Raw genomic sequence first — 50,460 nt, 5'->3', positions numbered from 1 at the left:
CCCATCCGCAAACGCACCCGCGACCAAGACCGCCAACAACACATCAACGCCGAACGCGAACACAACGCCCTGCAACGTGCGCTGGGCAAACCCACACGCAGATCACCCTTTTAGGAAAGCCATCCATTTGGCGGCCGACCGAGGTCAGGCAAAATAACGTCCCGACTCGAGATCCTCGAGCAGGCCCGGGTGTTGCGGGGTCCAGCCCAGTAGCCGCTGGGTCTGCTTGCTGGAGGTCGGATTGTCCAGCGAGGCAACCCATCCGATGAAGCCCAGCTGCTCGGTGGCATGATCTTGGGTGACGCTGACGGCGGGGACACCGAGTTGGGCGCCGATCGCCGAAGCGATGTCCCGGAACGGGATGCCCTGCTCCGCCGCACCGTGCAGTCGTGAACCGGCCGGCGCCGACTCCACGGCCAACCGGTACAGGCGTGCGGCATCGAGGTTGTGAACGGCGGGCCAGCGGTTGGCGCCGTCACCGATGTAGAGCGCCTGTCTCGTCTTTCGTGCGTTCGCGATGAGCGTCGGGATGAAACCGTGGTGGTCGGTGGGTCCGTGCACGGTGGGCGCCAGTCGGACCACTGCGGCACGGACACCGCGATCGGCCAGAGCCAGGGTGGCGTTTTCGGAGGCGACGCGCGCTCCCGACGGGTCCACGTGGCTGTTCTCGGTACCCAGCGCACCCGCCGACCCGATGGCCAGCATGGCGGTGCCGGAGGTGTTGATGAACGGTTTGCCCGAGCCCTCCAGCGTGGCTCCCATCGCCTCGACGGCCTTCAGGTCGGCGACGGCGGCACCGGCGTAGTCGGCGAAATCGTGTTTGAAGGCCAGGTGGATCACCCCGTCGGCGTCTGCGGCAGCGGCGGCCAAGACGTCGAGGTCATCGAGTGTTCCGCGGGTGACGCCGGCACCTGCCGCCTCGAGCGCCCGGGCGGAGGTGTCCGAGCGGGCCAGGCCGGTGACCTGGTGGCCGTGGTCGAGCAACTCGCGGACAACCAGTGAGCCGATGTGTCCGGAGGCACCGGTGACAAAAATGCGCATGATCGTTCCTTCGTTCCGTGCGATGTCAGTGGGTGACATCAACCTACGCCTGATGTCAGCGTCTGTCATCGCCGTAGAATTCCCGCATGGGTCGATGGGAACCGGACGCGCGGGGCCGCCTGGAGCGGGCGGCACTGGAACTGTTCGACGAGCGCGGATTCGACGAGACCACCGTCGCCGAGATCGCCGAACGTGCCGGATTGACCGAGCGCACCTTCTTCCGGCACTTCGCCGACAAGCGCGAAGTGCTGTTCCGCGGCAACGAGCTGGCACAGTCGATCGCCGGGGCCCTCGACGCCGTCCCCGCGACAGTGCCGCCGCTGGATGCCGTCGCCGACGCACTGGCGGCGGTATCCGGGTTCTTCGACCAGCGTCGGCCCTACAGCCGGAAACGCCAGACCGTCATCGCAGCCAACCCGGGACTGCAGGAACGCGAACTGATCAAGCTGGCCTCGATGGCGTCGACCATCGGAGATGCATTGCGGCGCCGCGGTATTGGTGAGCCGGCGGCCAGCCTGACCGCAGAGACCGGGATCGCCGTGTTCAAGGTCGCCTTCGAACGCTGGCTTGCCGATCGCTCGGCGCGCGAATTTGCCGCGCACATCCGCGAAACCCTCGCCGAACTCAGGAACGTCACCCGGTAAGCCGCACCGGGCCACGAGCAAGCCTGACTCGAGGCAGGTGCCTAATGTCCCAGCGCGGCCGCCAGATACGGTGCGGTCCGGCTCGTCTGGTGCGCAGCCACCTCCCGGGGGGTGCCCGCCACCACCACCGCACCGCCCTCGTCCCCGCCGCCGGGCCCGAGATCGATGACGTGATCGGCGCCTGCGACGACGTTCATATCGTGTTCGGCCACCACGACGGTGTTGCCGGCGTCGACCAGGCGATGCAACTGCCGTTCCAGCAGTTCGACATCGGAGGGATGCAGACCGGTGGTGGGCTCGTCGAGGACGTAGAGCGTGTGCCCGCGTTTGGCGCGCTGCAACTCGGTGGCCAGCTTGATGCGTTGCGCCTCACCGCCGGACAGTTCCGTGGCCGGCTGGCCGAGACGCAGATACCCGAGCCCGACATCACGCAGCGTCGTCAGACTCCTTGCCGCACTGGGCAGCTCGGCCAGGAAGTCCACGGCCTCGTCGACCGTCATGGCCAGCACATCGGCAATGGTGCGCCCCCGAAAGGTGACCTCCAACGTCTCCTCGGAGTACCGGGCGCCGTGGCACGCCGGGCAGGTGGCGTACGTGCCGGGCAGGAACAGCAGCTCCACCGCCACAAAACCCTCACCCTGACAGGTCGCACACCGTCCCTCGGCGACGTTGAACGAGAACCGGCCCGCGCTCCAGCCACGCCGGCGGGCTTCATCGGTGTCGGCGAATGCCTTTCGCACCGCATCGAACAGACCGGTGTAGGTGGCCAGGTTGGAGCGCGGAGTGCGGCCGATCGGCTTCTGGTCGACGGTGACCAGCCGGTCGATGATCTCGGCGCCGTTGACCGTGACACCGATGCTGGCGTCGGCATCGATGTCGAGCAGTTCGGAATCCTCGGTGCCGTCGTCGGTGAGCTCGGCGCGGCCCAGCTGCCGGGCCATCACGTCACCGAGGACCTTGCACACCAGCGTCGACTTCCCTGACCCGGACACCCCGGTGACGGCGACGAACGCACCCAGCGGGAGGTCGACGTCGACGTCGCGCAGATTGTGAAAGGTGATGCCCCGCAGTCCGAGGGTCCCGGCCGGCGTTCGGGTGGTGCTACGCTCGGGCCTCTTTCGACCGAACAGATACCGCCGGGTGACCGACGGTTCGACTTCGGCCAACCCGTCCACCGGCCCGCTGTAGAGCACGTCGCCGCCGAGTTCGCCGGCGCCGGGGCCCACGTCCACGACCCAGTCGGCGCGGCGCACCACGTCCATGTCGTGTTCGACCACGAACAACGAATTCCCGGCGCGGCGTAGCCGATCCAGCACGTCGAGCAGAGGTTGGGCATCGGCCGGATGCAGACCGGCAGACGGCTCGTCGAGGACGTACAGGACACCGAACAGCCCGGCCCGCAGCTGGGTGGCCAGCCGCAACCGCTGCAACTCCCCCGGCGACACCGTCGGGGTGCGGCGGTGCAGGCTCAGGTAGCCGAGCCCCAGATCCACCAGCACCGCGATCCGGGCCACCAGATCGGCGGCGATCATGGTGGCCACCTCGGTGAACTCGCCCGACTCGGTGGATTCGTAGGCGGCCTCGAATTCCGTCCTGGTGGCAGCGGGTTGCAGCACTTCGGCCAGCACGGTCAGGGGCAGTGCCACCAGTTCGGCGATGTTGCGACCGGCGAAGGTCACCGCCAGGGCTTCGGGACGCAACCCGGAGCCCCCGCACACGGGGCAGTCCACACTGTCGACGTACTGCAGGACCCGGCGCCGCATCATCGCGCTCTGGGAGTTGGCCAACGTGTGCCTCACGTGGCGTTCGGCGCTGGAGAAAGTGCCGTTGTAGTAGTAGTCGGCGGTGACGGGATGCTGGCTGGGGTCGATCTCGACAGTGGGCTGTTCGTCGGTGAACAGAATCCAATCCCGTTGCCGTTTACTGAGTTTGCGCCACGGTTTGTCGATGTCGTAACCCAGGGTGATCAAGATGTCGCGCAGGTTCTGCCCCTGCCACGCGCCGGGCCAGGCGGCCACCGCGCCCTCGCGGATGGTCAGCGTCGGGTCGGGCACCAGTGTCTGCTCGGTCACCCGGTGGATCCGGCCGATCCCATGGCATTCCGGGCACGCGCCCACCGTCGTGTTCGGGGAGAACGCGTCGGAGTCCAGCCGTTCCGTCGCGCCGGGCGGGTAGCTCCCGGCGCGGGACAGCAGCATCCGCAACAGGTTCGACAAGGTGGTGACGGTGCCGACGGTGGAGCGTGAGCTCGTGGCTCCCCGGCGTTGCTGCAACGCCACCGCGGGCGGCAACCCGGTGATGTCGTCGACCTTCGGAGCGTCGTTGGGCAGCAGCAACCGGCGCGCGTACGGCGCCACGGATTCGAAGTAACGGCGCTGCGCCTCGGCGTAGACGGTCCCGAACGCCAGTGACGACTTCCCCGACCCGGACACACCGGTGAACACCACAAACGCATCACGCGGGGCGGCGACGTCCACTGACCTCAGGTTGTGCACGCGGGAGGCGTAGACGCGCACGTACGGGTCCCGCGCGTCGTGCTGATCGGAGTCCATCTGAGTCATTCTCACCCAGATGCTCGTACCATCAGGGCGTGCCTGTGCCCGGGATCGTCCGCAGCTCCGCGTTGATCGACGAGATCCTCGACGCTCATCACGACCGGGCGCGCGGTGACGACGCGGGGTGGGCCGCCTACCGGGCGCACGCGTACCGGGTGCTCAACTTCGCCCGCGCGCTGACACCCGAGACCGCCGATCGTGACGACAAGCTGGCCATCGCCGCAGCGTTTCACGATCTGGCGGCGTTCGACACGCTCGATTACCTGGTGCCGTCCATCGAGGCGCAGGACGCGTGGTTGACGGCGACGGGGCGCCAGGGCTGGTCCGAGGAGTTGGCGCTCATGGTGGCCGAACATCATCGGTTCGCCACCTACGGTCCGGACCGGCCGTACGCGCCGCTGGTGGAAGCCGTTCGCCGGGCGGACCTCATCGACGTCAGTCAAGGCCTCGTCAGGTTCGGGCTTCCGAGGTCCTATGTCGCCGAGGTGCGCGGCACGTTCGACGCCTCTGTCTTCTTCAAGCGCGTCATCCCGCTCGGGTGTCTGCGCGCGATCCGCCGTCGTCAGCAGCCGGGTTTTCTGCGTCCCACCAACGCGTTGATCCGGTCGGGTTACCGAGGATCAGACCAGTCCGGGTAGGCCAACGGCCTCGCGGATCACGGTCTGCCCGAACTCGGCGATCGACTCCGGCGGGGCCGAGTCGGCAAACCATACGTAAAACCGCTGCACGCCTTGACTTTCCAGCTGCGCGAAATGGCGTGTGAGCGTGTCCGCGTCGCCGCACACCAGACCTGAGCCCAGCACACTCCAGCGCCGGCGGGCTTTCTCCGTCACCGCGGCGACGTCGTCGCCCGCGCGCACGAATCCGACCATCTGTTGCACCGAGACCCGCACCGCACCGATCGCGGGCAGCAGTTCGGGCAGTCGCGCCAGCTCGTTGGCCGGTAGGTTCCACCAGTCGGCGAACTGCCGCGCCAGGTTCAGCATCCGCGGCCCCACCCCGCCCAGGACGATCGGGATCGGGGTGTCGGGAGCCGGCTGCTGTGCCAGCTCGTGGTCTGCGGACCAGAAGTGGTGCAGTGATTCCAGCGTCTGCCCCAGTGCATCAACACGCTGCCGCGCGGTGGCCGCGGAGATGCCGAACTTCACCAGCTCCCCGGGCATGGAACCCGAGCCGAGCCCGAGTTCGAACCGGCCACCTGAGGCCGCCGCCAGGGTGGTCGCCTGTTTGGCCAGGACCGCGGGATGCCGGAACGCGTCGCACAGCACCAGATGACCGATGCGCAGCGTCGCGGTGTGGGCCGCCACCCAGGTCGCCACCGTCATCGCTTCCCACAACGGACTCGCCGGAGCCATGGGCGTCTCCAGGTGATCGAGGAATGCGATTCCGTCGAATCCGGCAGCCTCCGCCGTCTGCGCCCGGGTCACGAGGTCGGCGATACCGAGCCGGGTCTGTGGGACATACAGGAACCACTGCGCCATCGTGCACTCCCAGATTCGCCGGTGAGCCCGAATGGTAACAGCATTCTCAACTACGGAAAGTGCATTCTCAGTACACGTCACGCACGTAGCGTTTGTCTGCCACCAACCCCCGCTTGTACGCGTGCGCAGCATCGTCGGACATCTTGCCGTGGGTCTTGATGATCTTGGTCAGGGTGTCGTCGACGTCCTTCGCCATGCGCGTGGCGTCGCCGCAGACGTAGAAATGCGCACCGTCTTCCAGCCACCGCCAGACCTGCGCCCCGTGGTCGAGCATCTTGTGCTGCACGTAGACCCTCTTGTCCTGGTCCCGCGAGAACGCCAGTTCGAGGTGGCTGAGCAGACCATCGGCCACCATGTCCTCGAGATCAGCGCGGTAGTAGAAGTTCTGGTCGCGGTGCTGATCACCGAAGAACAGCCAGTTGCCGCCGGTGTGTCCCAGCGCGCGGCGCTCCTGCAGGAATCCGCGGAACGGGGCGATACCGGTGCCGGGGCCCACCATGATCATCGGCGTGTGCGACTCGGTGGGCGGCCGGAAGTGCGGCGACTGCTGCAGGAAAACCGGCACCGGCGTCCCGTCGGGCAGGTCGGCCAGAAACGTCGACGCCACTCCCCCGCGCAGACCGTCCTGGTACCGCACGACGGACACGGTGAGCTGCACCTCGTGCGGGCTGACCAGCGGTGACGACGAGATGGAGTACTGCCGCGGCGTGAGCCGCACCAGCGCCTCCTGCCACTGCTCCGCAGCGGCTCGGACAGCGAATTCGCGCACCACGTCCAGACCGTTGCGGTCGACCAGCCACGCGTCGAGTTCGTCGCGGCGTTTGTGGAGTCTCTTGTCGCCGCAGTGCTCACCGACGAATTTCAGCAGACCGGGTGTGACACGGCAGATGTCGTAGCTTGCGGTGAGTGCGTCGCGTAACGACGTCTGCGCCCCGTCGACCCTGATCTCTTCGCCACCGTCGAGGCCGGTGGCCGCCAACCACGTGTCGACCGCAAAATCGCTGTTGCGGGGTACCACGCCCAGGGAATCACCTGCGGCATAACTGATTCCGTGTTCGGCGACATGCTCGGAGATGTCGAACCCGAACTGCCGCACGTCTTTTGCCGAGCCTGCGGGCGTGAGTCTGACATTGCGGACCAGCGGAGCCGGGACCGGTTGGCCGCGGGTGAACGGTTCGGTGGCCCGGCGTTTGCGGGTGACCGGCGTGTCCGCAACAAGGGCGGTCACCCGGTCGGCCCACTGCGTCATAGGCTCGTCGTCGTAGGCCTCGACGTCGGCGCGGTCCAGGATCTTGGCCGCACCCAGGTCGGCCAGCCGGGCGTCCAACGACTTGGCGTGACCGCAGAAGTTTTCGTAGGAGCGATCACCGATGCCGAGCACGGCGTAGCGCACCCCGTCGAGGCTGGGCGCATCGGGTGACTCCAGCCGGTCCCAGAACTCGGCCCCGTTGTCCGGGGGTCCGCCGTCCCCGAATGTCGAGGTGACGATGATGACCTCACGCCCCGCGGCGAGATCGTCCAGCGAGCAGTCGTTCATGTTCACCAACTGCGCGCCGAGTTGGTCGGCCACCTGCGCGGCGAACTCCTCGGCGTTGCCGGTCTGCGACGCCCACATGACCAACGGCCCCGTGCTGGTGTGTGTTTCGGTGCGCGCGGTTCTGGAGTGTGCCCCGGCCAGCATGCCGTCCACCCACAATCGCACCTCGGTGCGCACGGGGGCGGTGGCCGGCAACACGGGGACACCCGCGTCAACGCTGTCGATGGCGCCGAGAAACGCTGCGAGGTAGATCTTCTCGTCATCGGTGGGCTGCGGTGGCCGCTGATCGGACAGATCGAGCACGGCGGCAAGCGGGTGTGGTGCCGGTGCGACGGGGCGCAGGCTCACCGCGCACACCTTGAACTCCGGCTGCAGCGAGTCGGGATCGACGGCATCGTTGGTCAAGGCGTTGATGGTCAGGTGTTCGCCATGCTCGTCGTTCCAGTGGAACGGCACCCAGACGTTGCCGGGCCGCACCCGGTCGGTCACCTGCGCCGGTAGCACCACCCGGCCGCGGCGCGAGGTGAGCTCCACCTGCTGGCCGGTGCGGACGGTGGCAGCCGCAGCATCAAGGGGATTGATCTCCACGAACGGGCCGCTGTTGAGCTTGTTGAGCTTGGCGACCGTCCCGGTCTTGGTCATGGTGTGCCACTGATGTTGCAACCGACCGGTGTTGAGTACAAACGGATAGTCATCGTCGGGAAGCTCTTTGGCGTCCAGATGAGGTCTGGGGTGGAACACCGCACGCCGCGACGGCGTGGCGAACGCCAAGGCCGGGACGGTACCGTCGTCGTTGACGTGCAGGTGTTGGCTCACCCCGTCGTTGCGGTAGCGGGTCGGGTTGCGGCCGTCGGCGCTCTCGGACGGTATCGGCCACTGCAGCGGTTTGTCACGGAGTCGGGCATAGCTGGCGCCGCGGATGTCGTAGCCGGTCTTGGGGTTCCAGAACCGGCGGATCTCGTCGAACACCTCCTCGCTGGTCTTGTAGGCGAAGGCGTCGCCGAAGCCGAGGTGGGTGGCGACCTCGCAGATCAACTGCCAGTCCGGCCGGGCCGCACCCAGAGGTTCGGATGCCTGCTGCAACAGCGTGAGGGTGCGGTCGGAGTTCACCATCACGGCATCGGATTCCGACCACAGCGTAGCGGGCAGCACCACGTCGGCGTAGCGGTTGGTGGCGGTGTCCCGGTAGGCGTCCTGGGTGATCACCAGCTCGGCGGCCTGCAACCCGGCGATCACGGTCGACCGGTTGGCCACGGTGGCAACGGGATTGGTACAGATGACCCAGCAGGCCTTGATCCGGCCGGCAGCCATCTGCTCGAACATCGCGATGGTGCCCGGCCCCACGTCGGTGCGGATGGTGCCCGCATCCAGACCCCACTGCTGCTCGACGAACTCGCGGTCATCGGCGTTGACCACGGCGCGCTGCCCCGGCAGACCCGGCCCCATGTAACCCATCTCGCGCCCACCCATGGCGTTGGGCTGGCCGGTCAGCGACATCGGCCCGGCGCCGGGCCGGCAGATGGCACCGGTGGCCAGGTGCAGATTGCAGATGGCATTGGTGTTCCAGGTGCCGTGGGTGCTCTGGTTGAGTCCCATGGTCCAGCACGACACCCAGTCCCGGGCCTCGGCGATCATCTGGGCCGCGGTCACGATGTCGGTCTCGGACAGGCCGGTGATCTCCGCCACCCGGGCCGGGGTGTAACCGGCCAGGAACTCCGGCATATCGTCCCAGCCCTGGGTGTGCCGGGTGATGAAATCCTGGTCGATGGCGCCGGATTCGACCAGCAGGTGCAGGATCCCGTTCAACAGCGCCAGGTCGGTGCCCGGCTTGATCTGCAGGAACAGATCGGCACGTTCGGCGGTGGTGGTACGGCGCGGATCGACGACGATCAGTTTGGCGCCGGCTTTGAGCCGGTCCGCCATGCGCAGGAACAGAATCGGATGACAATCGGCCATGTTGGAACCGATGACGAAGAACAGGTTGGTGGTGTCGAAGTCGGTGTAGGACCCCGGCGGACCGTCTGATCCCAGGGACTGCTTGAAACCCGTTCCGGCGCTGGCCATGCAGAGCCGCGAGTTCGATTCGATGTGGATGGTGCGCAGGTAGCCCTTGGCGAGTTTGGTCGCCAGATACTGTGCCTCGATGGACATCTGACCCGAGACGTACAGCGCGACGGCATCGGGTCCGTGTTCGTCGACGATGCCCTTGAGCCGGCGCGCCGCCTCGGCCACCGCGTCGTCGACCGGGGTGGGTACCGCTTCCTCGTCACGGGTGGGCCGCACCAGCCCGGTGGTGAGGCGGCCATCGGTGGCCGCCATCATCTCCGCGTGCGTCGCACCCTTGGTGCACAGCCGCCCGAAGTTGGTGGGATGCAGTTTGTCGCCGCTGACCCGGGCGATGACGGGCGCACCCGTATCGGGGTCGGGGCGGGTCTCCACCGAGATCCCGCACCCGACCCCGCAATACGAACACGCGGTGCGTGTGCTCGTCGACGTCACCGTGTTCAGTTCGCCCCCACCGGCGCCGGAGCGCGACCGATGACCTCGCCGGTGGGCGCCGCGGAGCGCATCCGCAGGAACACGAACCAGGTGACGATGGCGCACACCACGTAGAAGCCGAGGAACACCCAGAACGCATTGGTGGCCGACTTGGCGTCACCGACGTAGGACATCCGCAGCACGATGTTGATCCCCACTCCGCCGAGGGCGCCGACGGCGCCGGCGAAACCGATCAACGCACCCGACATGCTGCGCGACCAGGCCGCCTTTTCTTCGCGGCTCCACTCGTCATGCCCCTGGGCCTTGGCCTCGAAGATCGACGGGATCATCTTGTAGGTGGACCCGTTGCCCAGGCCGGACAGGATGAACAGCAGGATGAAACCGGCGACGTAGGCGACCATCTGGCCGCCGGTGGGCGCGCCGGCGGTACCGTCGTCCAGCATTCCGGCACCGACCAGGATCCCGGCGGCGAAGATCATCGCGGTGAACACGTACAGCGTGATCTTGCCGCCGCCTACCTTGTCGGCGAGCTTGCCGCCGAACGGCCGGGAGATGGAACCGAGCAGCGGGCCCAGGAAGGCGATCTGCGCGGCGTGCAGCGAGGCCTGGGCCGGGGTGTCACCGCCGGCCAGGTAGTTGATCTGCAGAACCTGGCCGAACGCGAACGAGAACCCGATGAACGAACCGAATGTGCCGATGTACAGGAAGCTCATCACCCAGGAATGCTTGAACCGCATCGCCTCGACCATGGCGCCCAGGTTGGAGCGCTGGTTGCCCAGGTTGTCCATGAACAGGGCCGCACCGAGGGCGGCCAGGCCGACCAGAACCAGGTAGATGGCGCACACGATGTACGGGGCGGTGTTGCTGACCGCGGCGATCACCAGCAGGCCGATCAGCTGGATCACCGGTACGCCGATGTTGCCGCCGCCGGCGTTGAGACCAAGGGCCCAGCCCTTGAGCCGTTGCGGGTAGAAGGCGTTGATGTTGGTCATCGACGAGGCGAAATTGCCGCCGCCCAGGCCGGCGAACGCGGCGATGATCATGAACGTGGTGTAGGACGCGCCGGGCTGGGCCATCACCCACAACGTCAGGGCCAGCGGGATCAGCAGCAACAGCGCGCTGACGATGGTCCAGTTGCGGCCACCGAAGCGCGCCGGGGCGATGGTGTACGGGATGCGCATGAACGCGCCCACCAAGGTGGGCATCGCCACCAGGTAGAACTTGCCTGCGGCGTCGATGCCGTAGACGTCCTGCGGCATGAACAGCACCATCACCGACCAGATGGACCACACCGAGAAACCGACGTGCTCGGCGAAGATCGACCAGATCAGGTTGCGTTTCGCTACTTTACTGCCGCCCGAGTTCCAGGCGTCGACGTCTTCGGCATCCCAGTGCTCGATGGTTTTCCCACGGGTCATGCAGAGATTTCTACGGACCCGGCATTCCGCATCGATTGCCCTTGGATGACCGGTTTGTCAATTGGGTCTCACATGCGGGAAACGCTCACCGTGAGGGTGTTGCGGAGTGCGCACGGGTATTCATCAGCGACTCTCAAGCGAAACCGAGCCGAAACAATCCGCCCCTAGCTTCGGCCCATGACAGACGGCAGCACCCCCCGTTTCCTGCAGGGCGCATTCGAATTCAAAGGCGACGGGTACGACAAACCCGCGCTCCTCGACGACACACTGAAATACGTTGTGCCCGCCGGCGCCACCACGCAGCCGGTGTACTTCCGCGGCGGCAACTCCAGCAAGCAGATGATCAGCGTGGTGCTCTACCGGGACGGAAAACCCATGCGCTACTTCCCTATTGCCGCCAAAGGCGCCACCCACGTCGCCCTGCGCGTGGTGGAGGATCTGCTGGCCGACACCGTGCTCGAGCTCTACGTCTCGGCCCCGCCCGGTGCCGCGGGCACCGTGATCGTCGACCTCGGGTTGGTGGAGTTCTAGATGACCAGGCTGGTTGTGGTCGGCAACGGGATGGCCGGGATCCGGGCCATCGAAGAGGTGCTGGGCCGTGCCGGTGGTGAGCGGTTTCAGATCACCGTCTTCGGCGATGAGCCCTACGGCAACTACAACCGGATCCTGTTGTCGAATGTGCTTGCCGGCAGCGATGATCCGGGCGAGATCTACCTCAACGCGCTGGACTGGTACACCGACAACAACATCGACCTGCGCGCCGGGGTGCGGGTGGTGCGTATCGATACGTTCGCGCACCTGGTACACGCCGACGACGGCACGTCGATGCGTTACGACAAGCTGATCCTGGCCACCGGCAGCCGGTCGTTCTTCCCCCCGATGGCCGGACTGTGGGCCGACGACAAGACCCTGGCCGACGGGGTGTTCGGGTTCCGGACGCTGGACGACACCTCGGCGATGATCGCCGAGGCCGCCAACCGCACCAAAGCCGTGGTGATCGGCGGTGGGCTGCTGGGGCTGGAAGCCGCACGCGGTCTGCAGACCCGCGGTATGGCCGTCGACGTGGTGCACGCCGGGTCGACACTGATGAACGCCCAACTCGACGACCTCGCCGGGGCGATCCTGCGTAAATCCGTGGAGGCGTTGGGCATCGGCGTGCACACCTCGAAGCGCACCACCGAGGTGCTGGTGTCCGACGGGGCCCTGAAGGGCATACGGTTCTCCGACGGCGAGCAGCTGGACTGCGACATGCTGGTGATCGCGGCGGGTATCCGGCCCAATGTCGGTCTGGCGCAACGGGCCGGGCTGACCGTCGAACGCGCGATCGTCACCGACGATCACATGCGTTCCGTCGACGACGACGACGTCTATGTCGTCGGCGAATGCGCCCAGCACCGCGGTCAGGTGTACGGCCTCGTCGCGCCCCTGTGGGAGCAGGCCAAGGTGCTGGCCGACCACCTCACCGGAAGCGATCCCCGCGCCGCGTACCACGGCTCGCGGGTGGCCACCAAGCTCAAGGTGGCCGGCGTCGACGTCGCCTCCATGGGCGTCAAGGGTCCCGAGCACGTGGATGACGAATTCGTCCAGTACTCCGAACCGCGCCGGGGGGTCTACAAGACGGTAGTCATCCGGGACGGAAAGCTGGTGGGCGCCACCCTGGTCGGCGATGTGAGCAAGGTGTCGTTCCTCACCCAGGCGTTCGACAACGGCCTGCCGCTGCCCGATGAGCGGGTGTCGCTGATGTTCGACATCGGCACCCCCGATGTGGAAGTCGGTGTGGCAGAGCTGGCCGATGACGCCCAGGTGTGCAACTGCAACGGCGTGTCCAAGGGTGCGCTGGTGGCTTGTGTCAAGGACGGCACCACGTCGGTGAGCGGCGTGATGAAGCAGACCAAGGCCGGCAAGGGCTGCGGCTCGTGCAAGCAGCTGGTGGGTCAGATCGTGGAGTGGGCCGCCGGTGGCGCGGTGACCGAGGACGCGTCGGCGTCGTGGTATGTCCCGGGTGTGCCGTACGCCAAACCCGAACTGATGCGGCTGATCCGGGAGCTGCAACTGCATTCGGTGTCCTCGGTGTTCAATGCCCTGGCCCCGGACGGTCAGCACGACGCCGGTTCGAAGATGGCGCTGGCGTCGCTGCTGGAGATGATGTGGGCCGACGAGTTCGTCGACGAGCGCGACGCGCGTTTCATCAACGACCGCGTGCACGCCAACATCCAGCGCGACGGCACCTTCTCGGTGGTGCCGCAGATGAAGGGCGGGGTGACCTCGGCGGCACAGTTACGCCGGATCGCCGATGTCGCCGAGAAGTACGAGATCCCGATGATCAAATGCACCGGCGGCCAGCGCATCGACTTGCTCGGGGTGCGCAAAGAAGACCTGCCCGGGGTGTGGGCCGATCTCGACATGCCGTCGGGTTACGCCTACGGCAAGAGCTTCCGGACCGTGAAAACCTGCGTGGGCAGCGACTTCTGCCGGTTCGGCGTCGGCGATTCGACGGCCCTGGGTATCGCGATCGAGGAGCGGTACCAAGGGCTGGCCAGTCCGGCCAAGATGAAACTGGCCGTCACCGGCTGTCCCCGCAACTGCGCGGAGTCGCTGTGCAAGGACCTCGGTGTGGTCGCCGTGGAGGGCGGCCGCTGGGAGATCTACGTGGGCGGCGCGGCGGGGGCGCACATCCGCAAAGGTGACCTGCTGGCCACCGTGGACACCGCTGAGGAAGTGATGACGCTGACCGGGCGGTTCCTGCAGTACTACCGCGAGAGCGCGAACTGGCTGGAACGCACCTATGCGTGGGTGCCGCGGCTCGGTATCGAGCACATCCGGTCCGTCGTGGTGGACGACGCGGAAGGCCTTGCCGAGGGTTTGGACGCCCGGATGGCGAAATCTGTTGCCGCCTATCGTGATCCATGGAAGGACGGCGCCGAGCCCGTCACCGAGGGCCAGTTCCGTACGTCGTTGCCGCTGCTGCCGCTGCCCCAGGTTCCGGTCCGATGAGCGTGGACCTGGGCTCGGTCGACCAGATCCCCGTCGGCGAGGGCCGCACCTTCGCCGTCGACGGGGTGCAGATCGCGGTGTTCCGCCTGCGCGACGGGTCCCTGCGCGCCATCGACGCGGTGTGCCCGCATCGCGGCGGCCCGCTGGCCGACGGCCTGGCCGATGACACCGTGGTGGTGTGTCCGCTGCACAACCACACCTTCGACCTGTGCTCCGGCGCCGAAGTCAGCGGCGCGGCGATGTCGGTGCGCAGCTACCCGCTCGAGACGGTCGAGGGCCGCATCGTGATACCCCACCAGCGGTGATCCGTTCCGTTATCAGATTCACCGCTCATCGTTACCGAGAAACGCCGCCGTTCTGCCGTGGTCGCGGACCCAGTTGTCGCACCATGGCCGTATGCGTCAATCACGGGCTGCGATCGCGGCGGTCTGCGTTCTGCTCGCGGGATGCAGCACCCCGAGCAATGCGGCACTTTCCGAACCCACCCCCACGCTGGTCCCCCGCCCGCTGGTCGAACGGGAACTCGATGAACTACTGCTGAGCCCGGAAGAGGCGTCGGCCACCATGGGGGCACCGATGATCGTCACCGAGTCCAGAGCCGAGATGGCCGACAACAGCGCCATCATGGCGCCGCAGGAATGCCTGGCGATCGACGGCGCCGCCGAGGCAGCGGTGTATGCCAACAGCCGGTTCCGCGCCGAGCGCGATCAGAGCTTCAACAACGGCGATGCATTCACGATGTACCTCAAACAGGCCGTGATCTTGTTCGCCTACCGTAAACCCGCCGAGGAGTTCTTCTCCGCGTCGGTTCAGCAGTGGCCGGCCTGCCACGAATACACCCACACCCAGAGCGGGTCGCGGTGGACCGTCGGCGAGATCACCAACACGGACCACACGCTCGCCACGATCGCCACGCATCAGGAAGCCGCGGCCCCCGGCTGGGCCTGCGGACGCGCACTCTCGTTGCGCAACAACGTCGTCATCGACGTCAACACCTGCAGCGCCGCCCCGGGCGATTCCGCGGTGCGGGTCGCCGACCAGATCGGCACAAAAGTGCTGGCCCACTGAAAGTTCGGGTTCAGTCGTCGGAGTCGCCCGTCTGGTCGCGAAGAGGCCGGCCCCGGCTCAGGTACAGCTGCGCGTCGGCACGGGCGTACAGCGCCGCGATGTCGACATCGTCCGAATCCTGCGTTGCCGCACCCACACTGACTTCGGGCGTGTGTTCTTTGATCCGCCGGAGAAACGTCTCGACCACCGCGGGGTCCTCGCCGGCCATAACGACCGCGAACTCGTCACCACCGAGTCGGGCCACCACTGCGCGCCGCGGAGCGGCCCGTCGCCAGTGCTGGGCGTATTCGGTGATGCGGCGATCCCCGGCCTGATGGCCGTAGGTGTCATTGAGGCGTTTGAGGCCGTCGATGTCCAGGGCCACGACAGTGACGGCCGCCGACGTCGTGCGGGCGCGCCTCATCAGATCGGTGGTTCCGATTTCCCACCCGGCTCGGTTCAGCAGGCCGGTCATCGGATCGGTGCACGCCGCCGCGAACATGGCCCGCATGAGAATGCCGAACGACTCGGCCGCCCCGATGATCGCCACCACGATGATCAGGTAGGTGATGACACCCGTGTATGGCGCCGGCGAGATTCCGACAGCCACCGCGCAGGCCGCCGCCAGGCCGACGATCATGACCCAGGCCTGCGGCGGGGAATGGAAGGCCCTCACATACATCGCCAGGAACATCGGGGCGATCAGACACACGTACTCGGCGATCAACGACACATGGAAAGCCATCACGATCGGAGTGGCCGCCCACGCGGCCACGGTGGCCGGCAACAGGCGGTGCGGGGCCACGGCGAGGAGGACTAGCCCCGACCCCCCGAGAACGATCGCGATGATGCCGCCGATCGGATTGCCATAGGCGATATCCGTGCGTACCGGGAAGATCGTGAAGACGACGCCGTAGAGGTAGAGGAAGGTGGTCGCGCCCAAGTAGATCCGCAGCAGCCGTACGCGCTGGCTTTGCGCGCCAGCGAACGAACCGAGGTGATCCATGACGACGGCCTGCCTGTAGCTCTGCTCTTCTCGACCCGATTGTGGCTAATGATCGCATACGGGTGCAGGCGGGTCTGGGTCAGCCGTCGAGGGCGCGGTCCAGGTTCAGTGCGGCACTGATCAACGCCAGATGGGTGAACGCCTGCGGGAAGTTGCCCACCTGGTCACCGGTGGCGCTGACCTGTTCGGCGTACAGCCCCACGTGGTTGGCGTAGGTGAACATCTTCTCCAGCGCCAGCTGCGCGTCGTCGAGCCGGCCCGCGCGCGTCAACGCCTCGACGTACCAGAACGAGCAGATCGAGAACGTGCCCTCCTGCCCGTCGAGGCCGTCGGTCTCCGGGTCGTAGCGGAACACCAGCGAATCGGTGACCAGGTGCTCCTCGATGGCCCGCAAGGTGGACAGGAACCGCGGATCGGCCGGTGACAGGAATTTCAGCATCGGCATCAGCAACACCCCGGCATCGAGCGCTTGACCACCCTCGACCTGGGTGAACGCCTCGAGGTCGGCGTTCCAGGAGTGGGTCATGATGCGTTTGTAGATGTCGTCGCGGGCTTTCGACCACGCCACCAGATCGCCGGGCAGACCGCGTTGACGCGCCATCCGGATGGTGCGTTCCAGGGCCACCCAGCACATCAGCCTCGAGGTGGTGTACGCCTTCGGGGCATCACGCACCTCCCACATGCCGGCGTCATCACGGTCCCAGTTCTCGGCCACCCAGTTCACCACGTGCACGACGTCTTCCCAGGCATCGTGGCTGATACCTGCACCGTACTTGTTGAACAGGTACACCGAATCGATGATCTCGCCGTAGATGTCGAGCTGCAGCTGATCCACCGCCGCGTTACCGACCCGCACCGGCGACGAATCCCGGTAGCCGGAAAGGTGATCCAGCGTTTCCTCCGTGTCGGGCAGGTTGCCGTCGATGTCGTAGAGCACCCGCAGCGGGCCCAGCCCACCGTCGGTGTCCCGTCCGAGCCGCTCCGACAACCAGCGGATGAAACCGTTGGCCTCGTCGGTGAATCCGAGCCGCAGCAGGGCATACAGCGAGAACCCCGCGTCCCGGATCCAGACGAAGCGGTAGTCCCAGTTTCGGGAACCGCCCACCGGAGCAGGCAGACTCGTGGTGGGCGCCGCGATCACCGCCCCGGTGGGCTCATGGGTGAGCAACTTCAGCGTGATGGCCGAGCGGTGCACTGTCTCACGCCATCTGCCCTTGTATGTGGACTGCGACAGCCACTTTCGCCAGAATGCCGTGGTGGCGTCCAGCAGGCTGTCCGTCAAGTGGATGGCCTCACACGACGGGGCCTCGTCGGGGTCGAGCACCTCCAGCACGAACAGGGCGGTGTCGCCGTCACCGAGGGTGAACTCGGCGCTGACGGTCCCGTCCTCGATCGTCAGTTCTGTGGTGGCGGCCAACCCCATCCGCATACCGTCGCCGGTGATCAACACGCCGCCGTCGGTCGGCTCGAGCACACAGCGCAAGCGGCCGTAGTCAGGGCGGGCGTCCAGCACCATCCGCAGATGGATCTTCCCGCGAACTCCGGACACCCGGCGCACCAACCGTTGGCGATGGTCGGGCTCGTGCGCGGAGTGCACAGGCATGAAATCGTGCACCTCCGCCACGCCGTCCTGAGTGAGGAACCGGGTGATCAGCACCGCTGAGTTGGGGAAGTAGAACTGCTGGGTGCGGCTGATCTCGCAGTCCGGGGCCAGCCGCCAGCAACCGCCCTTCTCGCGGTCCAGCAGCGTCCCGAAGATGCTGGGCGAATCGAACCGCGGGGCGCAGAACCAATCGATGGTGCCGTCGGTGCCGACCAGTGCGGCGGTGCGCAGGTCACCGATCAGGCCGTGATCGGCGATGACCGGCCAGTCGTTGTCAGGCATCCGGCAGCCGCCACCCGCCTTCGATGAGGGAGACAGCCTCGTCGGGTCCCCACGACCCCACCGCGTAGGGCTGCACCGGTGGCGGATTGTCCAGCACCGGCTGGCACACCTGCCAGAGCCGGTCCACCTCGTCGGCGCGCGTGAACAACGTCTGGTCACCGCGCATCACGTCGAGCAGCAGCCGCTCATAGGCTTCCAGCGGCGAATCGTCCGGATCGTCCTTGGCGATCTCGAGGTGGAAAGTGCCGCAGGTCAATGCCATGTCGGGGCCCGGGCGTTTGACGTTGAGGTGGATCTCGGCCCTGGGCGACTCCTCCAGTTCCAACACCAATTCATCTGCGCCATAGGCATTCTCGCCGAAGCGACCGCACGGCGGGGTGCGGAACCGCAACGTGACGGTGCGCCGGTTGTCACCCATCGCCTTGCCGGTGCGCAGATAGAACGGGACCCCCTGCCAGCGTTCGTTGTCGACGAAAGCCTCCAGCGCGACAAGGGTTTCCACCTGCGAATCGTCGTCCACATCCTCCAGTTCGCGGTACCCGTCGTACTGGCCGAACACCACCCGCTGCGGATCCAGCGGCCGCATGACGGTGAACACCTTCGACTTCTCGTTACGCAACTGCTGGGCGTCCAACCGTACCGGCGCCTCCATGGCGACGAAACCCAGCACCTGGCACAGGTGAGTGGTCACCATGTCGCGGAAACACCCGGTGGACTCGTAGAAGCTGCCGCGGCCCTCCGCGGTGAGATCCTCGGGCACATCGATCTGCACCGATTCGACGGTGTTCCGGTTCCATGCCGGTTCGATCAGGCCGTTGGCGAATCGCAACGCCAAGATGTTCTGCACCGCCTCCTTCCCCAGGAAGTGATCGATCCGGTACACCTGCTCCTCGTCGACCACTTTCTTGAGGGTGGCGTCGAGTTCGCGTGAACTGCGCAGGTCCGTGCCGAACGGCTTCTCGATCACGATCCGTACCGGCGCACCCTTGGTGGCGATCTCCTCGCGGCCCAGCATCGTGATCATCGGCTGCATGGCCGACGGCGGCACCGACAGGTACACCAAGGTGTGGGTGTCCTGCCCCAGCTTGTTCTGGGCATCCTTCACCGCGGCGGCCAGATCGCTGCCGTCGTCGGCGTCTGCGACGGTGAACGTCAACCGGCCCAGCACGTCGGCGGCCACGTCGTCATCGAGATCGTCGACGAACTCGTTCAGGGAGTCGCGGATCTTGGCACGGAACTCGTCGTCCGAACCCGGCGAATGCCGTCCGGAGCCGATGATGACGTACTCGTCGGGCAGCCGCTCGGCCGCGGCCAAGTGGTACAGCCCCGGGAAGAGCTTGCGTTTGGCCAGGTCGCCGGTGGCGCCGAAGAGGACGAAGACATGCGGAGGGATGTTCTGCTGTGAAGCCACCTCACCGGATGTAGCCAGCGGGCCCGCCGGTCAAACCACCGAGGGGTCAGTCGGCGGGTTTGACGGCCAGTACCGGTTTGCGGCACTCCAAAATCAACTGTTGAGAGACGCTGCCCAGCAGCAGCTTTCCCACCGGATTGCGGTGCCGGATCCCGATCACCAGCAGCTCGGCCTCGAACCGGTCCATGGCCTCCAGCAAGGCATCGGCGGCGTACTTGCCCACCGGTTGCTCGATCTTGTACTCGACGCCGCAGTCGGTCAGCAGGTGCTCCAGCTGGTTGACGGCATCGGTTTGGGCGAACGCGGCATCAACATAGGAGTCGCCGGCGGTGGAGTTCACCACCAGCAGTGTGCTGTCGCGCAGTTTGGCCTCGGCGATGCCGTGTTCGAGTGCGACGCGCCCGAACTGGTCGGCGGTGTATCCGACGACGATCATCCTTCGCTCCGCTCATCCGCGACGATCGAGCGCACGCATTTGTACGCTGGCGACGGCGTGTTGGTGTACAGACACGCGCGCTCGGCATTGATCGTCATCATTGTTGGGTGGCCTTTTCCCGCTGGTCCCGGTCGTCTTCGACCACCAGCAGCGTCTCCTCGCTGCGGTGGAACAACCGCAGCACCAGCGGCGCCAGCAGCAGCAGCGCCATCAAGATGTAGGTGATGATGGCGACGGGTTCAGTGAACAGGCTGGACCAGTCGCCGCCGCCCAGCTGCAGACTCTGGCGCAGCTGGCGCTCGATGCGCGGGCCCAGGATGACACCGATGATCAACGGCAACACCGGCAGGCCGAAGCGCCGCATCATCAAACCCATCAGGCCGAACAGCAGCAGCAGCGCCAGGTCCAGCGGCTGGATGTTGACGGCGAACGCACCCAGGATGGCGAAGAACAGGATGCCGGCGTACAGGTAGGGCCGCGGGGTGCGCAGCAGCTTGGCCCACAGCGGCGCCAGCGGCAGGTTGATCACCAGCAGCAGGAAGTTGCCGATGAACAGGCTGGCGATCAGCGTCCAGATCAGCAGCGGTTCCTTGTCGAACAGCGTCGGGCCGGGCTGGATGCCGTAGGACACGAACGCCGTCAGCATCACCGCGGCGGTGGCGTTGGTGGGCAGACCCAGCGACAGCATGGGCACCAAAGTGCCTGCGGCCGAGGCATTGTTAGCGGCCTCCGGGCCGGCGACACCTTCGATGGCGCCCTTGCCGAACTCCTCGGGGTGCTTGGAGAGCTTCTTCTCGGTGATGTAGCTCAGGAACGTCGGCAGCTCGGCGCCACCGGCGGGCAGCGCACCGAACGGGAACCCGAACGCGGTGCCGCGCAGCCACGGCTTCCACGACCGACCCCAGTCCTTGCGGTCCATCCACGGCCGGCCGACGGGGATGATGTCGGCGGGCCGGCGACGCAGGTGCGCCGCCACCCAGAGCGCCTCACCGACGGCGAACACCGCGACGGCGATCACCACGATGTCGATACCGTCAGACAGCTGCGGCAACCCGAAGGTGGCGCGCGGCTGGCCAGTCAGCGAGTCGATGCCCACCAGGCCGATGGCCAGACCCAGCAACAGCGAGATGGCGCCACGCAGTTTCGACGAACCCAACACCGCGGTGACCGCGACGAGGGCGAACAGCATGATGGCCAGGTAGGACGGCGCACCGAGGGTGACCGCGAACCGGGACACCGCCGGGGCGAACGCCGCCAGCAGCGCGGTGCCGATGGCTCCGGCGACGAACGAGCCGATGGCCGCGGTGGCCAGTGCCTGCGCCGCGCGGCCGGCCTTGGCCATCTTGTTGCCCTCGATGGCGGTGATCACCGACGACGATTCACCCGGGGTGTTGAGCAGGATCGAGGTGGTGGAACCGCCGTACATACCGCCGTAGAAGATGCCGGCGAACATGATGAACGCCGCGCTGGGGCTGACGTTGTAGGTGATCGGCAGCAGCAGCGCCACCGTCATGGCCGGGCCGATACCGGGCAGCACACCCACCGCGGTACCCAGCAGCACGCCGATCACGGCATACAGCAGGTTCATCGGGGTGGCGGCTTCGGCGAAGCCCTGAAGCAGCCAGTCGAAGTTCTCCATCTACAGAATCCCGTCCAGAATGCCTGCGGGCAGCGGGATCCCGAGCCCGGAATAGAACGCGTAGAAGCTGAGGACGCCCAGCGCCGCGCCGATGACGATGTTGCGGATGTAGTGCTTGCTGCCCAGAACCGTTGCGGTGCCGGCGAAGAACAACCCGCCGGCGATGGTCCAGCCCAGCGGCATCACCAACACAATGACGGCCACGAACAGGGCGATCAGCAGACCGACGGTGCGCCAGTCGCTGGTCATGTTCGGGTCGATGTCCTCACCGGCATCGGCCTCACCCTTGGATCCGCGCGGGATGGCGACGGCCAGGATCACCGACAGCAGGATCAGCCCGACGCCGATGGCGATCGGGAACAGCCGCGGCCCCACCGGATCCACCTTGGCGAACCCGTCGGCGATGCGCAGCGCGTCGACGATCAGGAAGATGCCGACCGCCACGCACACCGCGCAGACGATGTACTGGCCCTTGTCGGTGGTCTTCTCGGTGGTCTTCTCGAGAGGAGTCTCTGTGCTCACACCAGCCCCAATTCGGTCAGCGTCGTCGAAACCCGGTTGTCCTGTTCTTCGAGGAAGCGCTCGAACGGTTCACCGGTCATGAACGCGTCGCTCCAGCCGTTGGTCACCAGTGCTTCCTTCCAGGCATCGGTGGCGTGCAACTCTTCGAGGATCTTCACCATGGCGGCGCGGTCCTCATCGGAAATCCCGGGCGGCGCAAGCACTCCGCGCCAGTTGGTGAAGGTGAGGTCGATACCGGCCTCGGTGAGCGTGGGTGCGTCGACACCGTCGACCCGCTCGTCACCGGAGACCGCGAGGACGCGCACCTGGCCGGACTCGATCTGGTCGACGTACTCCCCCAGACCTGAGGTGCCCGCGGCGATCTTGTTGCCCAGCAGGGCGGTCAGCAGGTCGCCGCCGCCGTCGTAGGACACGTAGTTGACCTGTTTCGGGTCGACGCCCACCGCGCGGGCGGTCTCCATCGGGAACAGGTGGTCGGGCCCGCCGGGTGACGAACCGCCACCGACGGCGACCTTGGCCGGATCGGCCTTCCAGGCCTGAACGAAGTCGTCGACCGTCCGGAACGGTGAATCGGCGGGGACCAGGATGCCTTCCTGCTCCTCGACCATCTTGGCCAGTGCCGTGGCATCCGAGGCCCGCGCCGACGAGCCGTTGGTGAACACCGCACCGACCACGCCGAGGCCCATCATCATCATCAGGTCGCCGTTACCGCGCTCGTTCATCAGGCGGGCCATCGCGACGGTGCCGCCGGCGCCGATGACGTTGAACACCTCGACGCGGCCGGTGATGTCGTCGTCTTCCATGATCTTGACCGCGGTGCGCGCGGTGAGGTCGTATCCACCGCCGGGGCTGTTGGGCACCATCATGCGCAGGCGGTGCATGCCGGCGGGGTCGTCGCCGCGGGTCACCCCGCAGCCGGCGAGCAGCAGCGCGATCAGCAGCACCGCAGCTGCGCGCACGCCATAGGGTCGTCTGGGCACCATGAAACTCCTTCGCTGGTGATGCTCAGCAATACTGTTCCCTGAAGTGACATGGGTCACTCTTTCGGACGCAAAGGAAGTTGTGAACGTTGAGGACACCGGAGTGAGTCGAGGTCGCGAGGGACGAGCGGCCGATGAGCTCACGACTGGGGGTACCGGAGTGAGTCGAGGTCGCGAGGGACGAGCGGCCGATGAGCTCACGACTGGGAGTACCGGGCTCAAGAGACGCCACAGCGCCAGCCTGGCGGGCCAGTTCCTGGCTTTTCAGCTGGTGGTGGTCGCCGTGGTGCTGCTGGCTGTCGGTGCGGTCTCGGTGGCGCAGTCCACCAGGGAGTTCCAGGAAGTACGCGGGCAGCGCATGGTCGCGGTGGCCGAGAACCTGGCGTCCATCCCGATAGTGCGCGACAGGTTGTCCGACCCCTTCGCCGCGCAGACCCTGGCCCCGGACGTGGACCGCGCCGTCGCACTCTCAGGTGCCGGACTGGCCGAGATCATCGGTCCCGACGGTGTGGTGCGCTCCTCGACGGACCCGGCGCGGGTGGGCCGGCCCGCCGAATTCGGCACCAGCGACGTGCGCACCGGCCGGGCCTGGTTCGGTGACATCGACGTCGTCGGCGTGCACAGCATCGTCGGACAGGTGCCGATCCTGTCAGTGCACGGCGAGGTGCTGGCCATCACCTCCGTCAGCGAGCCGTACCCGACCGTGTGGCAGCTGCTCTCCGGCGCCGGGGAACGCCTGCTGGTCTATCTGGGACTCGGTGCGGTGCTGGGGTTGGCCGCGTCCTGGCTGCTGTCCCGGCGCATCAAACGCCATACCCGCGGGCTGGAGGTGGCCGAGATCGCGAGCCTGGCCGATCACCGGGAGGCACTGTTGCACAGCATCCGCGAAGGCGTGCTGGCGGTGAACAACGACGGTGAGATCACCCTGCTCAACGACAGCGCGCGCGAGCTCCTGGGCGTGAGCGATCTGGCGGTCGGGCGGCGAGTCGACGCGGTGGGAATCGATCCGGCGGTGATCGAATTCCTCTTGTCGGCGAACGCCGACGGAACAGACCCAGCTGCCGTCATCGCCACCCGGACCCGGGTATTGGCGCTCAACCGGCGGGCCGCGAGCAGCTATGGACGCTCGATCGGTACGGTGACCACGATGCGTGACACCACGGAGCTGGCCACCATGAGTGGTCAGCTGTCCTCGCACAAGAGCGTCACCGACACACTGCGCGCCCAGACCCACGAATTCGCCAACCAACTGCACACCATCTCGGGGCTGGTGCAGCTCGGCGAATACGATGCGGTCCGGGAACTCGTCGGCACCCTGACCCGCCGCCGCGCCGAGATCAGCGACACCGTCACCCAACGCATCTCCGATCCCGCGGTGGCCGCCCTGCTGATCGCCAAGACCACCTTGGCCGCCGAACGCAGGGTCTCCCTCGACATCTCCCCCGATTCGAACCTGGCGCCGCTGGATCCCGCGCTGGCCACCGACGTGATCACGTTGCTGGGCAACCTGATCGACAACGCCGTCGACGTGTCCGAGGGTTCCGAGCGCAGCCGGGTGGTGGTCGGGATCCGCGGTGTGAGTTCCGGGTTGTCGATCACCGTCACCGATTCGGGACCCGGTGTGCCCGAACACCTTCGCGAGTCGATCTTCGCCCGCGGGGTGACCTCGAAACCCGATGTTCCCGGCGGACGGGGCATCGGCCTGGCGCTGGTGCGCCTGGTGACCGCACAGCACGGCGGGTCCGTCGACGTCAGTGATGCGCAAGATGGCGGGGCCCGGTTCAGTGTCCGTATCCCGTTGAGCGAGAACGCCCATGCGTGACGTGCTGGTGGTCGACGACGACTTCATGGTCGCCGAGATCCACCGCCGGTTCGTCGAGCACGTGGACGGTTTCCGCAGCGTCGGGGTGGCCCGCACCGGCGCGGAGGCGTTGACGGCGATTGCCGAGCTGACACCCGATCTGGTGCTGCTCGATGTCTACCTGCCGGACATGACCGGCCTGAAAGTGCTGCAGCAGTTGCGCTCCGCCGGGAATCCGGTGGGTGTCATCATGATCACCGCTGCACGGGAGCTGGACACCGTGAGCGCAGCGCTGGCCGGTGGCGCGGCCGACTACCTGATCAAACCGTTCGAGTTTCCACAGTTGCGCGCCAAACTGGAGGCGTTCGCCGCCCGCGCCGCCACCCTGGGCGCCGAACAACACGTCGATCAGAGCGTGGTGGACAAATTGTTCGGCAACACCGCGGTGGCAGGCGGCCCGGATGTCCTGCCGAAGGGGTTGGGCGCCGAGACCGGCCAGCGGGTACTGGGCGCGGTGCGCGCCGCCGGCGAGGTGTCGGCGGCGGAATGTGCCGAAGTGGTGGGTATTTCGCGGGTGAGCGCGCGGCGCTACCTGGAGCACTATCTGAGCGCCGGAACTCTGGAGCTGCGGCTGCAGTACGGCGCGGGCCGCCCCGAGCGCCGCTACCGCACCCGGTGATCACCGTGGTGGCGGCACGAAACCCGTCACCCGGACCGAGGCACGCACTTTCGATTCCTCGATGAGCGCGGCGTTGAGCTCGTCGACCCGGCGCACCCAATCCTGGGCCCGCCCCGGTTGTTTCCCGAACATCACGTGCCGGTCCACCAACCTGGGTATGCGCACCTCGGGCGAGGAGTCGATGAACCACACCTCGTCGAACAAATCCGCCACACCTGCCCACCCGGCTGTCTGCGCCAGAAGGTAGTTGCCTTCCGAGATGACCAGCCGGACCTCGGGATCGACCGGTATCGCCCCGGCGATGGGTTGCTCGAGATCCCGCTCGAACACCGGGGCGTACACCACCTCACCGGCTGCCGCGGCGCGCAGCCGGGTCAGCAGCGCGGCGTACCCGGACGCGTCGAAGGTGTCCGGCGCCCCTTTGCGGTCGAGTCGGCCCAGCCGGGTCAGTTCCACGTCGGCCAAGTGGAATCCGTCCATCGGGACATGTGCCACCGCCCCCGGACCCAGCAGCGACGTCAGCTCGTCGACCAGCGCCTCGGCCAGGGTGGTCTTACCGGATCCCGGCGAACCGCAGATACCGAGCAGGGACCGCCCCGGCCTGACCGCCAGGTCCCGCGCCCGGGCCAGCGCGGACTCGAAATCCGGCAGCGCCGGCGCGTTCTCCTCGATGCTGCTACCCCTGACTTCCCAGCGTCAGCACCGAGATGTCCGGTGGCGCACCCACTCTGACCGGTGGGCCCCAGAAGCCGGCCCCGCGGGACACATACAGCTGGGTGTCGTCATGCGTGGACAACCCGGCCAGCGACGGTTGCACCGCTTCCACGATGTACTGGAACGGCCAGGTCTGGCCGCCGTGAGTGTGCCCGGACAACTGCAGATCCACCCCGCGCGCCGCGGCCTGCTCCACCATCACCGGTTGATGAGCCAACAGAACGGTGGGCCGCGAGGGGTCGACACCGGCCAGGGCGCGGTCGTAATCCGGTGGGTCACCGCGCTGCTCACCGGCGAGGTCGTTGACCCCGGCCAGATCGAAGGCCGCGCCGCCGCGCCGGATGGCGGTGTTCTCGTTGCGCAGCGGCGAGACGCCGAACCGCTCGAGTTCGCGCAACCACGGCACGGTGTCCTCGACGAAGTACTCGTGATTACCGGTGACGAAGAAGGAGCCCTCGCGAGACACCAAGTCCTGCAATGGTTCTGCCGCGTGACCGAGCTCTTCGACGGTGCCGTCGACGAGGTCGCCGACGATGGCCACCAGATCGGGCTCGGTCTCGTTGATCATCCGGACGATCCGCTCGGTGTGCCGGCGGCCCAGCAGCGGCCCGAGGTGGATGTCGGAGACCACCGCGATCCGGAATCCGTTGAACGCCGGGTCGAGCCGGCGCAGCTGGATCGGCACCTGCAGGACATTCGGCGGCCCCAGCGCCGTGGCCGCGCCGTAACCGACCAGGCTCACCGAGGCGGCACCCGCCGCCACCGCACCGGCCCGGGCGAGGAACACCCGGCGGTTGACGTCGCTTGGCTGCTCCGCGGGCTCTTCAGTGGGTGCTGTTGCCGCCGCCACCTTGGGTTTTCGCTTCACCCAGCCACGCAGCACCAGCCGGACGGGCTCCAGCACCAACAGCGCGAGCAGCAGGTAGCCGACCAGCGCGAACCAGAGGTAGCCCGGCCAGGCGAACCAGGCCGATTCCGCCACACCGGTGAGCCGCGGCACGATCAGCGTCACCACCAGCAGCACTGCGAGCGCGACCAGAACCGCCGTCAGAATCCGCCGGGTACGCCCCGGCCCGGTGGTGTCCTTGATCAATCGCTTCCACACGTACAGATGCGCCAGTCCGAGGATCGCGCTGAGGATGATGATGAACATGCAGGTGATCAGCCCCGCGTCCGGATCCGGCTCATCAGCACAGCCTAGCCATGGCCGACGGAGGACCCCGTGCGCGTGACGCGGCTCACCACCGGTTGCGCAACCGTTCCTCCCACGAACGGCCGTCGGGGTCGTACATCAGCCGGTACGCCGGTACCGCCCACAGTCTGGTGAGCCTGCCGAGGCGCTCCGGCTGGTGCGGCCGCAGCCGGCCCGGCGGTCGCGCGCCGATTCGGCCACCGTCGTGCCAGGCCTGCAGCGCGTCGGCCGATGCCCGCACCGTCTGCACCACCGTCACCGGATCGACCAGACCCTCATCGTCACTGCCGTCGGAGGCGCGGTCCAGATGCTCGCGCAGCAGCCGCAGGCGCAACTCCCTGGCGAAAACGCGGGCGTCACCGGCCGGGGGGCGCTCGTCGCGGGCCTGATCCAGCACCGCGCAGGACAGCTCACTGTCATGGGTCCACGACCGACGGTTGAAGTTGTCGCTACCCACCGCGGCCCACACATCATCGATCACGCAGACCTTGGCATGCACGTAAACCGGTGTCCCGGAATGGTTTTCCACATCGAAGACATGCACCCGGTTCGGGTCGGCCGCCCGGCACACGTCAAGGGCCTGCTGGCGGCCCACCGCGTTGGGCGGCAGCGACAACCGGCCGTCGACATCGGGGTGCCGGGGCACCACCGCCACCAGGTGCAGCTCGGGGTTGGCGCGCAGGGCATCGGCGAACAGCCGAGCCACCTGCTGAGACCACAGATACTGGTCCTCGAGGTAGATCAGCCTGCGGGCCTTCGGTACCGCCTTGAGGTAGGCACGGGCGATACTGCGCTCGCCGTTGGGGGCGAACGAATAGGCGTGGTGGGCATCGGGATACGTGCGCAGGACCTGCACGTGCTGCGTACCGCACTGCGGCGGCGCAGGCGGCTGCTGCGGCAGGGAGTCCGCAGTGAGGTCGGCGCGGCGCAGCTTGTCCCGTATCCACGCCACCGGCGAGTTGTTGTCCAGCGGCGTCGGATCGGTCCACCGCTCGCGGAAGGTGGCGTCCAGATGCTGCACCGCCGGACCCTGGATCCGCAGCTGCACGTCATGCCAGGGTGGGGTGTCTCCGTAGCTCGCCGCCATCTGTACCGCCTGCGGATCGCCGCGGTGGCTCGCATCATCACGCCGGCTGTGGCACAGATCGATACCGCCGACGAACGCGACATCACGAGCGGGATCGTCGGGGTGACGCAACACCACCAGTTTCTGGTGGTGGGAACCGCCGACGCGGACCCGCTGGTCGAGCAGCACCTCACCGCCGGCCCGCTCGATGTCGTCACCGAGGTGTTGGTTCTCCTCTTCGCTGTACTGCAGTTTGTCCAGGTGCGACCGCCACATCAGACCCTTGACGACGACCCCGCGGACGGCGGCGGCACAGAACAGTTCGACGATCGTGGGGCCCTCCGGGCGCAGTCGTTCGTCAGGGTCGCCGCGCCAGTCGGTGAAGAACAGATGGTCCCCGGCCCGCATCGCCTCCACCTCGGTGACGAGTTCGTCGAAATAGGTGGCGCCGTGCACCAGCGGGCGCACGGAGTTGCCCTCCGACCACGCGGGCAGGGAGCTGTCGGGGTTACCCCGCTCGTCGCCGGTGAGGAACCAATTGTCCGTCATACGAGCTGCCTCCTCCGGCTGAACAACACCAGCCCCCACGAGACGGCGACGGCCACGATCAGAACCCCTACGCTGACGATGGTTGAAATGCTACGGAAGCCGCGCGGGGACGCGGGCCGTATCGTCTTATGCCGTGGCACCCAGAGTCCTGTTCATCTACAACGATCCGATCGCGCCGGAGGCCGTCATCGGCGAGGTCTTCACCGAACGTGGTTTCGACGTCGACACCTTCAACGTGGTGCCCGCCGACCAGGTGGGCGATCCGGCGGCGGTGTCCGTCGAGTTTCCCGAGCCGACCGACTATGACGTGATCGTTCCGCTGGGTTCCCGGTGGTCGGTCTACGACGAGGCGCTGCGGGCCGGCTGGGTGGGCACCGAGATGGCGCTGGTGCGCAGTGCCGTGGACGCCGGGATCGGCGTGCTCGGTGTCTGTTTCGGCGGTCAGCTGGTGGCCCAGGCGTTCGGCGGCACGGTGCGCAAATCTCCCAACCCGGAGCTGGGCTGGTACGAATTTGCCTCGGCGCCAAGCGATCTGATTCCCGAGGGACCGTGGTTCGAGTGGCATTCCGACCAGTTCACCCCGCCGCCGGGGGCATCCGAACTGGCCGCCACCCCGTGGGCGTCGCAGGCGTTCATCCTGGGCACGGCGTTGGGACTGCAGTTCCATCCCGAGCTGAACCTCCCGCTGCTGGAACTGTGGCTCGACGACGACAAAGGTGACGACAAAGGCGATGTGACGCGCCTCGGCATCGACATCGACGCGCTGCGGCAGCGCACCGTGGCCGAGCAGGACGGCGCCGCGCAGCGGCTGCGCCGGCTGGTGGCCGGGTTCCTCGATCGGGTCAGTCGTGACCCAGTTGGTGTGCCAGCGCGTCGCTGACGTCGGCATGCCGGAAATGGTGATCGACAGCCGCCAGCTTCGTCGGTAGCACCCGCTGGTTGGCTTCGGCCAGTTCCCGCACCCCGTCGGCGCCCAGCAGCAGCCGCGGACCGAAGGACGGCACCGGCAGCACCGCAGGCCGGTGCAGCACCTGCGCCAGTGCCGCGGTGTAGTCGGCGTTGCGGACCGGTTCGGGCGCCACGGCGTTGACCGGACCCGACAGCCGGTCGTCGTAGAGGGCGCGGTGGTAGACATCGGTCAGGTCGTCGATCCCGATCCACGACAGCCACTGCCGTCCGCTACCCAACCGGCCACCGAGTCCGGCGCTGAACAGCGGCCGCAGCAGCTGCAGCGTGCCGCCCCTGGCGGCCTGGACGATTCCGGTGCGCACCAGCACCACCCGGAGGCCGGCGTCGGCGGCCGGCGCGGTGGCCGCCTCCCAGTCGCTGACCACGTCGGCGAGAAACCCGTCGCCGCGCGAACTGTCCTCGTGCAGCAGTTCCTCGCCGCGGTCATAGCCGTAGACGCCGATGGCGGACGCACTGACGAACACCCGCGGCCCACCGCGGCCCGCGATCTCGGCAAGCCGCCGGGTGGGCTCGATCCGGCTGTCGCGGATCTTTGCCTTGTGACTGTCGGTGAAGCGGCCGGCGATCGACGCACCCGCCAGGTGAACGACGGCATCAACGCCGTCGAGTAGGTCCGGCGCCGGATCTTCGGGGTTCCATTGCCGTTCGTCGGCCCCGGTGGCCGGGCGGCGGGACAGCCGGATGACGCGGTGCCCGCCGGTGGTCAGGAACGCCGACAGCGCGGTGCCCACCAGGCCGCTGGCACCGGTGATGGCCACCGTGAGCGGGCTCAGCCCGGCGCCGCGGTGCACAGCCAGGTCATCGGCGGTCTGACGGTGCCGGTAGACGAAGGTCGAGCGCAGCAGACGTCCGGGAACCGGGGTGTCCACGGTGTCGGTCAGTAGGGTGGTGCCGTCGCCGCGGTCGGCGAACTCGTGCGTGTGTCGCCAATGACCGGTGGCCAGCGTGGGCCAGGACCGCACACCGCCGGCGGTCAGCTCATCGACGAACCGGTGCGGCGGGTCGTAGGCCGCGGGGTCGTGCTGGGCGTACCAGCGCAGCCCGCCGGGCAGGCCCAGCACCGCGCGGCCGTCGGCCAACGACGACGCCTCCTGGACCGCGATCATCGGCTGCCACGGTGGGATCAAGCGGTGGATGGCGCCCGGCCGCGCATGCCAGGCGAAGACCTCGTCGCGGGGATGCGCGAGCACGCTGCTGTATTCGATGCCCATGGTGACTCACTACATACCCGTCCGCGCGCATTCTGACGCCAGGCCGCCGGGGTTTGAACGCCGACCGGGTGGTCAATCCGGCGGTCATGGCGGGAGGATTCCTGCGCCATCGGCACGCGGGCGGATTCGTCGATCGCGACGACGCCGGCCATGCGCTTGCAACGGCCCTCTCGGAACGACGTGCCCATTTCGACAATGCGGTGGTGCTGGGGCTGGCCCGCGGCGGTGTCCCGGTGGCGGCGGTGGTGGCCCGTGAACTCGGCGTGCCGCTGGACGTCATGGTGGTCCGCAAGCTGGGCGCACCGGGACACGAGGAGTTGGCGCTGGGCGCGATTTCCCGCGAACGCATTGTCCTCAACGAACCGCTGGTAGCCGAACTCGGTGTGACACAACAGGATATCGCCGCCATCGCGCAGCGGGAACGCCGTGAGCTGGAGCGGCGCGAGAGCACCTACCGGCAAGGCCGACCGCCCGTCGAGGTCACCGGCCGCACCGTCGTCCTGGTCGACGACGGAGTGGCCACCGGTGCCAGCATGCGGGTGGCGGCTCTGGCGCTGCGCGATGCCGGCGCCGCGCAACTGGTGATCGCGGTGCCCACCGGCCCGGAGACGATCTCGCGCCTGTTCGGTGATGTGGCCGACGACGTGGTGTGCGTCTACGAACCGCGACCGTTCATCGCGGTCGGCATGTCCTACCGCGATTTCGACCAGGTGCCCGACGACGCGGTGACAGCCGCGCTGGCCGGCGGTTAGTTCGGCGCCGGCTTGGACTCTTCGGAACCGTTCCCGGCGCGTTCGTTCGCCTCGGAGGTGTCGCGGGCCAGCTTCTCGGTGGCCGGGCCACCCTCGATCACCTGGGTGGTGGGCTCTTCGTCGGGATACTCCGCGTCGAAGTTCTGATACGTCTGATCGATCGCCTCACCGGGTTCGGCATTCTCGGCGTCCGCCGAAGCCTGCGCCGCGCCGCGCTGGCGTTCCCGGATGGCGTCGACGATGAGCAGGATGACACCCAGCACGCTGGCACCGATGCACACCCAGGCCACCACCGCGTTGCTGGTGACCACCGCGGTCACCAACGCCGCGAGGCCGATGACAGCCAGAACCAGCGCGACGATCAGCATCGATCGATCATCCGGTTAGTTGTTGCCCCGGTTGAACTGGTTGAAGCCGCCGTCATTGCCCGCGCTGGAGTCGACGGGAGCCGCCGAACCGCGCTGGCCGAGCTCTTCGAGCTGAGACTCCAGATAGGTCTTCAGACGGGTGCGGTATTCGCGCTCGAAGGTGCGCAGCTGCTCGAGCCGGCCTTCCAGCACCGTGCGCTGCTGGTTGATGGTGCCCATGATCTCGGAGTGCTTGCGCTCGGCGTCGGCCTGCAGGGCGTCGGCCTTCTCCTGCGCCTGGCGCAGCTGGGTCTCGGAGCGGGTCTGGGCGTCCGACAGCATGGCGTCGGCCCGGTTGCGGGCCTCGGTGACGGTGGTCTCGGCGGTGCGCTTGGCCTCGTTGACCATGGCGTCGGCGTTGGCACGCGCATCGGCGAGCAGCTTGTCGGCCTCGGCCTTGGCGGTACCGGTGAGCCGGTCAGCCGTGTCCTGGGCCAGGGCCAGCACGCGGGCCGCCTTGACGTGGGCCTCTTCGCCGGACGGGGCCGCGGGTGCGGCCGGAGCCGGGGTGGGCGGAGCCTCGTAGGCCGGCGCGGGTGTGGGTGCCTGCTCCGGTTCGGGCTCAGGCTGGTAGAGCGGGATGGCCTGGGTGGCCTGGGCACCGCCGCCGGCGCGGGCGGCGGCGAGCTCCTGGTCGAGCTCGCTGACCCGCTGACGCAGATCCGCGTTCTCCTCGATGAGCCGTGTCAGCTCGTTCTCCACCAGATCGAGGAAGGCGTCGACCTCGTCCTCGTTGTAGCCACGCTTGCCGATCGGCGGCTTGCTGAACGCCACATTGTGCACGTCGGCTGGTGTAAGCGGCATTGTCTGCCCCCTCAGGTCTGGACGGTCGATCCGATCTAGAAGTTAGAACGATAGACCAAGCTAGTGGCCGTGCTGTAACTGGCGTCCATCCTGTCACACCCGACCCGGCGGTTGCGGATCAGGCCGATAATTAAGAACGATTTTCAAAAAATGGTGTCCACCAGGTGTGAACATGCTGAATCGTCGACAAACGTCGACGTCAGACGCCTGCCACCGGCCCGGCCGGCGGAATCAGACCGCGGCGCCGAAGGCCAGCTGCATACCGATGAACGCCAGCAGCAGCAGCACCATGATCGAGAGATCGAAGCGGACCGCGCCGATGGTCAGCTGCGGGATCAGCCTGCGCAACAGCTTCACCGGCGGATCGGTGACCGTCATGATGATCTCCAGCACCACCACGGTGAAACCGCGCGGGTGCCAGTCCCGACTGAACGAGCGAATGAACTCGACGACGACCCGGGCGATCAACAGCAGCCAGAAGACGAACAGCGCGAAGCCCAGGATTTCGAAGAAGAGCGCCAACGAGAGCCGACCTTACTGACGAGGAGTGTGATGTTGCCGACACCGCCTCGAGAGGCGGGGATCGTCGGCGAAAAGCGACCCCGCCAGCCTACCGATGCAACGCCGGGGCGGTGAAACCGAACCCGTCAGGAGTAGAAGCCCGCCTCGGCCATCCGGCGGCGCTCTTCGGGAGTGACCTCCACGTCGGCCGGCGACAACAGGAACACTTTGGTGGCCACCTTGTCGAAGGAGCCGCGCAGCGCGAAGGCCAGGCCGGCGGCGAAGTCGACCAGCCGCTTGGCGTCGGCGTTGTCCATCGAGACCAGGTCCATGATCACCGGGTTGCCGTCGCGGAACTTCTCGCCGATGGTGCGGGCTTCGCTGTAGTCCTTGGGACGCAGCGTGGTGATCTTGGACATCGGGCTACCTGCCTCGAAGAGTTCGGCCATCCGGCGGGGATCCATGGCCAGGGCGCCGCGGGTGCTGCCACCGCGCAGACCACCGAGACGGGGTGCGGGACGCTCGAATTCGCGCGGACGGAAGCGGGCCTCGTCGGCGTAGGCGCCGCGGTAGCCGGGCGCGTACTCGGCATCGCGCGGGTCGCGCAGGTCCCGGGGATCGTCGTATTCGCGATCCCGCGGATCCATCCGGTCGCCGTAGCGGTCCCGCTCGTAACCCGCCGGAAAGTCTCCCCCGTCGGCGAAACGCTCAGTGCGGCGCGAGTATCCGCGCGAGGCACCACGATCGTCGTCTTCGTAGTACTCGTCGTCGTAGTCCTCCAGCGGAGCCATCCCGAAGTAGGCCTTGACCTTGTGCAGTGTGCTCATTGCGTGACCTCTCGGAAGTCTTTAGGACCTGAAAAGATATGTGGTGCGTGTGATGAAGTTGTGACTGGAGTGACTACTCACGGTGACGTTAGCGGTCGAGGTCCCAGAAGAGCGGTTCCGACACGCACACACGTTGAACCATGTTTGACTGCCACCTCGAGGTCATCGGACATGCCGGCCGACAGACCGAGGCGGTGCTGATATCGAGCCTGTACCCGAGCGCGCTCGGCCTCTAACCTGGCGAAGGCCTCATCCGGGTCGGCCTGCAGCGGCGGGATCGCCATGAAACCCACGAATTGCAATGCCTCCGTTGCAGATACGGCCGCACACAGCTCGTCGATCCGCTCCGGTGCGTTGATGTCCACGCCGCCGCGCGATTCGTCACCATCGAGGCTGAGCTGCAGATAGACCTGCAACGCCTCCGAGCGCCCGCCGTCGGCCAGCGCCGCCTCCGCGCCACGGGCCAACGCGTTGACCACTTTCCGGCTGCTGACCGAATGCACGACATGCGCCCACGACGCGATGTGGCGCGCCTTGTTGCTCTGGATCTGCCCCACCATGTGCCAGCGCGTGCCCCCGGCGATTCGGCCGGCCAGTTCGGCGATCTTGCGGGTGGCTTCCTGATCGCGGGATTCGCCGAACTCGCGGCAGCCGAGCTCCGAGAGGATCGTGATGTCCGACGCCGGGTGGAATTTGGTGATCGGCAGCAGTTCGATGTCGTCGGCGCTGCGACCCGCCGACTCGGCGGCGCGCGCCACCCGCGCGCGCAGGCCCGCCAGCGCCTCGGCCAACTGGGTTTCGCGGGTGGAGACCGTCATTGCATCCACACCACCGAGGCCAGCCGGCCGGTGGGCGCCCCACGCCGGTGGCTGAACAGGTTGCGGTCGGCCACGGTGCACCGCGGGTCCACCGAGATGGCGGTGACGCCGAGGCCCTGCAGTTGACGATGGAGACCGGCTCGCAGGTCCAGACCCGGGGTGCGCCGGGCGGTGACGGTGCGGCTACCCGGCAGAACGGCCTCGACCTCTTCGGCCATGGCTTGGGGTACCTCGTAGTTGACGCCGCTGACGGCGGGGCCGAGGAGCACCGAGATGTCCTCGACATGCGCGCCGGCGGCCGTCATGGCCTCGATGGTGCGGGGCACCACGCCCTTCTGGGCGCCCACCCGGCCGGCGTGTACGGCGGCCACCACCCCGGCGCGGGCGTCGCCCAGCAGCACCGGCACACAATCGGCGGTGACGACCACCAACGCCAGCCCGGGCGTCGTCGTCACCAGCGCATCGGTGGCGTCGACAGCGGTACCGCGCGGCTCGTCGACACGCACCACGTGGTCCCCGTGCACCTGATTCATCCACACCAGGTGATCGGAATCGAGGCCGATCGCAGTGGCGAGGCGCTTGCGGTTGGCCGCCACCGCGGCCGGGTCGTCGCCCACATGGTCGCCGAGGTTGAAGGTGTCATACGGCGGCGCCGAGACGCCGCCGGCCCGCGTGGTGGTGACGCGGCGGATGGTTACGGTCACGAGCCCAGTATCACGGCGCGTCAAACCTTCACGACGATGCGTCAGTGCCGCATGAAGGGCGGCACGTCGACGTCATCGTCGTCGTCCCCACCGCCGACACTGACGGTGGCGCCGTTGGTGTGCAACGGAACGCTGGCCGCGTCGGCCGGCTCGAACAGCGACGACGACACCTTGCCGGCCCGGCCCTGGGCGACCTGCTGCCCACCGACACCGGTGGCACCGGTGACGGGTTTGCGGCTGGCGGCACCGGTCTCGAAACCGGCGGCGATGACGGTGACGCGCACCTCGTCGCCCAGCGAGTCGTCGATGACGGTACCGAAGATGATGTTGGCGTCGGGGTGTGCCGAGTCCTGCACCAGCGAGGCGGCCTCGTTGATCTCGAACAGACCCAGATCACTGCCGCCGGCCACCGACAGCAGCACGCCCTGGGCGCCTTCCATACTGGCTTCCAGCAGCGGCGAATTGATGGCGATCTCGGCGGCTTTGAGAGCGCGACCGTCGCCGCGCGCGGCGCCGATGCCCATCAACGCGGTGCCCGCGCCGCTCATGACGCCCTTGACGTCGGCGAAGTCGACGTTGATCAGGCCCGGGGTGGTGATCAGGTCGGTGATGCCCTGCACGCCGTTGAGCAGCACCTCGTCGGCGCTGCGGAACGCGTCCATCAGCGACACCGCGGCGTCACCCATCTGGAGCAGCCGGTCGTTGGGGATGACGATCAGCGTGTCGCAGCTCTCGCGCAGCGCGTTGATGCCGGACTCGGCCTGGTTGCTGCGGCGCTTGCCCTCGAACGAGAACGGCCGCGTCACCACACCGACGGTCAGGGCGCCCAGCTTGCGGGCGATGGTGGCCACGACGGGCGCGCCGCCGGTACCGGTGCCACCGCCTTCACCTGCGGTGACGAACACCATGTCGGCGCCGCGGAGCAGTTCCTCGATCTCGTCCTTGGCGTCTTCGGCGGCCTTACGGCCGACCTCCGGGTCAGCGCCTGCACCGAGTCCGCGGGTCGAATCACGACCGACGTCGAGCTTGACGTCGGCATCGCTCATCAACAGTGCCTGGGCGTCGGTGTTGATGGCGATGAACTCGACACCCTTGAGGCCCTGTTCGATCATGCGGTTGACGGCATTGACGCCGCCGCCGCCGATGCCGACCACCTTGATGACGGCGAGGTAGTTGTGCGGGGGGGTCATTGGTCGCCTTCCTCCCTGAGTGGGCGTTTTCCCGTGTGGGTTCTGTCGTTCAGCGGATCTTCCCGACCCTTACAGGTGTGTCCCTAAACCCTCAACCTCAACCATAGGCTTAGAGTTATGTCAAGTAGATCCGCGCAACCAGAACGGTAGGGCCGACCCTCGAATCAACCCCGCAGGCGCGCCGATGACACGCGGGTGAATTTGTCGGAGCCCCGGATTCACCCCGGCCGAGCGCACGCTCTTGTACAGAAATTGCCGCGTGTCGGCGGGCAAACACGCTCGCTCGGCCTATTTGACGGTGGGTAGGTCGGGGCTGGACACGTCATAGGTGCGGCCGGGTTGCGTCAGCAGCGCGGCCAGCTTGTCGGCCTTCTCCTGGGTCCGGTCCTCGGTCCCCCACACCACGACCCGCCCATCGGTCAGGGTCAGCGTGATCGACGCCACCGACGGCGCCGCGACACGCGCCACCTGGCCGGCGACCTCGGGGCGCAACGCGGTCAGCACCGCCAGCGCGGCCTGCGTGGGCAGGTCGTTGGGCGCCGGGTGCTCCACATCGAGGTACGGCAGCGTCAGCGGCGCCGGACCGGTGGCGAAATCGACACCGTCGCGGTCGTAGAGATGCGGCCCGTCGGGAAAGTCCTTCACCGCGATCGGGATCCGCTCGACGATGGTGATCCGCAGCGTCGACGGGTACTCGCGCTGCACCCGCGCGCTGGCGACGCGCCGGATCGCGGCCACCCGTTCGGCGACGACGTCGGTGTTGATCTGCAGCAGCGGCGTCCCGGGGCGGACCTGCGCGACGTCGACCACCTCTTCGCGGGTGAGCTCGCCGGTACCGACCACCACGATGTCGCGTGCCGACATCAGCGGCGTGAAATACAGGATCAACCCCAGCGCGGTACCCACCAATGCCAGCAGCACCGTCCACAGCACGACTTTCAGGCCGCGGACCGTGCCGCGGCGCGGCGATTTGTTCTCCACCACGGCCGCACCGAGCACCTTGCGCTTGGCCTCGCGGCGAGCCTCCTCGATCGCCTTGGCCCTGGCCTCGGCTTCCCGGCGTTCGGCGCGTTCCCGGCGGGCACGCCGGCGCGGCCCCTCCAGGTCTTCGGTGTCCTCCGGCGCTTCCGACTCGGCCTGCGGCGCTTCGGGATCGTCGGGTTGGCTCACTGGCCTGCCCGCAGCTGCAGTTCGGTCACGATCTCGGGGCCCAGCATGGTGACGTCCCCGGCGCCCATCGTCACGATGACGTCACCGGGACGGGCCACCTCGGCCACCGTGCGCGCCACCGCCGACAGATCCGGCACGTAGGTCACCGGCACACTGACATGCTCGGCCACCGTCGCTCCGCTGACGCCGGGCATCGGCTGCTCACGCGCGGCGTACACATCGAGCACGAAGGCCCGGTCGGCACCGTCCAGGGCGGCACCGAAATCGGCGGCGAAAGTCTTTGTGCGCGAATACAAATGGGGCTGGAATACACCGATCACCCGGCCGCCGCCACCGTGCTCGGTGACGGTCTGCAGCGCGGCCAGCACGGCCCGCACCTCCGTCGGGTGATGCGCGTAGTCATCAAAGACCCGGATGCCGTTGGCGGTGCCGACGAGCTCGAACCGGCGCCGCACTCCCTCGAAACCGGCCAGGCCGTCGAGCACGTCGTCGACCGGTGCCCCCACCTCGCGGGCGGCCAGCACCGCGGCCAGCGCGTTGAGTGCCATGTGCCGGCCCGGCACCGACAGCCGCATCGCACGCGGACCCGGCTCCCCCGCCAACTGGATCTCGGCGACCGCACCCGTGCCCTGTTGCTGCCAGTTCAGCAGCGTGGCTTCCAGGTCACCGGCGGTTCCGTACCGCAGCACCCGCACGCCCGCGGCCTGTGCCCGCGTCGCCAGCGCAGCAGCGCCCGGGTCATCGGTGCACACCACCAGCGCCCCGCCGGCGACGATGCGGTCGACGAACTGGTCGAACACCGCGCTGTAGGCCTCCTCGGTGCCGAAGAAGTCGAGGTGGTCGGCCTCGATATTGGTGACCACGGCGACATTCGGGGTGTATTCGAGCAGCGAGGCATCACTCTCGTCGGCCTCGGCGACGAAACAGCTGCCGCTGCCGTGGTGGGCGTTGGTGCCGGATTCGCCGAGCTCACCACCGACGGCGAAGGACGGGTCGAAGCCGCAGTGCTGCAGGGCCACGATGAGCATCGAGGTGGTACTCGTCTTGCCGTGGGTGCCGCTGACCAGCACAGTGGTGTGCCCGGCCATCAGCTTGGCCAGCACCACCGGCCGCAACACCACCGGTATGCCGCGCCGGTGTGCTTCGACCAGTTCGGGGTTGGTCTTCGGGATGGCTGCGTGGGTGGTGATGACGGAGGTCGGCCCACCGGGCAGCATATCCAGCGCGGACGCGTCGTGCCCGATCCGGATCTGCGCGCCGCGGGCCCGCAGCGCCAGTACCCCGCGGGACTCCTTGGCATCCGAACCGGACACCTGGGCACCGCGGTCCAGAAGTATCCGGGCGATGCCGGACATGCCGGCACCGCCGATGCCCACCATGTGGACCCGGCGCAGCTCCTCGGGCAGCGGCACGCTCACCGGCGGCCCGCCCGCGCCACCTCGAGCGCGACGGCGGCCACCCGCTCGGCCGCATCACGATGTCCGACCCGCGCGGCCGCGACCGTCATCGCCGAGAGCCGCGCCGGGTCGGTGAGCAGCCCGCCCACCACGTCGGCCACGAATTCCGGCGTCAACTCGGCATCGCTGATCATCAGGCCGCCGCCGGCCCTGACCACCGGCAGCGCGTTGAGGCGCTGCTCGCCGTTGCCGATGGGCAGCGGGACGTACACCGCGGGCAGGCCCACCGCCGACACCTCGGCCACGGTCATGGCACCGGACCGGCAGATGGCCAGGTCGGCGGCCGCGTAGGCCAGATCCATCCGGTTCAGGTAGGGCACCGCGACGTAGGGCGGGTCATTCGGGTTGGGGGTGCGCAACTCGAGAGTGTTCTTGGCCCCATGGGCGTGCAGCACGGCGACACCACGGTCGGCGAGTGCACCCGCGGCCGCCGAGACCGCGCGGTTCAGTGAGGCCGCACCCTGGGAGCCGCCGAACACCAGCAGTACCGGGGTCTGTTCGGCGAACCCGAAATGGGCTCTGGCCTCGGCCCGCAGCGCAGCCCGGTCCAGTGTGGTGATGGCCGCCCGAACCGGCACACCCACCACTTCGGCGTGCCGCAGACCGGAGTCGGGCACCGCTGAGAGCACCCGCCGCGCCGAACGCGCTCCGACCTTGTTGGCGATCCCCGCGCTGGCGTTGGCTTCGTGGATCACCACCGGCACCCGGCGCCGGCGTACCCCGCCGCGGGCGGCCAGATAGGCAGGCAGCGCGACGTAGCCGCCGAAACCGATCACCACATCGGCGTCGACGTCGTCGAGCACGTGGCGGGTCTGCCGGACGGCCCGGCGCACCCGGATCGGCAGTTTGACCAGATCGCCGGTGGGTTTGCGCGGCAGCGGCACCGGCGTGATGAGTTCGAGGTGGTAACCGCGCTCGGGCACCAGCCGGGTCTCCAGACCCCGCGCGGTGCCCAGGGCGGTGATGCGGATCCGCGGATCGAGCGCTGTCAGCGCGTCAGCGACCGCCATGGCGGGCTCGACGTGGCCGGCCGTCCCCCCACCGGCAAGCACCACCGAGATGGGGGCGCCGTCGGCCGGTCCTGTGACCGAGTCGTTCACCCGTATCGTCGTCTTTCCAACTACCGGCGCCTTTCCAAGGATCGGCGCCCTTCCGCCATCGCATGTGACCGCCCGCTTCGGGCGCGGGCCGGGGCCTCCGGCACCCTACGCCGTTGGCCGCCTCCATGATGCCCTGTGCGCCGACGTGACCCATCACTCACCGCGCTTTTCTTGACCGCCTTGCGAGCCGGCTTGCGGGCAGCGGACTGCTGCGGCCTGCTGGCCTTGGGCGCCGACTTGCCGCCGCTGCGAGACCTGAGCCGGTCCCGCAGCGCCTCCACCCGGGTGGGCACATACGGCTCGGGCAGCGGCAGCCGCAGCAGGCGGTTCATCCTGTCGTCGCGGCCCGCCCGCAGCGCCGCCACCGCCTCCGGCTCGTGCCGGGCTGCGTTGGCCATGATGCCGATCATCAGAAGTGTTGTCGACGTTGATGTTCCACCCGCGGAGATCAGTGGCAACTGCAGGCCGGTGACGGGCAGCAGGCCGATGACGTAGCCCACGTTGATGAACACCTGGGACAGGATCCACAGCGTGGCGGTGGCGGTGAGCAGACGCAGGAACGGGTCGACCGACCGGCTGGCGATGCGGGTGCCGGTGTAGGCGAACAGCGCGAACAGCAACAGCAGCCCGAAGGCGCCGACGAACCCGAGTTCCTCGCCGATGATCGCGAAGATGAAGTCGTTGTGCGCATTGGGCAGGTAGTTCCATTTCGCGGCACCCTGTCCCAGGCCGTCGCCGAACACTCCCCCGTTGGCCAGCGCGAACCGCGCCTGCCGGGCCTGGTAACCGGAACCCTGGGCGTCGGCGCTGGGATCGAGCCAGGACTGGACCCGGGCGGAGCGATAGCCCTCGACCATGGCCAGCACCGCCGCGGCACTGATCACCGAGATCAGGGAGGTGACGAACACTTTCAGCGGCAGACCTGCATACCAGAGCAGGCCCAGCAGGATGATGCCCATCGACACGCTCTGCCCGAGGTCGGGCTGGGCCAGGATCAGCGCCAGCGCGATCACCGCGCCCGGCACCAGCGGCACCAGCATCTCCTTGAGCGACGCGCGTTCCAGGCGCCGGGTGGCCAGCAGGTGGGCACCCCAGATGGCGAAGGCGATCTTGGCCAGCTCGGAAGGCTGCATCGAGAAGCCCGACACCACGAACCAGCCGCGAGAACCGTTGGCCACCTTGCCGATACCCGGGATGAGCACTAGAACCAGGAGAACGATCGTGAACGCGAAGCCGGGGAAGGCCAGCCGTCGCATCAGGTTCACCGGCATCCGCAGCGCCGCGTAGAACGCGACCAGCCCGATCACCGTCCAGAGCACCTGCTTGGCGAACACCGCCCACGGCGAGCCGTCGGAGTCGTAGGAGTACACCCCCGACGCCGAGAGCACCATGATCAGGCCCAGGGTGATCAGCAGCCCCGTGATCGCGACGATGAGGTGAAACGACGTCATGGGACGCGACAGCCAGGAGCCGAATTTCGTCTTCGCCAGCCGGGCGGTCGCTCTCGCGCTCCGGGTCTGGTTGTCGTCTTTGGCGATGACGGGGGTGGGTTCGGTGTCGGCAGTGTCCGCGGTGTCGCCCGGGACGGCGTGATCGGTGTCGGTGGCGGGCCGCTCGCTGTTCCGCCACCGGGTCAGGATGCTGGCCATCAGCGAGTTACCCGGTGACGGCGCGGACGGCGCCGGCGAAGGCGTTGCCGCGGTCGGCGTAGCCGGCGAACTGGTCGAACGAGGCGCCCGCCGGGGCCAGCAGCACGGTGTCGCCGGGTTGGGCGAGGTCGCGGGCGGCGGCGACGACCTCCGTCATCACGCGCGCCCCCAGGGAGGCCTCGGACGTGCCGGATGCGACCGCGGCACTGATCACACGAGTCACAGATGGCACATTCGTCTCTTGAACAACAGGGGCCCCTTGCACCCCAGCATCCTCCCCCGTCACAACCTCTACGACGGGGACATCGGGCGCGTGTCGGGATATCGCCTCGGCGAGCACGGCCCGGTCGCGGCCCAGGAGGATCACCCCGGCCAGTCGATCGGCGACATTGCGCACCGTCTGGTCCACCGAGGCACCTTTGAGCAGGCCACCGGCCACCCAGATGACCCGGGGGTAGGCCAGCACCGACGCTTCGGCGGCATGCGGATTGGTGGCCTTGGAATCATCGACGAAGGTCACGCCGTCCACCGTCGCGATCACCTCGGCCCGGTGCCGGCCCACCCGGAACCCGGCCAGCGCCTCCGCGATCGCAGCGCCCGGCACGTCGACCGCCCGCGCCAGCGCCGCCGCCGCCAGCGCGTTGAGCATCCCCACGGGCCCGGCGACGGTGATGCTGTCGGCGCGGGCCAGCGCGGTGCCCGACGAATCGACGAGCCACCCGTCACGAACCCCGAACTCACCGGGGCCGGGCGCGCCGAGTCGGAAGCCGATCTTGACCGGGGCGGCCGCGGCGTCCAGCAGCCCGGCGGCGATCGGGTCATCGAGGCCGACGACCGCGACCCGGCCGTCGAGCACCTTTGCCTTCGCCTGCGCGTAATGCTCGAGTGAGCCGTGCCAGTCCAGGTGGTCCTCGGCGATGTTGAGCACCACCCCGGCCTCCGGCCGCAGCGACGACGACCAATGCAGCTGGAAGCTGGAAGCTTCGACGGCCAGCAACTCCGACGGCTGATCCAGCACGTCGAGCACGGGGTCGCCGATGTTGCCGCACAACAGACTGCGCCGGCCCGCGGCGGTCAGCATCGCCTGCAGCATCGAGGTGGTGGTGGTCTTGCCGTTGGTACCGGTGACCACCAGCCATTTCCGCGGCGGGCCGTAGCGACCGGACTGATCCAGCCGCCACGCCAATTCGACATCCCCCCACACCGGCACCCCCGCGGCGGCGGCCGCGGTCAGCACCGGCGCCACCGGCGGCAGCCCCGGGCTGGTCACCACCAACGCATAGTCCGCGATGTGGTCCACGGCGGAATCGGCATCGAGCACCCGCACCCCGTCGAACGCGAAGGGCTCCAGCGCCATGGGCCGGTCGTCGGTCAGGTCGGCCAGCGCTCCCAGCGGGGTCAGCGCCTTGAGCACCGCCTTCCCGGTGACGCCGGCGCCGACCACCAGGACACGGGCGCCGGGACCCAGCGGGTGCAGGTCCTCGGGCACGTCAGGCACCGATCGCTGCGCCATCAGGCGCCGATGGCGCTGAGCCACTCGCCGTAGAACAGCGCCACACCCAGACCGCAGGCGATCGCCGTCAGCAGCCAGAACCGGATGATCACCGTCGTCTCGGCCCAGCCCACCAGCTCGAAATGGTGATGGAAGGGCGCCATCCGGAAAACCCGCCGCCCCGTCGTGCGGAACGCCATGATCTGCACCACCACCGAGACGATCTCGGCGACGAACAGGGCGCCGAGCACCACGGCCAGCACCTCGGTCTTGCTGGTCACCGAGATGCCGGCGATGATGCCGCCGAGTGCCAGCGAACCGGTGTCGCCCATGAAGATCTTGGCCGGCGCGGCATTCCACCACAGGAAGCCGATACACGCACCGGCGGTGGCCGCGGCCACGATCGCCAGGTCCAGCGGATCGCGCACGTTGTAACAGCCCAGGCCCGGCGAGGTGGCGCACGCGTTGCGGTACTGCCAGAACGTGATCAGCACGTACGCCGCCGACACCATCCCCATGGACCCGGCGGCCAGCCCGTCCAGCCCGTCGGTGAAGTTCACCGCGTTGGACCAGGCGCTGACCAGCACCACCACGAACAGGATGAACACCAGCGGCGGCAGCGTCACGGTGGCGATCTCGCGGACATACGACAGTTCCGTGCTGCCGGGAGTCAGGCCGTCGCCGTTGCGGAACCACAGCACCAGCACCCCGAACAGCACCGCGGCGGCGATCTGCCCCACCGTCTTGGCGGTCTTGTTCAGCCCGAGGTTGCGGGCCCGGCGCAGCTTGATCATGTCGTCCATGAACCCGACCAGCCCCAGCGCCGTGGCCAGCCCGAGCACCAGCAGACCGGAGGCCGACGGCCCCTCGCCGTCGAGCGCCACCCCCACCAGGTGGGTGCCGAGATACCCGACCCAGATACCGGCCAGGATGGCCACTCCGCCCATCGACGGGGTGCCGCGCTTGGTCTTGTGGCTGGGCGGGCCGTCCTCCCGGATCTCGTGGCCCAGGCCCTGCCGGTTGAACAGCCGGATCAGCCACGGCGTGAGCAGGATCGACACCGCCAGCGACAGGCCGACGGTGATCAGGATCAGTCTCATCGAGAAGGTTCCCCCGCCGCCGGACCGGACAACAAGCGCTCGGCCAGCGCGGCCAGCCCGGACGAGTTGGAGGCCTTCACCAGGACCACGTCACCGGGAGCCAGCTCGGCCTGCAACAGCTCCAGGGCCGCCTCGGCATCGGCCACCTGCGTGGACTCGGCACCCCACGATCCCTCCATGACCGCCCCGTGGTGCATGGCGCTCATTGACCTCCCGGTTCCGACGACGATGAGTCGACTGACATCTAATCGCACGACGAGCCGGCCGATGCGATCGTGCTCGGAAATGGCGTCCTCGCCCAGTTCGGCCATCTCGCCGAGGACCGCGAAACTCCTCCTGCGCTGTCCGCCGTTGCGCGCCATCCAGGCCAGCGCCTGCAGACCGGCGCGCATCGAATCGGGATTGGCGTTGTAGGCATCGTTGATGACGGTCACGCCGTCGGCGCGGGTGGTGACCGCCATCCGCGCTTTGGAGACCGGCCCGGCCGCAGACAGCGCGGCGGCCACCTGCTCGGCGGTGGCGCCGCACTCGAGTGCGACGGCGGCCGCGCACAGCGCGTTGGACACCTGGTGGTCGCCGTGCACCGCCAGCTGGATCGCCACGGTGCCGGCCGGGCTGTGCAGGGTGAAGCTGGGTCTGGCCTCGGCATCGAGGACCACGTCGTCGGCCCAGACATCCGCGGCGGCGCCGCGGCCCACCCGCACCACCCGGGCCGCGGTCTTGTCGGCCATCGCGGCCACCACGGTGTCGTCGGCGTTGAGCACCACCACACCGGAGGCCGGAACTGCCTGCGGCAACTCCGCTTTGGTGTCGGCGATGGCTTGCCGGGAGCCGAACTCGCCGAGGTGGGCGGTGCCGACGTTGAGCACCACCGCGATCTGGGGCGGTGCGATGGCGGCCAGCGCCGCGATGTTGCCGGGGTGTCGCGCCGACATCTCCAGGATCAGGTAGTCGGTGGACTCGTCGGCCCGCAGCACCGTCCACGGATGGCCCAGCTCGTTGTTGAACGACCCCGGCGGGGCCACCACCTGACCCAACGGCGTGAGCACCGCGGCCAGCAGGTCCTTGGTGGACGTCTTGCCGGAGGACCCGGTGACGCCGACGATGGTGAGTCCCCCGGCGACCAGGCGCCGGGCCACCTCGGCGGCCAGCCGTCCGAGCGCCGCCAGCACCGCGGCCCCGGAGCCGTCGGCGTCGTGTTCGAGCACGCCGGCGCTGCCGTCGCCCAGTTGTGGTGTCACCACGATGGCGGGCACACCGACCGGGCGCGCCGCCAGTACCGCGACCGCACCCGCCGCCACCGCCGCTGCGGCGAAGTCATGGCCGTCGCTGCGCGCACCGGGCAACGCCAGGAACAACGACCCTGCGGCCACTGCGCGCGAATCGAATTCGACCGTGCCGGTGACGACGGTGGCGGCGGCGTCGGCGGCACTGATATCGGCGAGTTCCCCACCGGTGATCTCGGCGATCTCGGCCAGCGAAAGCTCGATCACGAGACGGTCCCCAGACGCCCGAGGGCCTCCAGCGCGCGCGCCAGCTCGTCGCGGTCGTCGAACGGGCGGGTCTGTCCACCAGCGGTCTGGCCGGACTCGTGACCTTTCCCGGCGACCAGCACGACATCGCCGGGGCGGGCCCAGCTCACCGCGTGCGCGATGGCCGCGGCCCGGTCACCGATCTCCACCACCTCGGCTCCGCCGACGGCTCCGGCGAGGATCTCCGCGCGGATGGCGGCGGGCTCCTCGTCGCGGGGATTGTCGTCGGTGATCACCACGAGGTCGGCGAGTTCGGCGGCCACCGCACCCATGGGTGCGCGCTTGCCGGCATCACGGTTACCGCCGGCACCGAACACCACCGCCAGGCGGCCCGCCGGATTCTGGGTGCGCAGGGTCTGCAGCACCGCGTGCAGCGCACCCGGCTTGTGGGCGTAGTCGACGAGCGCCAGGAACCCCTGGCCCCGGTCGATGGGCTCCAGCCGGCCGGGCACCGTCGCGTCCCGCAATCCGGGCGCCGCCTGCTCCGGCGCCACGCCCACGGTGTCGAGAACCGCCAGCGCGACAAGGCAATTGGCGATGTTGTAGCCACCGGGCAGGCGCAACCCGATGCGGTGGTGCACACCGGCGGGATCACACACCGTGAACTCCTGCGCCCCGTCGGGCAGGTGCACCACCTCGGAGACCGTCCAGTCGGCGGCACCGGTGGTGCTGACCGTCACCGGATCGTGCGCCCGCGCGGCCATCGCACGGCCGGCGTCGTCATCGACGCAGATCACCGACCGACGGGCGTGCACCCCGGAAGCCGGGTCGAACAGGCGGGCCTTGGCTTCGAAGTAGTCGGCCATCGTGGGGTGGTAGTCGAGGTGGTCGCGGGAGAGGTTGGTGAAGCCACCGACGGCGTAGTGCACCCCGTCGACCCGGCCCTGCGACAGCGCGTGGCTGGACACCTCCATCACCGCGGTGTCGACGCCACGCTCGGCCATCAACGCCAGCAGCGCCTGCAGCGCCGGCGCCTCCGGGGTGGTCAGCGAGCTCGGCACATCGACACCGGCGATCCGGATTCCGACGGTGCCGATCAGTCCGGCGGTGCGGCCGGCCGCCCGCAGGCCGGCCTCGATCAGATAGGTGGTGGTGGTCTTTCCCGAGGTGCCGGTGACCCCGATGACCGACACCGTGTCCGACGGCCTGCCGTACACCTCGGCAGCCAGCCGGCCCAGGACCGTGCGGGGGTGTGCGTGCAGCAGCACCGGAACCCCGGCGTCGCGGGCCACGGCCAGACCGGCGTCGTCGGTCAGTACCGCCACGGCACCCCGGGACACCGCGTCGCCGATGTAGCGGGCCCCGTGCGCCCTGGTTCCGGCCAGTGCGGCGAACAGGTCACCCGGCTGGGCGTCCTGGGCTCGCAGCGTCACCCCGTGCACGGTGACGTCGGGCACCTCGGCGTCGGTGCCGAGAGACGCCGCCAGCTCAGCCAGTGGAACGCCGGTGGTGGTTCCGGGTCGCAACGGGCTCGACACGGTCTTCACCTCCGTTCGCGCCGTGGTCAGCCTTGACACCCTACTAAGCCGCTGCGGCGGCGTCGGGCATGGCGGGCTCAGTCAGTCAGGTCTGGCGCAGCACCAGCGGTGGGCCGGGATCCGGCGACAGCGGCACGTTTTCACGCTGCAGCAGCCAGGACGCGATGTTGTGGAACAGCGGCGCCGCCGAGGAACCGGGCGACCCGTCGGCCGCACGATGCGGCGCATCCATCATGATCCCGACGATGTAGCGCGGGTCATCGACGGTGACCATCCCGGCGAAGGTGATCCAGTAGACGTCGCTGAAGTAGCAGCCGCAGGCCGGGTTGATCTGCTGCGCCGTGCCGGTCTTGCCGGCCACCTGGTAGCCCTCCACGGCGGCCTGCGGCCCGGTGCCCTGCTGGACGCCCATCGGGTCGCGCTGCACGACGGCGCGGAACATGTTGCGGGTGACCTGCGCCGTCTGCGGCGAGACCACCCGGATGCCCTCGGGGCGCGGTTCTTCGGTCGTGGTGCCGTCGGCGGCGATGGTTGCCTTGATGATGCGCGGCGGGATGCGCACCCCGTCGTTGGCGATGGCCTGGTACATACCCGCCATCTGCAGCAGGCTCATCGACAGGCCCTGGCCGATGGGCAGGTTGGAGAACGAGCTGCCCGACCACTGGTCGATGGGCGGCACCAGCCCGGAGGTCTCACCGGGCAATCCGACTCCGGTGCGCTGGCCCAGCCCGAACTTGGTGAGCATCTCGGCGAACTTCTCCGGGCCGATGCGCTGCGCCAGCATCAGCGTGCCGACGTTGGACGACTTCCCGAAGACGCCGGTGGTGGTGTAGGGCTCGACGCCGTGGCTCCAGGCGTCGCCGACGGTGACGCCGCCCATGTTGATCGAGCCGGGTACCTGCAGCACCTCGTCGGGGTTGGTGAGGCCGAGTTCGATGGCGGTGGCCGCGGTGATGATCTTGTTCACCGACCCCGGTTCGAACGGCGAGGACACCGCCGGGTTGCCCAACTGCCGGTTCTCCTGGCGGCCGATGTCCTGGCTCGGGTCGAAGGTGTTGTCGTTGGCCATCGCCAGTACCTCGGAGGTCTTGGCGTCGAGGACGACGGCCGAGACGTTCTTGGCGCCGGATGCGTCCTTGGCGAGCTGCACCTGCTGCTGGACGTAGAACTGGATGTCGTCGTCGATGGTGAGCTGCACCGTCGAGCCGTCCACCGCGTCGTGGCGGTTGCGGTAGCTGCCCGGGATCACCACGCCGTCGGAGCCGCGGTCATAGGTCACCGAGCCGTCGGTTCCGGCCAGCACCGAGTCCATCGAATCCTCGAGCCCCAGCAGTCCGTGACCGTCCCAGTCGATACCGCCGACCATGTTGGCGGCCAGCGATCCGCCGGGGTACTGGCGCAGATCCTGGCGCTCCGACCCCACCTCGGGGAATTTGTCCATGATGGCCGTGGCCACCGCCGGGTCCACCGCGCGCGCCAGATAGACGAAGGATTCGTTGCTTCGCAGCTTGCGCAGCACCGTCGCCATGTCGGGCCGCCCGTCCAGCCGCGCGGACACCTCCTTGGCGATGTCGCGCAGGCGGGTTTGCGGGTCGGGGGCCTCCGGCGACTTCGCCCGCGCCTCCTCGAGTTGTTCGCGGATACGCACCGGCTGGAACGTCAGGGCCCGCGCCTCGATGGTGAAGGCCAGCTTGTCGAAGTTGCGGTCGACGATGGCGCCGCGCAGGGCCTGCTGGACGTCGGTGACCTTCAACTGCCCGGCGGCCTCGGCGCGCAGCCCCGCCGCTTGCGGCACCTGCAGGTTGAACAGCTGCGCCGCCGCCACCGCGATCAGCACGCCGATCGCGATGTTGCCGGTGCGGCGACGGAAGGCGAATCCCGACGTCTTGCCCGAGCCGGTGGTCGCCGGGGCACCGCCGGCTTCGGCCGGCAGGCGGGTACGACGACGGCGCGCCGAGTGACCCTGTTGCGGCGCAGTGGCTTTCGGCGCACGTGCGGCCGTCCGGCTCACCTTGGCGCTGCGGGTCTTCTCGGTGGTGTCCTTTGCCGGTTTGTTCGCCTTGGCACGCCTCACGCCGGGGCTCCCGGCGGCGGCACGATCGCGGGGTCCGCCGCCAACGGCGCCACGGGGTCGGCCAACGGCGCCACGGGGCCGGGCAGTGGACCGGTGACCGGACCGGGCGCCGGGCCGGTGACGGGGCCG

The 50,460-nt window shown here is 68.3% G+C and carries 42 protein-coding genes; 10 read left to right on the top strand and 32 right to left on the bottom strand.

Annotated features, from left to right (window positions below):
• Positions 1 to 144: 144 nt before the first annotated feature.
• Complete coding sequence (locus tag AC3A6P_RS34190) at positions 145 to 1,041, bottom strand: SDR family oxidoreductase (protein ID WP_487696833.1); 897 nt, start codon at positions 1,039 to 1,041, stop codon at positions 145 to 147.
• 86 nt (positions 1,042 to 1,127) lie between these two features.
• Between AC3A6P_RS34190 and AC3A6P_RS34185 the strand changes: the two genes are divergently transcribed.
• Positions 1,128 to 1,685 (top strand): TetR family transcriptional regulator, encoded by a 558-nt coding sequence (locus tag AC3A6P_RS34185; RefSeq protein ID WP_487696832.1) that lies wholly within the window; start codon positions 1,128 to 1,130, stop codon positions 1,683 to 1,685.
• Positions 1,686 to 1,726: 41 nt separating this feature from the next.
• On the opposite strand, the gene uvrA is transcribed toward AC3A6P_RS34185, so the two are convergent.
• On the bottom strand, positions 1,727 to 4,237 hold the full coding sequence (uvrA, locus tag AC3A6P_RS34180) for an excinuclease ABC subunit UvrA (RefSeq protein ID WP_487696831.1): 2,511 nt from the start codon (positions 4,235 to 4,237) through the stop codon (positions 1,727 to 1,729).
• A gap of 38 nt (positions 4,238 to 4,275) precedes the next feature.
• Between uvrA and AC3A6P_RS34175 the strand changes: the two genes are divergently transcribed.
• Complete coding sequence (locus tag AC3A6P_RS34175) at positions 4,276 to 4,878, top strand: HD domain-containing protein (RefSeq protein ID WP_487696830.1); 603 nt, start codon at positions 4,276 to 4,278, stop codon at positions 4,876 to 4,878.
• Here AC3A6P_RS34175 and AC3A6P_RS34170 read toward each other — a convergent pair.
• The 3 genes from AC3A6P_RS34170 to AC3A6P_RS34160 form a co-directional block, all read right to left on the bottom strand.
• Positions 4,861 to 5,721 carry an LLM class flavin-dependent oxidoreductase gene (locus tag AC3A6P_RS34170; RefSeq protein WP_487696829.1) on the bottom strand — a complete coding sequence of 287 codons (861 nt, stop codon included), beginning with the start codon at positions 5,719 to 5,721 and terminating at the stop codon, positions 4,861 to 4,863. The two genes, AC3A6P_RS34175 and AC3A6P_RS34170, sit on opposite strands and share 18 nt — an antisense overlap.
• Before the next feature lie 67 nt (positions 5,722 to 5,788).
• On the bottom strand, positions 5,789 to 9,757 hold the full coding sequence (locus tag AC3A6P_RS34165; RefSeq protein WP_487696828.1) for a bifunctional nitrate reductase/sulfite reductase flavoprotein subunit alpha: 3,969 nt from the start codon (positions 9,755 to 9,757) through the stop codon (positions 5,789 to 5,791).
• Positions 9,758 to 9,762: 5 nt separating this feature from the next.
• Complete coding sequence (locus tag AC3A6P_RS34160; RefSeq protein ID WP_487696827.1) at positions 9,763 to 11,175, bottom strand: MFS transporter; 1,413 nt, start codon at positions 11,173 to 11,175, stop codon at positions 9,763 to 9,765.
• Between the two features lie 177 nt (positions 11,176 to 11,352).
• Between AC3A6P_RS34160 and AC3A6P_RS34155 the strand changes: the two genes are divergently transcribed.
• The 4 genes from AC3A6P_RS34155 (at position 11,353) to AC3A6P_RS34140 (ending at position 15,237) form a co-directional block, all read left to right on the top strand.
• Positions 11,353 to 11,706 carry a molybdopterin oxidoreductase gene (locus AC3A6P_RS34155; RefSeq protein ID WP_487696826.1) on the top strand — a complete coding sequence of 118 codons (354 nt, stop codon included), beginning with the start codon at positions 11,353 to 11,355 and terminating at the stop codon, positions 11,704 to 11,706.
• Positions 11,707 to 14,169, top strand: coding sequence for a nitrite reductase large subunit NirB (nirB, locus tag AC3A6P_RS34150; protein WP_487696825.1), 2,463 nt, complete (start codon positions 11,707 to 11,709; stop codon positions 14,167 to 14,169).
• Entirely contained in the window at positions 14,166 to 14,474 is a 309-nt protein-coding gene (locus AC3A6P_RS34145) for a Rieske (2Fe-2S) protein (protein WP_487696824.1), read from the top strand. Before nirB ends, AC3A6P_RS34145 begins: the two co-directional genes overlap by 4 nt.
• A gap of 91 nt (positions 14,475 to 14,565) precedes the next feature.
• Entirely contained in the window at positions 14,566 to 15,237 is a 672-nt protein-coding gene (locus AC3A6P_RS34140) for a sensor domain-containing protein (RefSeq protein ID WP_487696823.1), read from the top strand.
• Between the two features lie 10 nt (positions 15,238 to 15,247).
• Here AC3A6P_RS34140 and AC3A6P_RS34135 read toward each other — a convergent pair whose 3' ends face one another.
• The 7 genes from AC3A6P_RS34135 to AC3A6P_RS34105 form a co-directional block, all read right to left on the bottom strand.
• Positions 15,248 to 16,222: a GGDEF domain-containing protein gene (locus tag AC3A6P_RS34135; protein WP_487696822.1), complete on the bottom strand. Its 975-nt coding sequence runs from the start codon at positions 16,220 to 16,222 to the stop codon at positions 15,248 to 15,250.
• Positions 16,223 to 16,301: 79 nt separating this feature from the next.
• Positions 16,302 to 18,107, bottom strand: coding sequence for a glycoside hydrolase family 15 protein (locus AC3A6P_RS34130; protein WP_487696821.1), 1,806 nt, complete (start codon positions 18,105 to 18,107; stop codon positions 16,302 to 16,304).
• Complete coding sequence (gene zwf / locus AC3A6P_RS34125; RefSeq protein WP_487696820.1) at positions 18,100 to 19,518, bottom strand: glucose-6-phosphate dehydrogenase; 1,419 nt, start codon at positions 19,516 to 19,518, stop codon at positions 18,100 to 18,102. The genes AC3A6P_RS34130 and zwf overlap by 8 nt, the downstream gene beginning before the upstream one ends.
• Before the next feature lie 46 nt (positions 19,519 to 19,564).
• Positions 19,565 to 19,954 carry a universal stress protein gene (locus AC3A6P_RS34120; RefSeq protein WP_487696819.1) on the bottom strand — a complete coding sequence of 130 codons (390 nt, stop codon included), beginning with the start codon at positions 19,952 to 19,954 and terminating at the stop codon, positions 19,565 to 19,567.
• Between the two features lie 97 nt (positions 19,955 to 20,051).
• The gene (locus AC3A6P_RS34115; protein ID WP_487696818.1) at positions 20,052 to 21,593 is read right to left on the bottom strand and encodes a tripartite tricarboxylate transporter permease; all 1,542 of its coding nucleotides are present in this window, start codon (positions 21,591 to 21,593) and stop codon (positions 20,052 to 20,054) included.
• Positions 21,594 to 22,115: a tripartite tricarboxylate transporter TctB family protein gene (locus AC3A6P_RS34110; protein ID WP_487696817.1), complete on the bottom strand. Its 522-nt coding sequence runs from the start codon at positions 22,113 to 22,115 to the stop codon at positions 21,594 to 21,596.
• Positions 22,112 to 22,996, bottom strand: coding sequence for a Bug family tripartite tricarboxylate transporter substrate binding protein (locus tag AC3A6P_RS34105; RefSeq protein ID WP_487696840.1), 885 nt, complete (start codon positions 22,994 to 22,996; stop codon positions 22,112 to 22,114). Before AC3A6P_RS34105 ends, AC3A6P_RS34110 begins: the two co-directional genes overlap by 4 nt.
• 355 nt (positions 22,997 to 23,351) lie before the next feature.
• Here AC3A6P_RS34105 and AC3A6P_RS34100 point away from each other — a divergent pair, with 355 nt between their 5' ends.
• The gene (locus AC3A6P_RS34100; RefSeq protein WP_487696839.1) at positions 23,352 to 24,917 is read left to right on the top strand and encodes a sensor histidine kinase; all 1,566 of its coding nucleotides are present in this window, start codon (positions 23,352 to 23,354) and stop codon (positions 24,915 to 24,917) included.
• Complete coding sequence (locus AC3A6P_RS34095) at positions 24,910 to 25,575, top strand: response regulator (protein WP_487696816.1); 666 nt, start codon at positions 24,910 to 24,912, stop codon at positions 25,573 to 25,575. Before AC3A6P_RS34100 ends, AC3A6P_RS34095 begins: the two co-directional genes overlap by 8 nt.
• Here AC3A6P_RS34095 and AC3A6P_RS34090 read toward each other — a convergent pair whose 3' ends face one another.
• The 3 genes from AC3A6P_RS34090 to AC3A6P_RS34080 form a co-directional block, all read right to left on the bottom strand.
• Positions 25,576 to 26,226: a nucleoside/nucleotide kinase family protein gene (locus AC3A6P_RS34090; RefSeq protein WP_487696838.1), complete on the bottom strand. Its 651-nt coding sequence runs from the start codon at positions 26,224 to 26,226 to the stop codon at positions 25,576 to 25,578.
• A gap of 25 nt (positions 26,227 to 26,251) precedes the next feature.
• On the bottom strand, positions 26,252 to 27,442 hold the full coding sequence (locus AC3A6P_RS34085; protein WP_487696815.1) for a metallophosphoesterase: 1,191 nt from the start codon (positions 27,440 to 27,442) through the stop codon (positions 26,252 to 26,254).
• Positions 27,443 to 27,527: 85 nt separating this feature from the next.
• Positions 27,528 to 29,096: a phospholipase D family protein gene (locus AC3A6P_RS34080; protein ID WP_487696814.1), complete on the bottom strand. Its 1,569-nt coding sequence runs from the start codon at positions 29,094 to 29,096 to the stop codon at positions 27,528 to 27,530.
• 133 nt (positions 29,097 to 29,229) lie between these two features.
• Here AC3A6P_RS34080 and AC3A6P_RS34075 point away from each other — a divergent pair, with 133 nt between their 5' ends.
• Positions 29,230 to 29,976 carry a type 1 glutamine amidotransferase gene (locus AC3A6P_RS34075; protein WP_487696813.1) on the top strand — a complete coding sequence of 249 codons (747 nt, stop codon included), beginning with the start codon at positions 29,230 to 29,232 and terminating at the stop codon, positions 29,974 to 29,976.
• Here AC3A6P_RS34075 and AC3A6P_RS34070 read toward each other — a convergent pair.
• Positions 29,939 to 31,276: a TIGR01777 family oxidoreductase gene (locus AC3A6P_RS34070; protein ID WP_487696812.1), complete on the bottom strand. Its 1,338-nt coding sequence runs from the start codon at positions 31,274 to 31,276 to the stop codon at positions 29,939 to 29,941. The two genes, AC3A6P_RS34075 and AC3A6P_RS34070, sit on opposite strands and share 38 nt — an antisense overlap.
• 86 nt (positions 31,277 to 31,362) lie before the next feature.
• On the opposite strand from AC3A6P_RS34070, the gene AC3A6P_RS34065 reads away from it, so the two are divergent.
• Positions 31,363 to 32,028, top strand: coding sequence for a phosphoribosyltransferase (locus tag AC3A6P_RS34065; protein WP_487696811.1), 666 nt, complete (start codon positions 31,363 to 31,365; stop codon positions 32,026 to 32,028).
• Here AC3A6P_RS34065 and AC3A6P_RS34060 read toward each other — a convergent pair.
• The 16 genes from AC3A6P_RS34060 to AC3A6P_RS33985 form a co-directional block, all read right to left on the bottom strand.
• A complete protein-coding gene (locus AC3A6P_RS34060; RefSeq protein WP_487696810.1) occupies positions 32,025 to 32,396 on the bottom strand; it encodes a hypothetical protein in 372 nt (123 codons plus the stop codon). The genes AC3A6P_RS34065 and AC3A6P_RS34060 overlap by 4 nt on opposite strands.
• 15 nt (positions 32,397 to 32,411) lie before the next feature.
• A complete protein-coding gene (gene wag31 / locus AC3A6P_RS34055; RefSeq protein WP_487696809.1) occupies positions 32,412 to 33,239 on the bottom strand; it encodes a DivIVA-like cell division protein Wag31 in 828 nt (275 codons plus the stop codon).
• 231 nt (positions 33,240 to 33,470) lie between these two features.
• Entirely contained in the window at positions 33,471 to 33,761 is a 291-nt protein-coding gene (locus AC3A6P_RS34050; RefSeq protein WP_083739524.1) for a YggT family protein, read from the bottom strand.
• A gap of 125 nt (positions 33,762 to 33,886) precedes the next feature.
• Positions 33,887 to 34,567 carry a cell division protein SepF gene (locus tag AC3A6P_RS34045; protein WP_487696808.1) on the bottom strand — a complete coding sequence of 227 codons (681 nt, stop codon included), beginning with the start codon at positions 34,565 to 34,567 and terminating at the stop codon, positions 33,887 to 33,889.
• A gap of 77 nt (positions 34,568 to 34,644) precedes the next feature.
• Positions 34,645 to 35,385, bottom strand: coding sequence for a YggS family pyridoxal phosphate-dependent enzyme (locus tag AC3A6P_RS34040; protein ID WP_487696807.1), 741 nt, complete (start codon positions 35,383 to 35,385; stop codon positions 34,645 to 34,647).
• Positions 35,382 to 36,089 (bottom strand): peptidoglycan editing factor PgeF, encoded by a 708-nt coding sequence (gene pgeF, locus AC3A6P_RS34035; protein WP_487696806.1) that lies wholly within the window; start codon positions 36,087 to 36,089, stop codon positions 35,382 to 35,384. Before pgeF ends, AC3A6P_RS34040 begins: the two co-directional genes overlap by 4 nt.
• 41 nt (positions 36,090 to 36,130) lie before the next feature.
• A complete protein-coding gene (gene ftsZ / locus AC3A6P_RS34030; RefSeq protein ID WP_487696805.1) occupies positions 36,131 to 37,279 on the bottom strand; it encodes a cell division protein FtsZ in 1,149 nt (382 codons plus the stop codon).
• Between the two features lie 288 nt (positions 37,280 to 37,567).
• Positions 37,568 to 38,449, bottom strand: a complete 882-nt coding sequence (locus tag AC3A6P_RS34025; RefSeq protein WP_487696804.1) for a cell division protein FtsQ/DivIB — start codon at positions 38,447 to 38,449, stop codon at positions 37,568 to 37,570.
• Positions 38,446 to 39,828 carry a UDP-N-acetylmuramate--L-alanine ligase gene (gene murC / locus AC3A6P_RS34020; protein ID WP_487696837.1) on the bottom strand — a complete coding sequence of 461 codons (1,383 nt, stop codon included), beginning with the start codon at positions 39,826 to 39,828 and terminating at the stop codon, positions 38,446 to 38,448. The genes AC3A6P_RS34025 and murC overlap by 4 nt, the downstream gene beginning before the upstream one ends.
• Positions 39,829 to 39,863: 35 nt before the next feature.
• Positions 39,864 to 41,048, bottom strand: coding sequence for an undecaprenyldiphospho-muramoylpentapeptide beta-N-acetylglucosaminyltransferase (gene murG / locus AC3A6P_RS34015; protein ID WP_487696836.1), 1,185 nt, complete (start codon positions 41,046 to 41,048; stop codon positions 39,864 to 39,866).
• On the bottom strand, positions 41,027 to 42,655 hold the full coding sequence (ftsW, locus tag AC3A6P_RS34010) for a putative lipid II flippase FtsW (RefSeq protein WP_487696803.1): 1,629 nt from the start codon (positions 42,653 to 42,655) through the stop codon (positions 41,027 to 41,029). The genes murG and ftsW overlap by 22 nt, the downstream gene beginning before the upstream one ends.
• Before the next feature lie 7 nt (positions 42,656 to 42,662).
• The gene (gene murD / locus AC3A6P_RS34005; RefSeq protein WP_487696835.1) at positions 42,663 to 44,153 is read right to left on the bottom strand and encodes a UDP-N-acetylmuramoyl-L-alanine--D-glutamate ligase; all 1,491 of its coding nucleotides are present in this window, start codon (positions 44,151 to 44,153) and stop codon (positions 42,663 to 42,665) included.
• Positions 44,154 to 44,167: 14 nt separating this feature from the next.
• Complete coding sequence (mraY, locus tag AC3A6P_RS34000; protein WP_487696802.1) at positions 44,168 to 45,247, bottom strand: phospho-N-acetylmuramoyl-pentapeptide-transferase; 1,080 nt, start codon at positions 45,245 to 45,247, stop codon at positions 44,168 to 44,170.
• Positions 45,244 to 46,740 (bottom strand): UDP-N-acetylmuramoyl-tripeptide--D-alanyl-D-alanine ligase, encoded by a 1,497-nt coding sequence (locus AC3A6P_RS33995; RefSeq protein ID WP_487696801.1) that lies wholly within the window; start codon positions 46,738 to 46,740, stop codon positions 45,244 to 45,246. Before AC3A6P_RS33995 ends, mraY begins: the two co-directional genes overlap by 4 nt.
• Positions 46,737 to 48,257 carry a UDP-N-acetylmuramoyl-L-alanyl-D-glutamate--2,6-diaminopimelate ligase gene (locus tag AC3A6P_RS33990; RefSeq protein WP_487696800.1) on the bottom strand — a complete coding sequence of 507 codons (1,521 nt, stop codon included), beginning with the start codon at positions 48,255 to 48,257 and terminating at the stop codon, positions 46,737 to 46,739. The genes AC3A6P_RS33995 and AC3A6P_RS33990 overlap by 4 nt, the downstream gene beginning before the upstream one ends.
• A gap of 85 nt (positions 48,258 to 48,342) precedes the next feature.
• Positions 48,343 to 50,268: a peptidoglycan D,D-transpeptidase FtsI family protein gene (locus AC3A6P_RS33985; protein WP_487696834.1), complete on the bottom strand. Its 1,926-nt coding sequence runs from the start codon at positions 50,266 to 50,268 to the stop codon at positions 48,343 to 48,345.
• Between the last annotated feature and the right edge of the window lie 192 nt (positions 50,269 to 50,460).

Source organism: Mycobacterium sp. Soil_C_30, from assembly GCF_057656995.1.
This window is presented reverse-complemented; position numbering and strand designations above follow the sequence as displayed.

Coding starts and splice junctions, on each gene's coding strand:
- AC3A6P_RS34185 (WP_487696832.1), top strand. CDS start 1,128: ATGGGTCGATGGGAACCGGACGCGCGGGGCCGCCTGGAGCGGGCGGCA.
- AC3A6P_RS34105 (WP_487696840.1), bottom strand. CDS start 22,996: ATGCACCGCCTGCGCATGATGGTGCCCAACAGCCCCGGCGGTGGATAC.
- AC3A6P_RS34085 (WP_487696815.1), bottom strand. CDS start 27,442: ATGTTCATCATCATCCTCAGCGCGATCCTCGGACTGGCGCATCTGTAC.
- AC3A6P_RS34130 (WP_487696821.1), bottom strand. CDS start 18,107: ATGCCTGACAACGACTGGCCGGTCATCGCCGATCACGGCCTGATCGGT.
- murC (WP_487696837.1), bottom strand. CDS start 39,828: ATGGTGGGCATCGGCGGTGCCGGCATGTCCGGCATCGCCCGGATACTT.
- wag31 (WP_487696809.1), bottom strand. CDS start 33,239: ATGCCGCTTACACCAGCCGACGTGCACAATGTGGCGTTCAGCAAGCCG.
- AC3A6P_RS34135 (WP_487696822.1), bottom strand. CDS start 16,222: ATGGATCACCTCGGTTCGTTCGCTGGCGCGCAAAGCCAGCGCGTACGG.
- AC3A6P_RS34170 (WP_487696829.1), bottom strand. CDS start 5,721: ATGGCGCAGTGGTTCCTGTATGTCCCACAGACCCGGCTCGGTATCGCC.
- ftsW (WP_487696803.1), bottom strand. CDS start 42,655: ATGGCCAGCATCCTGACCCGGTGGCGGAACAGCGAGCGGCCCGCCACC.
- AC3A6P_RS34065 (WP_487696811.1), top strand. CDS start 31,363: ATGGCGGGAGGATTCCTGCGCCATCGGCACGCGGGCGGATTCGTCGAT.
- AC3A6P_RS34120 (WP_487696819.1), bottom strand. CDS start 19,954: ATGATCGTCGTCGGATACACCGCCGACCAGTTCGGGCGCGTCGCACTC.
- AC3A6P_RS34145 (WP_487696824.1), top strand. CDS start 14,166: ATGAGCGTGGACCTGGGCTCGGTCGACCAGATCCCCGTCGGCGAGGGC.
- AC3A6P_RS34095 (WP_487696816.1), top strand. CDS start 24,910: ATGCGTGACGTGCTGGTGGTCGACGACGACTTCATGGTCGCCGAGATC.
- AC3A6P_RS34140 (WP_487696823.1), top strand. CDS start 14,566: ATGCGTCAATCACGGGCTGCGATCGCGGCGGTCTGCGTTCTGCTCGCG.
- AC3A6P_RS34080 (WP_487696814.1), bottom strand. CDS start 29,096: ATGACGGACAATTGGTTCCTCACCGGCGACGAGCGGGGTAACCCCGAC.
- AC3A6P_RS34190 (WP_487696833.1), bottom strand. CDS start 1,041: ATGCGCATTTTTGTCACCGGTGCCTCCGGACACATCGGCTCACTGGTT.
- AC3A6P_RS34115 (WP_487696818.1), bottom strand. CDS start 21,593: ATGGAGAACTTCGACTGGCTGCTTCAGGGCTTCGCCGAAGCCGCCACC.
- ftsZ (WP_487696805.1), bottom strand. CDS start 37,279: ATGACCCCCCCGCACAACTACCTCGCCGTCATCAAGGTGGTCGGCATC.
- uvrA (WP_487696831.1), bottom strand. CDS start 4,237: ATGGACTCCGATCAGCACGACGCGCGGGACCCGTACGTGCGCGTCTAC.
- AC3A6P_RS34060 (WP_487696810.1), bottom strand. CDS start 32,396: ATGCTGATCGTCGCGCTGGTTCTGGCTGTCATCGGCCTCGCGGCGTTG.
- AC3A6P_RS34160 (WP_487696827.1), bottom strand. CDS start 11,175: ATGACCCGTGGGAAAACCATCGAGCACTGGGATGCCGAAGACGTCGAC.
- mraY (WP_487696802.1), bottom strand. CDS start 45,247: ATGAGACTGATCCTGATCACCGTCGGCCTGTCGCTGGCGGTGTCGATC.
- AC3A6P_RS34040 (WP_487696807.1), bottom strand. CDS start 35,385: ATGACGGTCTCCACCCGCGAAACCCAGTTGGCCGAGGCGCTGGCGGGC.
- AC3A6P_RS34070 (WP_487696812.1), bottom strand. CDS start 31,276: ATGGGCATCGAATACAGCAGCGTGCTCGCGCATCCCCGCGACGAGGTC.
- AC3A6P_RS34045 (WP_487696808.1), bottom strand. CDS start 34,567: ATGAGCACACTGCACAAGGTCAAGGCCTACTTCGGGATGGCTCCGCTG.
- nirB (WP_487696825.1), top strand. CDS start 11,707: ATGACCAGGCTGGTTGTGGTCGGCAACGGGATGGCCGGGATCCGGGCC.
- AC3A6P_RS34155 (WP_487696826.1), top strand. CDS start 11,353: ATGACAGACGGCAGCACCCCCCGTTTCCTGCAGGGCGCATTCGAATTC.